We start from the raw sequence: 57,081 nt of genomic DNA, 5'->3' as shown, positions 1-57,081 counted from the left end.
TCGTCCCGCATCATGGAGATAGGATGGGCGTGGGCACATGGTCAAGACTGCGTCGGCAAAGGGATAAGGGGGCTGAAAAAGCCGGCAACGCAGAATATCCGGTCCCACCTTCGCCGCATTGCGGCAAATGCTGCCGAGAGCGGCCATCGCGGAACGTCAAAGCCGTTAAAAACCGGAGGTTTTGCCACTCAAACCCTTGCATCAGGCCCCGTCCCGTGCGAATGGCGACGCCAAAGGAACCAGCGGAGACGAGAGCCATGAGCCAGTCGGGCAAGAACGGTCTTACCTATAGTGACGCAGGGGTGGATATCGACGCCGGCAATCTGATGGTCGAGAAGATCAAACCGGCGGTGCGTTCCACGCGACGTCCCGGCGCGGACGGCGAAATCGGCGGCTTCGGCGGCCTGTTCGATCTGAAAGCCGCTGGCTTCACCGACCCGGTTCTGGTGGCCGCCAATGACGGCGTCGGCACCAAGCTGAAGATCGCCATCGACGCAAACTATCACGACACCGTCGGTATCGATCTCGTCGCCATGTGCGTCAACGATCTCGTGGTTCAGGGTGCAGAACCGCTGTTCTTCCTCGATTATTTTGCCACCGGCAAGCTCGATCCCGACCAGGGCGCTGCGATCGTTTCCGGCATCGCCGCCGGCTGCCGCGAATCCGGTTGCGCGCTGATCGGCGGCGAAACCGCTGAAATGCCGGGAATGTACTCAGATGGTGATTACGACCTCGCGGGCTTTGCCGTGGGCGCGGCCGAACGCGGCCAGCTTCTGCCCGCCGGCGACATTTCCGAGGGCGACGTCATTCTTGGCCTGTCCTCATCCGGCGTCCACTCCAACGGCTTCTCGCTGGTGCGCAAGATCGTATCGATCTCCGGACTCGACTGGGATGCACCCGCTCCCTTCGCCGATGGCAAGAAGCTGGGCGAAGCGCTGCTGACTCCAACCCGCATCTATGTGAAGCCGCTTCTGAAGGCGATCCGCGAGACCGGCGCGCTGAAGGCACTGGCGCATATTACCGGCGGCGGTTTCCCGGAGAATATTCCGCGCGTTCTGCCCAAACATCTCGCCGCCGAGATCGATCTCGAAGCGATAGAGGTTCCCGCCGTCTTCTCCTGGCTTGCGAAAACCGGTGGTGTCGAAGCAAAGGAAATGCTGCGCACCTTCAATTGCGGCGTCGGCATGATCGTCGTGGTTTCGGCTGAAAATGCCGAAAAGGTCACCGAAGTTCTCACGGCCCAAGGCGAGACCGTCTTCCCGCTCGGCCGCATGGTCGCCCGTGAAGAAGGCGCGCATGGCACGATCTACAAGGGCGCCCTCGCCCTATGATGCCCGCCACCCTGTCGTCCGGCCGCAAACGTGTCGTCGTTTTCATCTCCGGCAGCGGCTCCAACATGGTGTCGCTGGTAAAGGCCTGCCAGACGGCGGATTTTCCGGCGGAAATCGCCTGCGTGATCTCGGACAAGGCAACTGCCGGCGGGCTGGAAAAGGCACGGGGTTTCGGCATTCCGACCCTCGTCTTCGAACGCAGGACCTATGCGAGCAAGACGGAACATGAGGGCGCCATTCTGGCCGCTCTTGGGGAGATTGCGCCTGACATCATCTGTCTCGCCGGCTATATGCGGCTGATCTCGGGGGATTTCATTGCCCCCTATGAAGGCCGCATCATCAATATCCACCCTTCCCTGCTGCCGCTTTTCCCCGGTTTGCATACGCATCAGCGTGCCATCGACAGCGGCATGAAGATTTCCGGCTGCACGGTGCATTTCGTCACCGAAGGCATGGACGAGGGCCCGACGATTGCGCAGGGGGCTGTGCCGGTTCTTTCCGACGACACGGCCGATACCCTGGCTGCGCGCATTCTCACCGTCGAGCACCAGCTCTATCCACTGGCGCTGAAATTACTCGCCGAAGGCAGGGTACGGATGGAAGGCGGAAAAGCCGTTTTCGACAAGAACGAAAGTAAAACCGAGTATTCCATCCTTGTTTCTGCCTCGTGATGTAGCTATTTCTAAAGTACATAGATAAATCAGAATTGGTATCTTCGGTGAAATAAACCGATCATTTACCATAATCGTCTTTAATGACCGCAACGGCCTCTACTTCAGGCCCTCCGGACGTTCAGGAGCGATTATGCGATTTTCGAGATTTCCCCTGCCGCTTTCTGCGGCTTTACTGATGGGTACCTGCCTGCCACTCGCCGCCGAACAAAACGGCATTACGGCTTCACTGGATGCCGGCGTTCTCAACATTAAGGCAACGGAAAAATTCTATAGCGGCAGTCATAAAAACAGTCAGCTCGACTGGAAAACGACAAACGCAATGGCTCTGCGCGGATCGCTTGGATTTGAGCTTTCACCCGATTGGCGCATCAAAACGGAAGGTCGTATCGGCTTTGCAGGTGATGGCTTCATGACCGACTACGATTGGCTCAGCCCGTTTTACAGAGATACATCGAAGAATGGGTGGAGCCACCGTTCAGAGCACGGCGACACGCGGCTGGACCACTACCTGACCGGAAGTATAGAATTAAACCGCACCCTGCTGGAGGACCCGCTGCAACACCTCAGCGCCGGCATCGGCTTTCGTTACACCGACGTGCAATGGTCCTCATATGGCGGAAACTACATCTACAGCTCCCGAGGTTTCCGCGATAATGTCGGTGCGTTCGGAAACAGCGAAAAAGCGATTACTTACAGACAGCAAATTCCGGTGTTTTACGGCAACCTGAGCGGTGGACGTAAATTCGGCAACTGGTCGCTGAATGCGGGTCTAGAAGGCGGCGCAATGGTCTATGCAAAAGCCACGGACGATCATTGGATGCGTTCGCTACGTTTTGCCGATAAATTCGACATAGGCGGGATGTTCGGAGCGAAAGCGGGCATAGCCTATGACCTGACTGACAATGCCTCCCTCTATCTCGACGGCGCTTACGAATATACCAGTTTTTCTCGCGGCGATAAAACCGCTACGCCATCCGGAAGCTCAACCGGCCTCGTCTACAACAACGCGGGGGGCGGCGATATGCAGTCTCTTTTCGTAGGCGCTGGTGTCAAAGGCCGGTTTTAATCACCAAGGTTGAAGGCGGGGACGAGTTGGTGGTTAAGCTCGAAGATGAGGTCGTAGAGTGTCTGGTCAAAGTCAACACCCCTCAGACCTGTCCCAAGCTCATTGCCGCTATACGGGCCGAGGGCTCAGGGCGCTCAAACGTAACCGCGGATAAAATTACGCTCTGGAAAGAAGACGGTCGCGATTCAACATCGCCCATTGCAGCAGAATGATCGTCTTCGAATCCGTAATTTCACCCGAGGCGATCATTCCGAAGGCTTCGTCGAGACCATAGGTCAGAACCTCGATATCCTCGCCTTCATCCTCCAGCCCGCCGCCGCTGCCCGCTTGCACGTCGAGATCGATGCAGGCGACGAAGAGACTGACCTTTTCCGTCAGCGTGCCAGGGCTGGCATACATGTCGAAGAGGTATTCAACCTTTTCGACGGCGTAACCGGATTCCTCCATCGCCTCACGGCGGATTGCATCAGCGGCATCGTCGCCATCGAGAAGCCCTGCCGGAACTTCGATCATGAAGTGCGGGTCGCCGTTGACGAAGGCGGCGGGGCGAAACTGGCGTACCATTACCACGCTGTCGCGTTTCGGGTCATAAAGGAGAATGGCGGCGGCGAGGCCGTGATCATGGACCTCCCTCACAATACGGATCGTCTTGCCGTCAGGCATGCGCTGGTCAAAAACGAGCTTCTGCAAATGCACGAAGCCCTTCCAGACGGTTTCCTTTTCCACCAGCCGGATCCGGTCAGTCCCGGCAGCGGGCGACTTTAAGAGCGACACGTTCATAAGAGTCTCCGAAAGATGATGAAATCTCAGGCTGTCAGGGAGGCGCGGTTCAAGGCCGCCCATTGCAGCAGCATGATCGTCTTGCCATCGCATATCTCGCCCGTCTCGATCATCTTCATGGCGTCGTCCAGCGGGATTTCCACGACCTCGATATCCTCGTCCTCATGGGCCGCACCGCCGCCTTCTTCGACACGATCCGAAGATTCGACAATCGCGGCGAAGAAATGAATGATCTCGGTGACAGAACCGGGCGACATGAACGATTTGAACAGGAACCGCACGTCCCTCACGACGTAGCCCGTTTCTTCCGTCACCTCGCGGCGAATGGCTTCAGCCGGATTATCGCCGTCCAGCAGGCCGGCCGGGGCTTCAAGGAGCCAGCCGGGATGACCGTTCACATGGGCCGGCATGCGAAACTGCCGTACCAGAACAACCGTCTGGCGTCGTGGATCAAACAGCAGGATCGTCGCGCCGTTGCCACGGTCATAGGCTTCGCGCCTGATGACTTTCGTTTCGCCACGGGAATTGGTGTAATTATAGGTTATGTTGCGGAGGTGATACCAGTTCTTTGAAAGCGTTTCGTCTTTCAGAATTTCAATTTTCACGTTGTCGAACTTCGTCATTCAAAATCTTCCGTCAGCTCTTGCGCAGCCAAACCTTGTTGTCGTGAAATGCCGCGCCGCCATAGGGAGCGACGGCGTCGGCACCGGTCAGCACGTTGATGCCCTCGCCGTCCAGATGCGCCTTGTTCGGCCAAAGTCCCTCGGCAATCAAAACGCCCGGCCTAGCACCTTCCACGATTTTCGCGTGGAGCCGGACCTCGCCTCGCCCGTTGCCGATGCGGACGATGTCGCCATCAGAAATGCCGTTGATGGCGGCATCCTCAGGACAGATCATCAGTTCCGGGCGACCTTCCTTCTGCACGGAGGTTTTGGTTTCCGCGAAAGTGGAATTCAGGAAGTTGCGCGCGGGCGATGTCGCCAGTCGGAAGGGATGGTCAGCATCCGCAACCTCGATGACATCGACCTGATCCGGGAATTTCGGAAATTCCGACACCGGCCCCATCACGCCGATGTTCTTCGGCGGTTTGTTGGGAGACGGCCCTGTTGCCCAATCGGGGCTGAAACGGAACTTCCCGTCACCGTAACCGAAGCCTTCAAGATAATGCGCGACCTCGAACGGTGGCTGCGCATCGATCCATTTCTCTTCGGCGAGCGTATCGAAGTCGCCCCAGCCACTGACTTTCAGCATATGATCGACATGATCGCGCGCTGAAAGGCCAAAGCCCGGCATGTGGTCGATCCCGAGACGCTTTGCCAGCTCCTCGATGACGAAGAGGTTGGTACGCACCGTTTCGGGCGGCTCCACCAGTTTAGGACCAAGCAAGATGTGATTCTGGCCGCCGGCGCGGTAAATGTCGTCATGTTCGAGGAACATGGTGGCGGGCAGCACGATATCGGCAAGCTCGGCCGTTTCCGTCATGAATTGCTCATGCACGGCGACGAAGAGATCATCGCGCAGGAAGCCCTGCTTCACCAGCCTCTGTTCGGGAGCGACATTGACCGGATTGGTGTTCTGGATGAGCAGCGCCGTCACCGGACCGCCATGGCGCAGCGCTTCGGCGTCCCCCGTCAGCACGCGGCCGATCTGCGACTGGTCGAGCTGGCGCACGTCGGGGTCGGCATAGGCCGTGCCCATGAGCTCCGCCTTGTTGAGCCGGAAGATGTCGCCATTATTGTGGAACGCGCCGCCGCCCTCATATTGCCAGGAACCGAGCACCGTGGCGATCGAAAGCGCTGCATGCATGGCGACCGCGCCGTTGCGCTGTCGGGCAAACCCATATCCGAGCCGGAAGAAGGTCTTTTTCGTGACGCCAACCAGCCTCGCGAAATCCTCGATCTCGTCGACCGAAAGGCCCGTGATCTCTGATGCCCACTGCGGCGTCTTCGTCTTCAAATGCGCCTCCAGCCCGGCCGGGTCGTCGGCGAAGCGCGCCATGTAACCACGGTCGGCGTAACCGTCGCGGAAGGCGATGTGCATCACGGCGCATGCCAGCGCCGCATCCGTGCCCGGCCGGACGACGAGGCGCATATCCGCCTGTTTCATGGTCGGATTGTCATAGATATCGACCACGACGATCTTCGCGCCGCGTTCCTTGCGGGCCTTGACCGCATGGGTCATGACATTGACCTGCGTGGCGACCGCATTGGTGCCCCAGATGACAACGACATCGGCCTTGCCGATCTCGCGCGGATCGGGGCCGCGCAAGGCGCCCGTGCCCATCACATAGCCGGTCCAGGCCATGTTGGTGCAAATCGAGCCGAAGAAGCCCGAATATTTCTTGGCGTGGCGCAGCCGCTCGATGGAGTCGCGCTGCACCTGCCCCATGGTGCCCGCATAGAAATAGGGCCAGATGGCCTCCGCGCCGTGCCGGGCTTCTGCCTTCACAAAAGCGTCGGCGATCTCGTCCAGCGCCGCTTCCCAGGAAATTTCCTGCCAGTCACCCGCCCCTTTTGCGCCCTTGCGGCGCTTCGGGGTCAGCAGACGACCGGGATGATAGATGCGCTCGGAATACCGCGCCACCTTGGCGCAGATCACGCCGGCGGTATAGGTGTTGGCATTGGCGCCGCGCACACGACCGATGCGGCCATCGGCATTGATATCGACCTCCAGCGCGCACGCGCTCGGACAGTCATGCGGGCAGACCGTGTGTCCGATACGGACTTCGGCCTTCAGGGCGGCTTTTTCAGCGGAAATCGGGGTCGCAACGTTCATGTCTTTTGTATATTGCATCAACGATGCGGCAAAAAGGCCGAAGTGACGTCCATCAAGAATATTCATCCTGACCATTCATCCGGATAAACGGCAAGCGAGACACATCCATGAACTACCGCCACATTTATCACGCCGGCAATTTCGCGGATGTCCTCAAACATGCCGTTCTCGCCCGCCTCGTGCGTTACCTGCAGAACAAGGACAAGGCCTTTCGGGTACTGGACACCCATGCCGGCATCGGTCTTTACGACCTGACGTCTGAAGAGGCGCAGAAAACCGGCGAATGGCAGACCGGCATCGGAAAGCTGATGGAGGGTGATCTGCCCGCCCCTATCGCCGAGCTGCTGGAGCCCTATCTTGCCGCCGTGAAGGAACTCAATCCTGAAGGCGGTGTCAAATTCTACCCCGGCTCACCGAAACTCGCGCGTATGCTGTTTCGCCCGCAGGACCGGCTTTCGGCCATGGAACTGCACCCGGATGACAGCCGCGCGCTCGCGCGGCTATTCGAAGGTGACTATCAGGTGCGGGTGACCGAGCTCGATGGCTGGCTGTCGCTTGGCGCGCATCTGCCGCCGAAAGAAAAACGCGGGCTCATCCTCGTTGATCCGCCATTTGAGCTGGAGAATGAATATCAGCGCCTGGCCGATGGTTTGAACAAGGCCTACCGACGTTTTTCCACTGGCACATATTGCCTGTGGTATCCGCTCAAGAAAGGCGCGCCGATCAAGGATTTCCACGAGCGGCTGCAATCCTTCGAGATTCCGAAGATGCTATGCGCGGAACTTTCCGTCAGGAGCGACCGGCTGGATGGGCTGAGCGGCTCCGGCCTCATCATCGTCAATCCGCCCTACACGCTGAAAGAAGAGTTGCACACGCTGCTGCCTTACCTCAAGACAAGGCTGGCGCAGGACAGGTTCGCCTCGCAGCGCGCCTTCTGGCTGCGCGGCGAGGAAAAGCCGGAAGACGGCTGAGTTACCTCAACCCTTCCCTTTTCTGCGCCGCGGCAAGCTGTGATCGTTCGAAGAACAGGATCACGAACAGCGCCATGATGAAGGGGATGATGAGGTAAAACAGGCGGAAGACCAGGAGCGCTGCGATGACGTCGGCCGGGTTCATGTCCGGCAGGCCGGTGACGAAGACGAGTTCCAGCACGCCCAATCCGCCCGGCGCATGCGAAATGAGCGCTGCGGAAAACGACACCAGAAATATGCCGAGAATGACCATATAGCCGGGATTGCCGGCTTCCGGCAGCGCGAAATAGATGATGCCCGCCGCGCCGATCAGCTCGATGGGGCCAATGACCAGTTGCTGCGCCACAAGCTTCGGCGCCGGGTATGGCAACACGAAGGAGCCGATCTTCAGAGGCTTCAGCCTGAGCAGGCTGCCGAGAACATAAAGGCTGACGAAAAAGAGCAGCACGACGCCTGTCGTGGTTGAGGCTTCGACCGGCAGTATGCCCGTGAACCGTTCAGTGATGTCAGGCTCGTAAAGCAGCACCAGTCCGATCAGCATGATCGTGCCGATGAGAAAGGTGAAAGAGCAGAGGCCGACGAGAACGCCCACTTCCGCCACACTTAGTCCCTTCGACGTATACGCCCGATATCGCACCACGGCGCCCGAAAACACCGACGCGCCGACATTGTGGGACAGCGCATAGGTGGTGAAGGAGGTGAGCGTGATGAAGAGCCAGTTCACCTTGCGGCCAAGATGCTGCAACGCGATGCGGTCATAACCGGCAAGCGCGGCATAGGCCAGCAGGGTGGAGAGACCCGAACACAACCAGTCCCGCACCCGAATGGCCTTCAGGCTGTCCCAGAGATCATCGAGCGACAGGCCGCGCAATTCGTGAAAGAGCAACCAGGCGGAAAAACCGATCGTCGCAAAGCCAACGACGGGCCAGATATATTTCTTGAATTTCATGCGGTCATGCCCGCCTATTTCCTCCAGCTTCACCCCAGCCTGTTCCATCTTTTGCGGAGATTCGTTCGACTCTATTCGTTATGCGGCGAAGCTTTCAACCTTTTCATCAAAGATTGGCGGTTTGCCCCGTTCACAAGTTGATGTAAGACCGGATCGTCGCCTGCCGGCGATATGAGGTCGTCCATTTTCCGGGGAACGTACACGGAATGAAGCGTTATGCCGGTTTCATCGCTCTGGGCCTTCTGTCGCTCGGCGCCTTATGGTTCGCGCAGCAAAATCCGGCCCCAACCACACCGGCCGACCGGCAGACACAACCCCAATCGCAGACCGCCGGCAATTCCGGGCCGGACGCTCCAGGGCGCTCGGTTTCTCAAGCGAAGCCGGATAAGAGGCCTCCGCCGCGCGGAAGCGGCTTCGATTTTTATGTGCTCTCGCTTTCATGGTCACCGGCATTCTGCGCCAGCTCCGAAGGCTCTGGCAACCGACAGCAGTGCGGCAGCGACAGGCGTTACGGATTCGTGGTGCACGGGCTATGGCCGCAGAACGAAAACGGCTATCCCGAATTCTGCCGAAGCGACGAGCCTGAGCGTGTTCCGGACGCGATTGGCCGCACCATGTTCGACATCATGCCCTCCATGGGCCTGATCGGCCATCAGTGGCGCAAACACGGCTCCTGTTCCGGCCTGTCGCAGCGAGACTATTTCTCGGCGACGCGGGCCGCCTTCGAGGCCATCCGGCTGCCGGAGAGAATCGCCTCCGGCGCCGAAACAGCCACGCTTTCAGCCGATGCGATAGAAACCGCCTTTACCGATGCCAATCCCGGCCTGTCGAAACGCGGCATTTCCATCAGCTGCGACGGCAAGCGCCTTGAAGAAGTGCGCATCTGCCTTAACCGGGACATGACATTCCGCGATTGCCCGGAGCTTGACCGCAAGGGCTGCCGCGCGAGTTCAACCGAAATCATCCCCATTCGCTGATCAACCCACAGGGACCCAACCATGGAACTGCTCTATTCGCCCGCCTCCCCCTACTCCGCCAAGGTGCGCATGGCGGCCCGTCATCTCGACATCGACATAACTTCCGTTCGCGTTGACACCAACGCCGAGCCGGCAACGCTGATGGACAATAATCCGCTGGGAAAGATTCCGGTGCTGCTGCTTGATGATGGCGGATCGGTCTACGACAGCGTGGCCATCATGCATTATCTCGACCGTCTTTCAGGCGGTAAACTCTACCCCAAAAAGAACGGCAAGCGCACGGATGTGGAAATTCTGGAGGCGCTGTGCGACGGCATCATGGATTGCCTGCTGGCCATCGTCTACGAGCGCCGTTTCCGACCGGAAGAGAAAATTCACCAGCCCTGGATCGACAAGCAGTGGAGCAAGGTGGTGCGCGGGCTCGACCATCTCAACGCCAACCTGCCGAAGACCGGCAAGAAGCTGCACGGCGGCCATTTCGCGCTGGCTGCGATGATCGGTTATCTAGACCTGCGTTTTGCGGGCGAGTGGGCCGAAGGGCGCGATGCGCTGGCGGCGTGGCCGGAAACCTTCGGCAAGCGTTTCGACGCCTATACGGAAATGAAGGCCGCCGCCTGACGTGACCGCGCAGAACACCCGGCTTTTTGCCGGGCGTTCAACGGCAAATTACAGACACAAAAAAGCCGGGGCATGACCCCGGCTTTTCTTTGACCGATCCGGAAAGGATCAGAACTTGACGCCGATACCGGCCTTGACCGAGTGGTCGTCATAACCGCGCGAGAAGGCGTCGTTGCCGAGCGTGTAGTCCTTCTTCTGGTAATCGCTGTAGCGATATTCCAGACGGGCGGTGATGTTGTCGGTCACCATGGCTTCTACACCGGCACCAACCGTGTAACCGAGAGCCGTGGCGCTGTCCTTGTTGACGCCGTCACGAACCTTGTTGTCGGAGACAGCAAGACCGGCCGTACCATAGAGCAGGAACGGGTTCATGTCGTAACCAACGCGGCCACGCAGCGAGCCGTTGACGCCCTGCTTGCCTTCGACCGAGCGACCTGCGACCGTACCGGCGGAACCGCGCTCGTCACCCATGTTAACGTCAGCTTCGGCACCGTAAACGATCTGGCCATTCTGCCAGTTGTAACCGCCGTACAGACCGCCGCCAGCGCCCTTGGCGTCACGGCCGTCGTTGCTGGAGCTGAAACGGCCCCAATCGTAGTTGACGGTACCACCGAGGTAAGCGCCGGACCAGTCCTTGACCGGTGCTGGCTGGTCGTAGGAAACCGGTGCCTGCGGCACTTCGTTTACGGCGTCAGCGGCGTGAGCAGCCGAAAAGCCAGCGGCGGCCATGGTCGAAGCCATAAGGGTTGCTACGAAAATACGCATGTTATTCTCCTTTCAGGACCGCTCTGTACTCAAAACATTGTTTTCAGACGCGGCATAATTCGTCGGGTTGATCGCCCCTCTGGAAACCGAATTTGATGGGAGAATGCGGAGATCAAAGAGCCAAAATGTGAATTGTTTGGGGCAGACGCGTGACTAGAATTAGACGTTGCCTAATTGCCACAAGGGTTTTATTAACCCTAACAGAAGGCTAAACAAAAATAGATCGCCTTTAAACTTCGTTATATTAAAATTAAACCGAAATTGCATTGTGAATAAAAAATCGCCCAATTCTTTTCGGGCCGAGTGACAGCTTGCGATTTGCATTTATATCCAGCAAATAGGGCGTGTAAGAGCAAATGCAGGTCCGCTGTGAAAGAAGATATACCGAAGACAGTCTTGATTACCGGGGCCGCGCGGCGGCTTGGGCGCGCTATCGCCACCGATCTGGCCAGCCACGGCTTTGCGATCGTGGTCCATGCCAATGAATCGATCGCGCAGGCGGAGGAATTCGCTAACGAAATAAGGCAGAAAGGTGGCAGGGCTGCAGCCGTTCAGGCGGACCTGACACAATCAGCCCCGACAGCGGCGCTCATCGAAAAGGCGTCTTCCGCCCTCGGCCCCATCGGCGTCGTCGTCAACAATGCGTCTGTTTTTCTCGGCGACACGGCGGAAGCGCCTGACCCTGATATCTTCGATGCGCATTTTGCCGTGCATGTGCGGGCGCCTTCCCTCATCGCCGCCGCCTTTGTCGAACAGTTGCCCGCCGATAAATCCGGGCTGATCGTCAACATCATCGACCAGCGTGTGCTTGCGCTCACGCCACGCTTTTATTCCTACACCCTTTCGAAATCAGCGCTTTGGACCGCCACGCGGACGATGGCGCAGAGCTTCGCGCCGCGCGTCAGGGTGAATGCCATCGGGCCTGGGCCCACCTTCAAAAGCGAAAGACAGGCGCCCGAGGACTTTCAGGCGCAGATCGACGGCCTTATATTAAAGCGTGGTCCTGCGCCGGACGAGTTCGGGCGGACGATTCGCTTTCTTTACGACACGCCGTCGGTCACCGGACAAATGATCGCGCTCGACGGCGGCCAGCACCTTGGCTGGGAAACCCCTGACGTGGCGGAGATACCTGAATGAACGGAAAGAAGCTGCCTGATGGCGGTATTCTCTTCGATGACACCGACGACGAAGATGACGATGCAAGCCTCGCCGCAACGGAAACGGCCGAGGCTCCGCGCGACGTCGCCGGCATGGACTGGAATGCGGGATGGAAGAACGAATCCGGCCTGAAGGGCATGGACCTCATTGGCGAATTCGTCAAACACCTGCCAAATGCGCCGGGTGTCTATCGCATGTTCAACGAGGCGGGCGACGTGCTTTACGTCGGCAAGGCACGCTCGTTGAAAAAGCGCGTCGGCAATTATGCGCAGGGCCGCGTGCATTCCAACCGCATCGCCCAGATGGTGCGTCACACCACGCACATGGAATTCGTCACCACCCGCACGGAGACCGAGGCGCTTCTTCTGGAAGCGAATCTAATCAAGCGCTTGCGGCCGCGATTTAACGTACTTCTGCGCGACGACAAGTCCTTCCCCTATATTCTCATCACCGCCGACAACCGTGCCCCAGCGATCTTCAAGCACCGGGGAGCAAGGGCGCGCAAGGGCGACTATTTCGGACCCTTCGCGTCCGCCGGCGCGGTTGGCCGCACGATCAATTCGCTGCAGCGCGCCTTCTTGATACGCACCTGCACAGACAGTGTGTTCGAAACCCGCACCCGTCCCTGTCTTCTGTACCAGATCAAGCGCTGTTCCGGGCCCTGTACGCATGAGATCAGCGACGAGGGCTACGCGGAGCTGGTCAAGGAAGCCAAGGATTTCCTGTCCGGCAAGAGCCAGAGCGTCAAGACCGCAATTGCGCGACAAATGAACGAGGCTTCCGAAGACCTCGATTTCGAGCGCGCCGCCATCTATCGCGACCGGCTGGCGGCACTTTCGCACGTCCAGAGCCACCAGGGCATCAACCCCGCCGGCATTGAAGAGGCGGATGTCTTCGCCATCCACCACGAAGGCGGCATTTCCTGTATTCAGGTGTTCTTTTTCCGCACCGGCCAGAACTGGGGCAACCGCGCCTATTTCCCCAAGGCCGATCCTTCCCTGCCCGGCTCGGAAATTCTCAACGCGTTTCTGGCGCAGTTCTACGACGACAAGCCGGTGCCGAAACAGATCCTGCTTTCCGAAACGGTGGAGGAACAGGAACTGCTGGCGGCCGCCCTCGGTGAAAAAGCCGGGCACAAGGTCACGATCAGCGTGCCGCAGCGTGGCGAGAAGAAGGACATTACCGATCACGTGCTTGCCAATGCCCGCGAGGCGCACGGCCGCAAGCTCGCGGAGACCTCGTCTCAGGCGCGGCTGCTGAAGGGCTTTGCCGAGACTTTCGGCCTTGCCTACGTGCCTCGGCGGATCGAAATCTACGATAACTCGCACATCATGGGCACCAATGCGGTCGGCGGCATGGTGGTGGCGGGGCCGGAAGGTTTCGTGAAGAACCAGTATCGCAAGTTCAATATCAAATCGACCGACATCACGCCGGGCGACGATTTCGGCATGATGCGGGAGGTGATGACCCGCCGCTTCTCACGCCTCCTGAAAGAAGAAGGAAAGCCGGATCGCGAGCGCATACCGACAGCAGAAGAAGCTGCCGACATGCCCTTCCCCGCCTGGCCGGACGTGATCCTGATCGATGGTGGTCAGGGGCAGATGACGGCGGTGCGGGCCATCCTCGACGAACTCGGCATTCGCGACTGCGTGACCGCCATCGGCGTCGCCAAAGGCGTGGACCGCGAGGCGGGCCGTGAACGTTTCTTCGCGGACGGGCGCAGCGATTTTTCCCTGCCGCCACGTGATCCCGTGCTCTACTTCATTCAGCGCATGCGTGACGAGGCGCACCGTTTCGCGATCGGATCGCACCGGGCCCGGCGCAAGAAGGAAATGGTGCGCAATCCGCTGGACGAAATCTCGGGAATCGGACCGGGGCGCAAACGTTCGTTGCTGCAGCATTTTGGAACCGCCAAGGCGGTTTCCCGCGCGGGCCTCAATGACCTGATGGCCGTCACCGGCATTTCCGAGACGGTGGCGCGGCAAATTTACAATCACTTCCACGAGAGCGGCAGCGATTGACGCAGAACGGCGGGGCTGACCTGCTAAAAAAACATAATCACGTGTTGACGCTATGCCCTAGCGGCGGCATCAAGGCAGCTGATCTCAGACTGACAGGTTTCCCCATGGCTTCGCGCGCATACAGCATTCCCAACCTCCTCACTTATGGCCGGATTCTCGCTGTTCCGGTCATTGTCCTTTGCTTTTACGTTGAAGGAAAACTGGAGAGTTCGGATTTTGCGCGCTGGACGGCACTGTGGCTGTTCATCATCGCCTCGCTGACCGATTTCCTCGACGGTTATCTGGCACGCATCTGGAACCAGACGTCGAATATCGGCCGCATGCTGGACCCGATCGCTGACAAGCTGCTGGTCGCATCCGTCCTGCTTCTGATGGCGGCCGACGGCACCATTGCCGGCTGGTCGCTCTGGGCGGCCATCACCATTCTCTGCCGTGAAATTCTTGTTTCCGGCCTGCGCGAATATCTGGCGGCGCTGAAGGTCAGCGTTCCCGTCACCCGCATCGCCAAATGGAAGACCACCATCCAGATGGTCGCCATCGCTTTCCTGCTCGCGGGTCCTGCCGGCGACAAGGTTCTGCCCTACACGACCGAGATGGGCATCACGCTTCTCTGGCTGGCCGCAGCGCTCACCATGTATACCGGTTATGATTACTTCAAGGCTGGCCTCAAGCACATCGTGGACGAAGAATGATGACACGGATCGTTTATTTCGCCTGGGTTCGCGAGAAGATCGGCACGGATGAAGAGGAGCTGGACCTCCCTTCCTCCATCGCTACGGCCGGCGAGCTGATTGCCTGGCTTGCGACACGCGGTGAAAATTACGAGGCTGCCTTCGAATTTCCCAATGTCATCCGCGTTGCGGTCAATCAGGAACACGTCGAGCATGATGAAAGCATCGTCGGCGCGCGCGAGATCGGCATTTTTCCGCCGATGACGGGGGGATGAGCGAATGCAGCCGACCGTCCGTGTCCAGGCAGATGATTTCGACGCAGCGGAAGAAACCCGCCGGCTAACGGAAGGTGACAGGAGCATCGGCGCGGTTGTCGCCTTCACCGGGCTCTGCCGGGATGATGGCGGCACGCTCGCGGCGCTGGAACTGGAACATTATCCCGGCATGGCGGAAGCGGAAATGACGCGCATCGCCAAGCTCGCGATGGAACGCTTCGGCCTGCTTGGCCTCACCGCCATCCATCGCCATGGCAAGATCGCCACGGGCGAAAATATCGTCCTCGTTATCGCCGCTTCATCGCATCGACAGGCAGCCTTCGATGGCGCGAATTTCGTGATGGACTACTTGAAGACATCCGCGCCGTTCTGGAAAAAGGAACATGGCAAGGATGGAACGGCGGGCGAGTGGGTTGCGGCAAAGACAACCGACGATACGGCCAGGGAAAAGTGGCGATAACGCCGTATTCTGCCCGCATGGTCCGGTGGAAGCGGGCACCGCTTTCGTCAATGCCCTAAGGCGCTTCAACCCTGCTGCGCATGATAACCAGCCAGCCAACCAGCATCGCGAGAACCATCGCATCCCGCCAGGCGGCCGGTCCGTAACCGACCCAGAAAGTTTCCGCAAAACCGACGGCGGCGGCCCCCAGCCCACAGATGAGCGGACTGGCATAACCGCCCGCCGCAGAAATCAGCACCACCTTCAGGCCAAAGACCAGACCGGCCCCGAAATCCATGGTGCCGTAATAAAATGTGGCCAGCACGCCCGCGATGGCGGCGACGAGACCCGCCGCGCAATAGGACATGAGAAATATCCGGCCTGCATTTACCCCGCACAAGGCTGCAGCAAAAGCATCGTCCGACACTGCCTTCCAGCGCCTGCCGAAAGCGGAGCGGCCAAGATAAAACGATCCGGCGAAAATGAGCAGGCTGAAGGCCGTCGTATTCAGCATTTGCATCGGCGTCAGCGTCACGGCGAAACCGCCATCGGCCCAGAAACGTATCGGCTCCGACAAAAGCGGCGGGAGCCATAATTGCCGTGTATCGGCGGCCAGCCTTGCACTTTCCGTCAGCGCTATCAACACCCCGATGGAAGCGACCGTCACCGCGTTGGGAGAGGCTTTCGCTAACGGCCGCATCACCACCCTGCCGATGAAACCCGCCGCCCACAGCCCGCCGAACAGGCCCGCCCCTGCCCCCAGCGCCAATGTCGCCGGGAGAACAAGCCACAGGCGGTTCCAGCCGAAATCGGCAAAAAGCAGGCAGGTCTGGCCAGCAAAGGCGAATATGGCACCATAGGTGACATCGGCGCGTCTGGTGACTGAAAAGGCGATGGCATAACCAAAGGCCAGAACCGCATAAAGCGCGGCGACCGGCACTGCATTCAGCAATTGTTGCAGGAAATAGGCCAAGCGCGTCCTCCTGCTGTGATTATAACTATTAAAACCTGTTTTGATAGTTATAGTGTGCGGCATGACCTTTCGCTGGACAGAACATCGTTTCGCGGGCGGCGCATTGGCGTTGGATGTTGCCAATAGCGTGATCCTGCGTTCAGACGCCGCTAGATCGGTAGACCGCTTCGCCGTGGCCGGGCAGATCGCCACCTTTGCCGAAGCGGCGACACGGCTTGGTGCGGAGCGAGAAAGATTTCCCGCCCTCGTCGCGCCCGACGAAGAGAGACGGCCGGTTCTTTTCGATTTGCGCGAGGCAATCGACGATTATTTTCGCTCGTCCATCGCCGATGGCGGCGAGGACGACGGGAAACTGGCGCAGTTTCTCTTCGCTTGCGGCGCCGCCCTGCGCATGTTCCCGAAGGCAGAACATCTCGCCAATGCCACCGCCCACTCCGCACTGTCGCTGCTTACGGACGAACCACGGCAGCGGTTGAGGATCTGCGGCAATTGCGGCTGGCTGTTCATCGACCGCAGCAGAAACAGAAGCCGGATCTGGTGCGATATGGCGGTGTGCGGCAACCGGCAGAAAGCCAGCCGGCACTATCACCGCAGGAAGGAGACGCGGTCATGAAGAGAACCGGCCTGCCATTGCTGGCAATGGTGGCGATACTCACCCTTTCCGGCTGTCAGCGCGAAGAACCGCGCGAGGTGGCGAAGGTTTCCGGTCGCATGTTCGTCTTCAACTATCGCGTGGCCATTGCCACCTATCTGGTGACGCTGCAGCGTATTGCCCCCATTCGCGACGGCAGCAGCGTTGAAGCAACATTCGAAAACCCTCGCGGAGGGCCCGACCTCACCACCCGCGAGAAGATTTTTCCGAAGGACGAAAGGATCACCGTTCAGAGCCCGCCGGTCGAATGTGTGAAGCAGGATCGGCCCTACAGGGTCACCGTCCGCATCAAAGGGCCGGATGGCGATATTCTGCAGACGATCGAGACCACCATCCGCTCCGATACCGACCAGTCAGCTCTCCCCGCCAAGCCGCTGGTCGTCGGCCCGCTCTATACGCCCAATCCGGAGGTGTTTAAACCTGACGGAACGATTGATATGCGGCCGGCTCAGGGGTGCCCGGCGTCGTAGGGACTGACGGAGCGAGTGCAACCTCTCCTCGTGCCTGTGCTTGTCACAGGAATGATGATGGAGGCGGGTGCGGCATCCCCTTATCGCATCCAGAAACAAAAAAACGGAGCCTTTCGGCTCCGCTTCTTCGAGTCTTTTCAGCAGCTTCGAGCAATCGCCTGATAGAGCGATTCAAGCCGTTGAGACTTTGAATCAGCCGACGATTTCGGTTTCGGCGAACCAATAGGCGATTTCCTGAGCGGCGGTTTCCGGAGCGTCGGAACCGTGAACGGAGTTTTCGCCGATGGAAAGCGCGAAGGTCTTGCGGATGGTGCCTTCAGCGGCCTGGGCCGGGTTGGTGGCGCCCATGATTTCGCGGTTCTTGAGGATGGCGTTTTCGCCTTCCAGAACCTGAACGATGGTCGGGCCGGAAGTCATGCCTTCAACGAGTTCGCCGAAGAAGGGGCGCTCCTTGTGGACGGCGTAGAAGCCTTCGGCTTCGCGCTTGCTCATCCAGACGCGCTTGGAGGCGACGACGCGCAGGCCGTTGTCTTCAAATACCTTGGTGATCGCGCCCGTGAGGTTACGCTTGGTTGCGTCCGGCTTGATCATCGAAAATGTGCGTTCAATCGCCATGTGTCCGTTTCCTTTTCCTTCAGAGAAAGTGGGCGGTCTTTACCCGCCCAAAGGCCCGAAAACAAGGGGGATCAACGAGATTGCGGCACTGACGGCAGACATTTCACGCCGCTGTCACACTGCGGCCCCTTGCATCGTAAAGATCGAGGCACCCTTCGAACCAGTCGCGCACAGGGTCATTATCTGAAAAGAGATCCGCACCGGTGGTGATCCTCGCCCATTGCAGCGCGCCGAAAACGATGTAATCCGAAAAAAGCGGCGACGTGCCGCCGATGAAGGGCTGAAAACTCAGCATCCGGCGGATGGGAGCGAGCAAGGCAGGAAAGGCCGCGATCTCGTCTTCGCGGTTGGCGACGACATCCTCGAGCGGGCGGCCAAGCGCCCTTGTCCGGCTTTCGCGGAAATAACGACGATCCGGCTCATCCAGCATATTGTGGATATCCAGCACGGCGATACGGACGATGGCCGGATGCAGCTGGGTTTGGGACCAGCTTTCGACAAAGCGCGCCATGGCCTTGCCGCCCTCCCCATCGAACAACGATGGCCGCTCCGGGTAGGCCTCGTCCAGATAAAGGGCAATCTCGAAACTGTCGCTCACCAGGCGGTCGCCGTCCCGCAGGATCGGCACCGTCTTCGAAAAACCATCCTCCACGGTCGGGATGACGGTGAAGGGCAACGGACGCTCTTCGAAATCCAGTCCCTTATGCGCCAACGAAAACACGGTTTTCCAGCAATGGGGGGAAAATGGCCTGGAGACATCGCTTCCGCAGAGCGAATAGAGGGTTCGGGAATTCGTCATGGGCTGCACCTTCTCTGCAATAACGACCAAGCGATATAAAATCGGCGGGAGCCGGAAATCAAATCAGCATTTGTCATGTTATCAATCAAAGGACGTTTGAAAGGTTCCGTTCGCCAAGGGGCGAAATAAAACCTGGAGGTGATGAATTTCGCTCGCAGGTTTAGCCAATTTTAAGCCGTCTCGCCTATGATTTGGCCATTCAGAAAACGGTTATTTCGTTCGATTGATAAGACCATCGATACTGGAGCTGACAGCGATGACATCTGCTGGCGATAAAAAACGCGAACAGGCGAGAAGTAGTCTTGTCCTTACCAAGGTCGCGCAGTTCATCGCCAGGATGAATATTGCACCATTGCCGCGCAATTATGAATTGATCTACGAAATATTGTCGGGCCATAACCCGGCCATGGGGCGAGACATCCTGGCTCTCGGCAACGCGCCGCAACAGCACGAGATCGATCTGGTTGGCCAGAGGCACAATTTGCCCGGCTTCTCCCGCATCGAAGCGGAACAGATGGCCAGCGAGGCCTTTGAAACGCTGAAACAGATTTCCGCACGGCTGGAAGCTGGCCAGAGGCGCACGGAAGCCTTCATCGGACGCCTTGGCGAAGACGAAACTGTTGGGTCCCCGGCCACCGACCGCGTCGCCCGATTGCTGGACGACATCCACGAGGAACAGACCAGCCTAAGGCATTTCATCTCCATGGGGCTGATGAAAATACATGACGTCGAGAGGCGGCGCGCCGAACTGCAGGCCGGTTCCCTGCGCGACGTGCTGACGGCGCTGCCCAACCGGGCGGCTTTCCTCGAAAAACTCGGAGAGCTTTTTGCCGGAGACAGGGCCGCCTCCGCGACATCGCTGATGCTCCTCAATATCGACCATTTCCGCGAGATCAACGCCAAATACGGCCCCGCCGCCGGAGACAAGGCCCTGCGGCGGCTTGCTGGGCTCTTTCGCAAGACGATCAAGAAGGATGATTTTGTCGCCCGCATCGGCGGCAACGAATTTGCTTTCCTGTTTGCAGGCGTTGCGCAAAACACGGCTGAGGCGATCGCTGAACGTCTGCGGCAAAGCGTCGAAGCCTTGCGCTTCGTGACGAGTGAGGGCGGCGGCGAGCATCTGACGGTTTCAATCGGCGTCGCCTCAGTGGACGGCACGGCAACGCCCGCGGAATTCTTCAGCCAGGCTGAATTGGCCCTGCTTTGCGCCCGGTGCGGCACCCGCAACTGCGTCGTCGGTTATTGCAGGGACCTCGCGCAGCACAATCGCGACAGCTATCTCGCGCAGTTGGGTTGCTAGGACATTTCGGCAAGCCTTCAGGATGGGCTTATATCCGGAAAACGAGCTGCCATCCCGCGCCTTGTCCCCGTTTGCCGCCTCTTCATTTCCGACCTCATAACTGCCGCGGTGTGGCGTGCCTGCTCTTGCCTTGGTCACACAGTTCGGCCAAAACGACGCCATGATTACGATTACCGATCTTTCGGCCCGCATCGCCGGGCGTCTGCTCCTTGACCACGCCAGCGTAACACTTCCCGCCGGTGTGAAGGCGGGCCTCGTTGGCCGCAACGGTGCCGGCAAATCCACCCTTTTCCGCATCATCACCGGCGATCTCGCGGCAGAAGGCGGTTCGGTGACCATTCCGAAACAGGCCCGCATCGGCCAGGTGGCACAGGAAGCGCCGGGCACGGAGGAATCTCTCATCTCCATCGTGCTTTCCGCTGACAAGGAGCGCAGCGCGCTTTTGGCGGAGGCGGAGACCGCAACCGATCCGCATCGTATCGCAGAGATCCAGATGCGGCTTGTCGATATCGATGCCCATTCGGCGGAAGCGCGTGCATCGAGCATTCTTGCCGGTCTCGGTTTCGATCATGAAGCGCAGCTCCGCCCCGCCTCCTCCTTTTCAGGCGGCTGGCGCATGCGTGTGGCGCTCGCCTCGGTGCTGTTTGCCGAGCCCGATCTGCTGCTGCTCGATGAGCCGACCAACTATCTCGACCTTGAGGGCACGCTGTGGCTGGAAGAATATATCCGCCGCTATCCGCACACTGTCATTATCATCAGCCATGATCGCGATCTGCTGAACAACGCCGTCAATTCCATCGTGCATCTCGACCAGAAGAAGCTGGCCTTTTATCGCGGCGGCTACGATCAGTTCGAGCGGCAGAAGACCGAGGCCGACGAATTGCAGATGAAAGCCAAGGCGAAAAACGACGCCGCGCGCAAACACCTGCAGAGCTTCATCGACCGTTTCCGCGCCAAGGCCACCAAGGCCCGTCAGGCGCAGAGCCGCATCAAGGCCCTGGAGCGCATGGGCACCGTCGCCGCCGTGATCGAAGATCATGTGCAGCCGATCACGTTTCCTGAGCCGGAAAAACAGCCGGCCTCGCCGATCGTTGCCATCAATGGCGGCGCGGTCGGCTATGAACCGGGCAAGTCCATTCTGAAACACCTCAACCTGCGCATCGACAATGACGACCGCATTGCGCTGCTCGGCTCCAACGGCAACGGCAAATCCACTTTTGCGAAGTTCATTTCCGGCCGTCTCGCCCCGCAGGCGGGTGATCTTCGCGTCGCGCCCGGCCTTAAGATCGGCTTCTTCGCGCAGCATCAGCTCGACGATCTGGTGCCGGATGAAACTCCGGTCGAACATGTGCGCAAGCTGATGCCGCTGGCACCGGAGGCGCAGGTGCGGTCACGCGTGGCGCAGATGGGGCTTGCGACGGAAAAGATGGCGACGGCTGCCAAAGACCTTTCCGGTGGCGAAAAGGCTCGCCTGCTGATGGGCCTTGCTGCCTTCCACGCACCCAACCTCTTGATCCTCGACGAACCGACCAACCATCTCGATATCGACAGCCGCCGGGCGCTGATCGAGGCGCTGAATGATTATAATGGCGCGGTGATCCTCATTTCCCACGACCGCCATCTTATTGAGGCGACCGTTGACCGGCTGTGGTTGGTGGCCGACGGGACGGTCAAGACGTTCGAAGGCGACATGGAGGAATATCGCGATCTCGTCGTTTCCTCCGGTAAAAAGAAGGACGACAAGAGCGACACCGTTGCCGATCAGGCTTCCAAGGCCGATCAGCGCAAGGCAAGCGCGGAAAAGCGTGCCCAACTCGCGCCGTTGAAGAAAAAGATCAACGAAATCGAATCCCTGACGGCAAAACTTGAGAAACTGATTCAGACGCTCGACACCGAACTGGCCGACCCGGCGCTATATGAAAAAGCCCCTGCCAAAGCCGCTCAGAAAGTCAAGGAGCGTGGCGAAGCCGCTGCCAGGCTATCGGATGCAGAAGAGCAATGGCTGATGCTTTCCAGTGAATACGAGGAAGCAATGGCCGGCTGATGCGCAACGGCACAGGAGCGGCGGCCTCTTGCGAAGCCGCCATATCGCATTGACGAAACTTACTTCGCGCCGATCGTGTTCAGACCTTCACGCGCACATTCGGCATCGATTGCACCCGACGGCGCGCCTCCAACGCCAATACCGCCGACGAGCGCGTCGCCGATCTTGATCGGCAGCCCGCCTGCCTGAATGACCATGCGCTCATCCATGTTGCGGAGGCCATCATTGGCGGGCTTGGAGGCGATGAATTCGGCGATCTCGCCGATATCACGGCCGAGCGATGCGGCAGCGAATGCCTTGCCGGTGGCGCTGGAGACCGTGTGCGGACCCGAACCATCTGCTTTCAGGACCGTCTTTACGGCGCCGTCGCGGGCGACGATGGCAACGGTGACAGCGTTGCCCTTGGCCGAGCAGGCCTGAAGTGCCGCACTGGCAGCCTTTTCCGCCAATTCGAGTGGCAGGTAAGGTGCGGTCGGCAGCGTCTGCGCCAGGGCGACCGAAGGAGCGAGCAGAGTGGAAACAACGAGAAGGTTGCGGATCATGAAAAGGTCCTCTTGCTTGATGAGGACTGCAGTTTAAGCGGATGGCGTTGAGCCGCGAATCCGTAAGACTTTCCGGCTGCTCGGTAGTTCTACCGATCCGCACCCGCTTCCAGCCAAAGTCTTGTCATTTCCGCCTGCGAGGTTGTGCCGAGCTTCAGGCCAATGGCGGCGCGATGGCTGTCCACCGTGCGTGGCGACAGACCAAGTCCGTCTGCGATCTGGCGCGAGGTAAAACCGAGCGCGATGCGTTCGAGTATCTCCCGCTCCCGCGCGGTCAGCAGCGACAGGAGTGCCAAATTCTCCGCCTGCAGCGCTTTTGCGTCAAGCGTGCGGGCCAATATCCGGTGCGCTTTCTGGATCGCGTCGATGAGATCCTGTTCGTCGACCGGCTTGGAGAGAAAATCCACCGCCCCATTGTGGAAGGCCCGGCGGCAGGCTTCGATGTTGCCGTGACCGGAAATGATGATGACCGGCCAGTCTATCCCCTCTTCCGTCAGTTTCTCCTGCAATTTCAATCCGGTTATGGCGGGCATGCGAATATCGAGGATCAGGCAGCCCGGCTCGAGGGCGGCAAGCTGGCTGAGAAACGCCACGGGATCAGCAAAGCCCTTCGCCTTTATGCCGACGGTGGAGAGAAGCAGGATGAGCGCCTTGCGCACGGCGTCATCGTCATCAACCAGATAGACGGGCAGCGTCATGGGTCCCGTGCCTCCGGTGCAAGCGGTAGGACAACCCGGAAATGGGCACCATTCTCACTCGCGACGTATCGGATTTCACCGCTGGCGCGTTCCACCAGCCTCTGGCTGAGGGCAAGCCCCAGCCCCATTCCGTTGTTTTTCGTGGTGGTGAAAGGTGTGAACAACCGGTCGAGCAGCTCGGGCGCTACGCCGGGGCCGTTATCGGCAACATCGAGAACGGCGAAATCACCGTTCCGGCTCAATCCTGCCGTGATCGCACGTCTGCCTTCAATGGCAGTGAGTGCGTCAAGCGCGTTGCGCAGCAAATTGAACATGACCTGTTCTATTTCGACGGGATCGACCCGCACCGGAAGCGGCACTTCCGGCATCGCGATATCAATGCTGGCGTCATGCCGGGCGGCTTCGCCGGCAAGCAGCGCATCGACATTGCGCAGGGCGGCGCGCAGGTCATGCGCCGCGACCGGCTGGCGGTGCGGCAGCGACCAGTTGCGGAACCGGTCGAGCATATTCGCGGCGCACCGCGCCTGATCGATCATATCGTCGAGAGCACCGGAAAGAGCCGTGACATCCTGACGGGCAAGCAGCCGTCTCCCCGCCTGCGCCTGCGCCAATATCGCCGTCAGGGGCTGGGTAAGCTCGTGGGCAAGGCCGCTCGCCATTTCTCCGAGAGCGTTAACCCGCGAGGCGTGGGTCAGTCTCGCTTCCATGCCGCTCAGTTCGGCGCGTCTCTCGGCGGCGCGCATGCGCGTCCTCTGTCTTGTCATGACAATACAGAGCACGAAAACGACGCTTGCGCCAGCCACGCCCGCCAGCAGGGCGCGGCCGGGCAAAAGGTCCCGCCAGGTGATTGCGAGCGCGACTTCCAGCGTCAGAGGCTGGCTGGCGCTGCTGAGCTGCCGGACATATTGCGGCGCTTCCGGCATCGTGGGTGGGCCGAGAAGGACTGTCCCGCCAGGCATTTTAAGACGGATCACCGCCTGTTTTTCCGACCAGAACGCAGCGTCGGACGCGAGAAGCCGCCCGGCATCGACGGCAAGCACCAGCACCTTCGAGGCCGACCCGCTATTGGGGCTGCGCTTGACGATCATGTAATGGCCGGGTCTGAGATCGCTCGCCACCAGAGCCGGCCGGCCGGTAAAGACCGATGCCGCCTCGCGGATCGTCGCTGCCAGCTCGCTCTCCAGCGGCCGTGTGCCGACAACAGGCCCCGCCTCGTTGAGGGAAACCAGCTGGACCTCGTCAATACGCGGGTAAAATTGCAGAATGGGTGCCGCGACATCGAGCAAGAGGCGATAATCCGCCCCCTGCTGCGCCTGCGCCACCGCCGAAAGCGCCGTCACATGGGCATCATGCTGATCGGCCCGGCGGGATGCCTCAGCCTGCAATGCATCGCTCTGCCGTGCCAATTCGCCGAGCAGGCTGACATATTGATAAGCCGCCAGTGCGGACACGACGGCTGCCATAAGCAGTGCCCAGACCAGAAACAACTTGAGAAACGGCCGCCCCGTCAGCGGCCATGGCGCGTGCGCCATGCGCCGGCTGCCGGAAAGGGAATGGGCGGTGGCATCAAGTGAGCGGCCGGCCGCAGCAGCGCCCCTGGCCGCTTCGTTCAGTCGGCGCTCGACCGGCGTTCCGGGCATGTCGTTCCATGCATCGTTTTTTTCAAGCATCGGCTCGCCCGCATGACCGACAGAGCGGATCATGACATTCGTTCAACAGGTGACTTTTCTCAGCACAGACAGTGAGAACATTCAATCCGGCCCCAGCCGAATTTACTGCTGATCCATCATTGGCGCGGGAAGACGTGAGCGGCGCCCTTGGCGCTAGGCACACGCCCTGCGGGACTGCAGCCGTGCGAGCGGCACGGCAGGGGAATAAAGATAACCCTGCCCGAAGCGAATACCCATCTGCATGAGAAGCCTGCTCTGCTCCTCGGTTTCTATACCTTCCGTCACCAGCTTAGCGCCATAACGCTCCGCGCTCTCGAAGGCGAGCGCAATGGCCTCCCGGAACCGCGATTGATCCAGCCTCGACGTCATCCAGTGATCGATCTTGACCTCTTCAAACGGGAACCGCGCCAGCAAAGTGAGCGCGGCATAACCGGTCCCGAAATCATCGAGCGCCAGTCGCACGCCGGCGGCGAACAGCGCATCGAAATTCTGCTGCACGACGTCGTTGGTCGGAATCCTGCTCATCTCCGTCACTTCGATCGCCAGGCGATGCGCCGGCACCGCCATTTCCTGCAGCAGCGCCACGACCCGGTCAGCAAAGTGCACGGTTGCAAAGGACGAAGCGGAAATATTCACCGCGAGATGAAAATCCGCATCGAAATCATGCAGATCGCGAAGGTCGTTCACCACGGCTTCGATCGTCGACCATTCGAATTCCGCCAGCAACCGATGACGTTCGGCGATCTCCAGCACATAATAGGGCGAAAGCGCCTGCCCCCGCGCATCGACCGCGCGCAGCAGCGCCTCAGCACCGATCATGCGGCGATTGCGCATTTCGAATTTCGGCTGATAGCAAATGGGCGGCCTGCCGGATTTGATCCAGTTGACGAGCATCTGCCGCACCGTCTCGTCCCGTGTCGCCTTCTCGGCAAAGGAAAAGGGGAAAATCTGCACGGGATGATCGCTTCCCTTGAGCGCCAGACTGAGATGTCTGAAGAACGAGGCCACGTTCTGCCGGGAAAGCCTGTCCAGACTTGCCGCGCCGATTTTGAGATGCGGCACCGGCCCCGCTTCCGCCGAGCGGCAAAAGGTGCTCAACCCCTCATGCAGATGCATCATGAGTTTCGTACCTTCGGACTTCTCCAGCGAAATCTCCCGCATGACAACTGCAAGTGTCGTATCACCGAACATGAAGCTGCAAGGTGCATGGGCGCTGCACAGCAGGCCGTATTCCCCATCGCAGATTTCCCGCGCCAGCCTGGGCCAGAAAATATCGCTCCAGTCCTCCCCCTCGCAGGCGGCGACATCGGCAATATTGACGATCTCGATCAGAACGAGGGCGTGCGAAACGGCCGGCTCCTGCCGCATGACCGTTTCCATATGGTCCTTGAGGGCGCGCCTGTTGGGCAGTCCGGTCAATGAATCCGTCCGCGCCGCCACCTCGCGTTTCTTTGCCTCGTCGCGCGCGCGCGCCTCGCTGCGCAGCAGGATGAACAGGCAGACGATCATCGGCAGGCCAACGGCGACGGCTCCCAGCGTTCGGCGGCCTATTGCGCTCAAGAACAGCGTCTGGTCGATCAGACCAAACACGAAGGAGATTGTGATGGCAAGCAGCGCGGCCATGAAACTGACGGCGAAGACGGTGAGAATATCCCGAGTTCCCAGATCGGCAAGGCGTCGGTCGCGCATCCAGCCATACATGATGATGCCGCAGGCCGAAATGACGACCATGTCCTGCAGAGCCGCAAAAAACAGCACGGGGCCGCCGAACACGAAACGCCCGGCTGCGACGAGGGACAGGCTGATAAGCCCGCCCTGCCATGAGCCCAGCACCCCCGCGAGGAACAGCAGATCGGAGCGGATGTAAGGCTTGGAGGGCAGCTTGATGAATTCGGAAACAAGCAGCGTCAGCAGAAAACCTGTCATTCCGAAGACGAGGCCATAGTAGATTTTATAGCGGGGATCCTCGAGGGCGATGTTCCGCCGCAGAAGGATCAGCACGGATACCATGCCAACCACCGCGGCCGCCTGAAGCAGCAGGAATGGAAGTTCGGCAGCGGACGCTGCCGCTTGTGCGGCGATCAATTCCATCATCTGCATTCCCCGATTATTATGTGTTCTTGCCCCGGAATTCCGGTGGCCGGCCTTCAACAATCCCGCTTGCGCGAGGCAAAATTTATGGCGCCGCCAAGCCATCAGCCCTATCCGGACATCATGGCCTCGACCCCGTACAGCTCCGCCGGCATTCCCATATGCCCGGAGGCCAGCACCAGCCGGTCGCGGCCCTGGCGTTTTGCCTCGTAAAGCGCCATATCGGCCCGGTTCACCATCTCGTATATGATTTCCCTGCCGTCGCCGGAAACGGCAATGCCGAGGCTGACCGTGACGATTTTCTGTCTGTCTGGACGGTTGAGATGGGGGATGGCCTCGTCGATTACGGCAAGTCTCAGTCTTTCGCCAATGGCAAGCGCAGCGGAAGCGGTACAATCGGCAAGCAGAACGACAAATTCTTCCCCACCGTAACGGGCTATAAAACTTCTGTCGCCATCGTCCCTGCGCAGGGCGCCACGCAGCCTGCCGGCAATCCTGCGCAGGCAGTCATCGCCGGCGACGTGGCCTTCTGCGTCATTGTAGTTCTTGAAATAATCGACATCGAGAAGGATGAGCGCCCGCGGCCGGCCGCTACTGACCGATGCCTCGTTCGCCGCCTCCTCGAAGCTGCGGCGATTGCGAATTCCGGTGAGCTGGTCGGTATTGGAAAGCTGCTGAAGCTCGTGATTTGCACTTTGAATCCGCTGCAGCAGGGTCTTCTCCCGCAGAGAGGCCAGATAGTCCTTTCTTTCCACCTGCTCGATGCGGTAGGCCGCAAACAGCGAGACGGCGCTGATGCCAGCGGAACACATGATGGCCGGTAGCTTGGCCACCTCGCTCGTGACCGTGACATATTCCATGCCGACGATGAAAACCGCCATGCAGCCAACCGTGCCCATGACCGCAAGCGAAAACGGTTTGCGATGTATCGTGTTCATATAAAGGACGACGGTGACGATACCCACGTAATATTCGCTCGCCGACGAGGTTTGCGCATTGGCATAGATGAACATGATCGAGGCGACGACCAACATGCAACCCAGCCCGTGCAGGACCTCATGCGCCACGCCGTCCGGCCGCATCCTGATCGCATAATATCGCGCGGGGAAATAAAGAAAGAGAAGCGGTGTGATGATCATCAGGCGGACTGTCAGATCCAGCCAGATGATTTCCGGCACCAGACTGATGTCCACGAATACGTAGAGATTGTAGAGGATGATGCCGAAGATCAATCCGTATGTATTGAATTGCCGGCTGCTTTCGTTGACTTTCTGAACGAAGCCAGACAGACGGTCAGCCTTGAATAAAACCACCACGACCCGCTCTTTAAAATATACTCAAGTTAAAAATACATAAAACTCTAACAAAATGAGAATATACCTAAAAAATTGGATTAAGACAGCCCGGCCATCGAAAACATCACTGAAAATTACAAAGAAATATTTTCATGATCAACCATTACACGATCGATAATGTGTATCGAAAGTTTCCGTGAAGTCATCGGCTGGAAAAGACGCGTCGCGCCGAAACGATCACCTTGCTCCTGCGGGCGTTTCTGCTAAAAACCTGTAAAAATCACACTTTATCTTAGGCAGCACTCACACACGGGTTCCACTTCATGTCAGCCACCAAGCTTGCCATCGTCGGCGTCGGCAAAATCGTTCGCGACCAGCATCTTCCCGCCATTGCAGGCAATCCGGATTTTGAATTGATCTGCACCGCAAGCCGCCATGGCACGGTGGATGGCGTCGCATCCTACGGCACCATCGAGGCGATGCTCGAGGCCGTACCCGATATCAACGCCGTCTCTCTGTGCATGCCGCCGCAATATCGTTATGAGGCGGCCTATGCGGCACTGAATGCCGGCAAGCACGTCTTCCTCGAAAAGCCGCCGGGCGCGACGCTTTCGGAGGTACAGGATCTCGTCCGCCTCGCGGATTCTAAAGGCCTGTCACTGTTTGCAAGCTGGCATTCGCGTTATGCACCTGGCGTCGAGGCTGCCAAGGCGTTTCTAGCCTCCACGACGATCAACAGCGTTCATGTGATCTGGAAAGAAGATGTGCGCCACTGGCATCCGAACCAGGAATGGATCTGGCAGGCGGGTGGTCTCGGCGTGTTCGATCCCGGCATCAATGCGCTTTCCATCATCACCCATATCCTGCCGCGCGCGCTGTTCCTGACCAGGGCGACGCTTGAATTCCCGGAAAACCGCGACGCGCCGATCGCGGCCGACCTGCATTTCTCGGACGTGACAAAAATGCCCGTCCATGCCGAGTTCGACTGGCGTCAGACCGGCAAGCAGAGCTGGGACATCGTGGCCGAGACCGCCGCGGGGCGGATGGTGCTTTCGGAAGGCGGGGCGAAGCTTTCGATCAATGGCGAGGAAAAACTATCCCAGCCGGAACGGGAATATCCGGCCCTTTACGAGCGCTTCGCCGAGATCATCAAGTCAGGCCGCTCGGACGTCGATCTTGCGCCGCTGACTCATGTGGCCGATGCTTTCCTGCTCGGCCGCCACAAATTCGTGGATTCTTTCTACGACTGAGCAGCGAAACGCTTCTCAAGGCAATCTTTCAGAGGGCGCGGCTGACAAACCGGTCGCGCCCCGATTTTTTGGCCTGATACAGGGCTTCATCGACGCTCCGCAGCAGCGTCGCGCGATCCGCGCCCGCCTGCGGCGCGATGGCGCCGCCGATGCTGAGGCGCGCAAGCACGCTCTCACCCTCCACATGAAACGGTTGCCGAAACGCGTGGAGCAGTTTTTCCGCAAGGCCACTGATGAGCATGGATGAATCCGGACGCGGCACGAATATTGCGAATTCGTCGCCCCCCATGCGCACCACCACATCATCTTCTCTTACAGCATCGCGGATTCGGGTGGATGCCTCGACCAGCACCCTGTCTCCTGCCGCATGGCCAAGCGTGTCATTGATGGTCTTGAAGCCGTCGAGATCGAGATAGAGAACACCGAAAGTGTCTTTCTCGCAAAGCGCGGCGCCAAGTTCCAGATCAACGATCGCGTCCAGAGCCTTGCGATTATAAAAGCCCGTGAGCGGATCGGTCATGGCCGCATCGCGCAGTTCCCGGGCAGCAAGGCTCATGGTGAAGTTCGCCTTCTGCAATCTCAAAAGCGCGCCCGCGAGTGTCGCAAAATACTGGAGATTATCGACCTCCGCAGCGGTGTACTCCCGAACGTGCGGGTCGAGCAGACAAAAAGTCCCGACCACCAGACCCGGTTCGAGTTCGATCGGGGCGCCAGCGTAGGACCGCAGGTCGGGCGCGCCCTTTACATAAGGCAAAGAGCCGAATTCAGGATGAGCGCTCAGATCCGTAACAGTCAGAATATTCTGCGTGACGACCACACGGTCGCAGATCGCAATGTCACGGGGGCATTCCTGGAATTGCAGCCCTGCCTGCTCGGCAATGTGGAGCCAGTCCTCATCCAGAATATGCACGGCCGCGCGTGCCACCCCGAATACGCCCTGCGCCAGTTGCGAGATCGCCTTCAATTCAGCGGTTTCCGCATTCTTGAAAGCCACAACGGACCGCACTGCTACCAGTCGTTCCAGCTCCAGATCCGGTCGTGGCATCATCTGTCCCATCGCATATCCCCTCTGTCTGCTGATAACGCGTCTAAAAGCGTACATGTTGCATGCGTTCATAAAACAACCGTCACGGGCGACACCACATGCGATTTCTTACCGGCCATTTTCCCGTTGCAAAGGTAGTCAGACGGGGGACGGGTCATGCCTTTTTCTGCCAGCGCCCTTCCGGCGATTGCTGCCAGTAGGTCAGCGAATGCCCCTCCGTTTTCAGCCTTTTCCAGTGGTTTCGCGCCATTTCGGTTTGGTAGGCATCGTATCCGTCGAACATGAAGACGATGCGTTCATAAGCCTCCACTGCCGGGGGCTCGGCGCCATCGACGAGAAAACGAACACTCGCGGCGTTGGCGTTCCCGTCCGATGCCGTCAGGAGAATCGGCTGGTTTTGCGGTACTGGCGAAGTGTCGGTGGCGTGCGGAAGGAAGCTGTCGTCGCGGAACGTCCAGAGATGCGTGTCGAGGAAGTCCCGGCGCTCCTCGCCCACTGTCTGGACCGCGACCTTCCAGCCGCGTTCCAGCGATTTCTCGAGCAAGGGCGGCAGCGCGTCCTCCAGCTTCGATTCCGTCAGGTGATAGAACAGAATTTCAGTCATGCGCTGGCGTGCCGCTCCGCTCGTCTCAATCTTCGTAATGGGCGCGAACGAGTTCGTTCAGAAGACGCACGCCGTAACCCGATCCCCAGGACTGGTTGATCTCGGTCAGCGGCGAGCCCATGGCTGTCCCGGCGATATCGAGATGCGCCCACGGTGTTTCACCCACGAAGCGCTTGAGGAACTGCGCAGCGGTGACGGAGCCCGCCAGGCGGCCCGAGCTGTTCTTCATGTCGGCAAATTTGGAATCGATGATCTTGTCGTAATCCTTGTGGAGCGGCATGCGCCACAGTTTTTCAGCCGTCACCTCGCCGGCCTGCGAAAGCCGCGTTGCCAGTTCATCGTCGTTGGAGAACAATCCGGCCTGCAGATTGCCGAGCGCCACGGTGATCGCGCCCGTCAGTGTTGCGAGATTGATCATGAATTTCGGATTGAAACGCTCCTTGGTGTACCAGAGCGCATCGGCCAGAACCAGCCGTCCTTCGGCGTCGGTATTGATGATCTCGATGGTCTGGCCGGACATGGAAGTCACGATGTCGCCGGGGCGCTGGGCGTTGCCATCAGGCATGTTCTCGACAAGGCCGATGACACCGATAACGTTTGCCTTGGCCTTGCGGGCCGCAAGCGCATGCATCAAGCCGGTTACGGCTGCAGCACCACCCATGTCACCCTTCATGTCTTCCATGTTGAGGCCGGGCTTCAGCGAAATGCCGCCGGTATCGAAAACGACCCCCTTGCCGACAAAGGCAACGGGTTCATCCTTTTTGGAGCCGCCGTTCCATTGCATGACCGCAAGCCGCGGCGGACGGGCCGAACCCTGCGCCACGCCGAGAAGGGCATTCATGCCAAGCTTCTTCAGTTCCTTTTCGCCAAGGACCTCCACCTCGACGCCGAGCTTGCGCAACTCTTCCGCCTTTTCGGCGAATTCGACCGGGCCGAGAACGTTCGGAGGGAGGTTGACGAGATCGCGCGCCAGTATAACGCCGCCCGCAACCGCCTCGGAGACGGCAAAAGCCTTTTCCGCATCCTGATGGGCGGCCGTGACGATGATGATCTCCACCTTCTTCGGCGTCTTTTCGTCCTCGGACTTTTTCTTGGTCTTGTATGCATCGAAGCTGTAGGCGCGCAGCAGAAGACCAAGCGCGAAATCCGCCGCCGCCTGAGCGCCAACCTCTACGCCCGGCGCATCGAGATAGACAACGACCTTGTCCGCCCTCTTGAAATGGGCAGCCGCCGTACCGCCGGCACGCAGCCAGTCATGGGCGACCAGCTTCGACGGCTTTCCGATTCCGATGACCAGCAGCCGGTCGGCAGCGGAACCCTGCGGCGCGATAACATCGAGCGTCGTCATGGATTTTGCGGAAAAGCCCGCGATCTTCGCCGCCCTTTCGATCACACCACCCGGATCGGCTTCGGAAGCACCGGCGACGGCCTTCGCATCACCCGAGGCCTGCAGCATCACGGCCAGGGCATTTTCCAGCGAGGCGGAATTGGCGAAAGATATATCGAATTTGGCGGACATGTTTTCCTGCTCTTCTTCTACGACTTGCACGATGCGCATGATCATGGCCTTTTCGGCCCCGGGCGCAACCCCGCATTCTTTAAAGCCCCACAGCCGTTAAAGGAAATGCATTTTTAGTGAATGCGAACTCCCGTCATGAAACCGACAGCTTGTTCCACAAAAAGACACAGGCGGCGGAAAAATTGTCGCGCAAAACATATTTGTGAGCCTGCCGGAATAGCCAATTGCAAACGATGCGATTAGATAGGCGGAAACTCGGCGAGCGATCGCAGGGAAAAACAATGTCGAACAGGGCCGTATGAAGCTTCTCGAGAACTATATCCTGCGGCGGACAACGCAGATGTTTCTGGTCGCGCTGTTGCCGGTGCTGGCCATCATCTGGACCATCCAGGTTCTCCAGAGAATCAATCTCGTGACCGATACGGGCCAGTCGATGGGTTCCTTCATGGCGCTCGCGACGATGATCCTGCCGACGCTCATTCCCGTCGTGCTGCCTTTCGCGCTCGTCATCGGCATCACCCAGATTTTCACGACGATGAACAATGATTCCGAGCTCGCGATCATCGATGCGGCCGGATCTCCGCGTTCGATCATGTATCGCCCGGTTCTCATTCTGGCCGCCGTCCTGAGCGCGCTTTCCTTCACCATCACCAATTTCGTCGAGCCGCCTGCCCGCAGTTCGGCCCGGCAGATGGTGGCTGCGGCCTATGCCGACCTTCTCTCCTCCGTGATCGAGGAGAAGACGTTCCGTACCATCCAGGACGGCCTTTACGTGCAGATTGCCCAACGGCAGGGTCGTATTCTCAAGGGACTGTTCGTTGCCGACCGCCGCGATCCGAATTTCGATCTCATTTATTATGCCAAGGAAGGCATGATCGACGAAAGCGGTACGTCGCTCACCATGCGCGACGGCGAGGTGCAGCAGAAGACGCCTGACGGCAAGGTCTCGATCGTCAAGTTCCTGTCCTATGCCTTCGACCTTTCGACCATGTCGGAAAAGCAGGATTCGGAGCCTTCGCTCTCTCCGGGCGACGCCAGCCTCGGTTTCCTTCTCTCGCCCGATGAAAACAATGCGAGCTACAAGCGCTCGCCGGAGACGTTCCGCAGCGAATTGCACAAGCGACTGTCGGACTGGATGTTCGCCTTTTCTTTTGCGCTGATATCGCTGGTCATCGCCGCCGACGCCCGTTCGCACCGCGAGGCGCGCATGCATCCGATGGTCGCGGCGCTGGTGACGGCTTTCGTGCTTCGCTGGCTCGGTTTTTACGTCACGAACCAGGTGAAGCAGAGCGCAGCCTTCATTCCTCTGGTCTATGCCGTTCCGGGCCTCAGCGGTGCTGCGGCCGCCTTCGTGCTGATCACCGGCCGTAAACCGAAAATGCCGAGGATGGTAACCGATGCGGCGGGCCGGTTGCGCCGTCTCTTCTCCAGCCGGCTGGCGCGCAATTCGGGGAGCGGCAACGCATGATCTTCAACACGCTCGCCCGGTACTTCCTGAAACGATATCTCATCACGGCCATCTGGTTCGTGATCGGCGTATCCTCGATCATTTACCTTGCCGACTTCAGCGAAACGGCGCGGCGCATGTCCGGCCTGCCCGGCTATTCCGTTCCGGCCGCGCTTGGCCTGACCGCGCTTCGCCTGCCGTTGATCCTGCAGCAGACCATACCATTCATTGCGCTGTTCGTCGGCATGACGACGCTGATCTCGCTCAACCGGCGCTACGAACTGGTCGTGACGCGCGCCGCCGGCATTTCCGCCTGGCAGTTCATTCTCCCCTTCGTGCTCGGCGCGGTCCTCATCGGCATCCTGTCGGTCACTGTCCTGAACCCCATCGCAGCGTGGGGCCAGAACAAGTCGCTCGCCATGGAAGCCGGCCTGCGAAACGAAGCGGGCGGCGGACGCCAGCAGCAGATCATTCCGTGGATGCGCCAGTCGAGCGGCGGCCAGGATACGATCATCGGCGCCAAGAGCTTCGAAGACAACGGAACGATGCTTCTCGACGTGGTTCTCATCGACCTCGACAAGGACGGAAACATCGTCTCGCGGAAGGATGCGAAGTCGGCTAAATTGGAAGATGGTTACTGGCTTCTTAACGGCGTTTCTGAAACGCGGGCCGGACATGTGCCAGTTCGGCAAGAGAGCATGCAGATCAGTACCAATCTGAGACGGGAATTCGTCCAAGAGCGCATGACGCAGACGGAAACCGTTGCTTTCTTTGACCTTTCTCACAAGATCGAAGTTGCAAAGTCCTTTGGACTATCTTCAAAGGCGCTTGAGACGCAGTATCATTTCCTGCTATCGACGCCCCTGCTTCTGGTTGCGATGACCTTGATCGCCGCGACCGTTTCATTAAAGTTCAGCCGCTTCGCCCAGTCGCGCTCCGTGATTCTGGGTGGAATCGTTTCCGGCTTCGTGCTTTATGTAGTAACCGTGCTCGTAAGGGCATTCGGGAGTGGTGGTGTTGTCCCTCCCACCGTCGCGGTCTGGGTTCCAGTCATCGTGGCGTTGGCTTTGGGGGCAACCATTCTGCTTCATCAGGAGGACGGCTAAGTGGCGGTAATTGACCGCGGGAATATCAGGCGGCTTTGGACGGCCCTTCTGACAGGTGCCGCTGTGTGCGCGTATTTGGCATCCAGCCCGGTCGCTTTCGGCCAGGATGGTTTGCTTGCGTCGGCAAGCCAAGACGATTCGAAACTCCTGCTTACAGCAAATGAACTGACCTATAACCGCGATTCCCAGCGCGTCATCGCGAAGGGCGTGGTTCGCATGAAATATTCGGGCTACCGTATGGTGGCCCAGCAAGTGGAATATAACCAGCAGACCGGTCGCGTGGTCGCCCATGGCAACATCGAGCTGATCGAGCCGGGTGGCAACAAGATCTATGCCGACGAGATGGACGTGACCGACGACTTCGGTCAGGGCTTCGTCAACGCATTGCGCGTCGAGACCACGGACAATACCCGCATTGCCGGGGAAAGCGCCGAGCGCCTTGAAGGCGACCTGATGGTCCTCAACAACGGTGTCTACACCGCGTGTCTGCCCTGCGCCGAGCGCCCGGAAAAGGCGCCGCTGTGGCAGGTCAAGGCCGAGCGCGTCATTCAGGACGGCAAGACCCATACGGTGCGGCTTGAAAAAGCACGTCTGCAGCTTTTCGGCCATTCGATCGCCTATATCCCGTTCCTGACGGTGCCGGACAATACGGTGAAGCGGAAGTCGGGCTTCCTGTTCCCGCAGATGAGCATGACCAACAAGCTCGGCTTCGGTATCGGTGTCCCCTATTTCCAGGTTCTTTCCGATACGTCCGACCTCACGGTCACACCGACCTACTACACAAAACAGGGCCTGCTTCTTCAGGCTGAGTTGCGCCAGCGTTTCGAAACCGGCATGCACACGCTGACGATCGCCGGCATCAGCCAGCAGTCCTCGGATACGTTCATTGCCGGAACGAGTGACGCGCTGAACGATCAGCGCGGCATGGTTGCCAGCAAGGGCGATTTCAGCATCAACCCGCGCTGGGCCTTCGGCTGGGACGCCATGGTGCAGTCGGATAACAATTTTTCGCGTACCTACAGCCTGAAAGGCTACAAGAACGACGTCCAGACCAATCAGATTTATCTGACAGGCACTGGCGAACGTAACAGCTTCGACGCCCGCGGTTATTACTTCAACGTTCAGGACACGGATAATTCCGAGCTCAAGGAACGTAAGCAGGCGATCGTTCATCCGGTCGTTGACTATCGTTACTTCCTGCCGGATCCGATCTATGGCGGCGAGCTCTCGCTGACTACGAACTTCACGAGCATCAGCCGTTCGACGCAGGATTCCTACGCGATGGGCGGCTTCCCGCGCTTCAACGGTCTGGAAGGCTCTTACACGCGCTGGACCACGGAAGCGGAATGGAAGCGCACCATCACGATGGATAGCGGTCTTCAGATCACGCCGATCCTTGCGGCGCGCGGCGACGCGTTGTGGACCGACATGACTGCGGCAAGCTTCACCTCCGGCGGCACATCCTATGCCTATGAAGGCATGATCCATGACGATGCTGCCTTGCGCGGCATGGTCACCGGTGGCCTTGAGGTGCGTTATCCCTGGCTGTTCACGGCTCTCAACAGCAGCCACGTGATCGAGCCCATCGCGCAGATTTTCGTGCGGCCGAACGAGCAATATTCCGGTCGTTTCCCGAACGAGGACTCACAAGCCTTTGTGTTCGACGCCACAAACCTGTTTGAGCGCGACAAATTTTCGGGCTTCGACCGGATCGAAGGCGGCACACGAGCCAATATCGGCTTCCGTTACAACGGTACTTTCGACAATGGTTACGGTGTTCGCGCCATTGCCGGCCAGTCCTTCCATCTCGCTGGCGATAATTCCTTCGCCTCCTATGATCTTCTGAATGTCGGCGCCGATTCCGGCCTCGAATCCGATCGTTCGGATTATGTCGCCATGGCTGCATTCGATGCACCTATCGGTCTTTCGCTGTCCTCGAGCCTGCGTCTCGACAAGGACAATTTCGAAATCAACCGGTCTGAAACGGGCATCAGCTATTCGGATCGCCGCATCAACGGCAGGCTCAGCTATACGCAGGTCAAGGCGCAGCCGAAATACGGCTATAACGAAGACCGCGATATCATCCAGGCATCCGGTTCACTGCGCATGGACGATAACTGGTCGCTGTTCGGCTCGATCAACTACGATCTGAACGGCAAGTTTGCCGCCGAACGCCGGATTGGTATCGCCTATCAGGATGAATGCACGATCTTGACGGTCAGCTATTCCGACGAAGGCAACATCAACTCCAGCCGCCAGGCCGCCAATGACTGGTCGATCAATGCCCGTCTTGCCTTCCGTACCCTTGGCGATATCAGCGTCGGCTCCGCGAACGAAGACTGGAACGACATGGATATTGGCTGGAAGCCGAACAATTACTGAGTTTAAAGGCGGGCCGCACAGCATTGTGGCCTGCCTTTTTGCTATCAGACCAGTAGTAGTCACGGTTTTGCCGCAACAACGCGCCAGTGTCGACCCGGCATGACAGTATCGGGTTTCTTTCAACAAACCGACACATTGCCGTTTTGCGGATCACGATGATATATACGTGGCAAATTCGCGGTGCGGATGCACATGTGCAGGTCTGAAAGGCGGGGGAAGGCAAAATCCCTGTTACCAGACGAACAGATTGGCGGGACAGGGCAACAGGACCCTGCCTGACGAAAGGGAGAAGGATATGATGAATTTCGGAAAGTCGGCTTTGCGTGGCGCTGCTTTTGCCTTTGCGATATTCGCCGTTCCCATGGCCATCGTGCCCTATGCCGGTCAGGCCTTTGCCGATAACACCGTGAAGATCGTCGTCAACAAGACCCCGATCACCAATGACGACATTTCCAAGCGCGTCGCCTTCCTGAAGCTGCAGCGCCAGTCCGGCAACCTCAATGAAAAGGCGCGTGAGCAGCTTGTCGATGAAGCGCTGAAGCGCGAAGAAATCGCCCGCGTCAAAATGTCGGTCAGTACGGAGGATGTCGATGCTGCCTTCGCGCGATTTGCCGGCAACAACAAGATGAAGCCGGAGCAGTTGACGAAGGTGCTGGCGCAGGCGGGTGTTGGCGCGGACCACTTCAAGGCCTTCATCGCCGTTCAGATGAGCTGGCCGCGCCTTGTGAACGCCCGTTATGGCGCGCGCGGCAAGATGTCAACGCAGGATCTTGTCACCCGCCTGAAGGAGCGAGGCGACAAACCGGTCACCACGGAATATTTCCTGCAGCAGGTCATCTTCGTTATCCCGGAAGCAAAGCGCAACGCCATCACTGGCAAGCGCAAGGCGGAGGCTGAAGCCTCGCGCAAACGTTATCCCGGCTGCGATCAGGCGATGAGCTTTGCCGCGACCATGCGTGATGTGGCAATCAAGGACCTCGGCCGCATTCTGGCGCCTGAGTTGCCGGAAGACTGGAAGGCTCTGGTAGAAAAGACCAAGGAAGGCGGCACCACCGGCACGCGCGTGACCGAAAAGGGCGTCGAATATCTGGCCATCTGCAAGCAGCGCCAGGTTTCCGACGACTATGCGGCGGAAATGGTGTTCAAGTCCGAAGACCTGATGAAGGCCAAGGAAGGCGAAAACCCGAACGAAAAGAAATACATGGATGAGCTGCGCAAGAAGGCGCAGATCGTCAACACCTGATATTGATACAAGAGCCGGGTCTTTCCGTGACATATGCATCCCTGCCGCTTGCCCTGACACAGGGAGATCCAGCCGGTATCGGCCCTGATATCGCCATTACCGCCTGGGCGAAGCGCCGGGAAAACGGTGTGCCCCCCTTCATCTTCATCGGCGACCCCGATGTGGTGGCAAGCCGCGCGTCGCTGATCGGCGTGCCGCTCAATATCGAGACCTGCGATGCGGACAGTGCCGTTGGCCTTTTCGAAAACGCGTTTCCGATCCTACCTCTTTCCGTTGGCTTCGACGTGCAGGCGGGGCAACCGCATGTCGGCGCCGCCCATGCCACAATCAAGGCCATCGAAACCGCCGTTTCGCTGACGGTTGAGGGCAAGGCTGCGGCCGTTGTCACCAATCCCATCGCAAAATCGGTGCTTTACGAGGCTGGCTTCGGTTTCCCCGGTCACACGGAGTTTCTGGCTGATCTCGCCTTGCGCCAGACCGGTGAACAAGTCACGCCTGTCATGATGATCGCCGGCCCCAAGGTCCGTGTCGTGCCGGTGACGATCCATATTCCCGTGAAAGACGTGCCGGCCGCGCTGACGGAAGAATTGATCGTCACGACCTGCCGGATCATCGATGCGGATCTGCGACGGAAATTCGGCATCGAAGCTCCGCGTCTGGCGGTTGCCGGGCTGAACCCGCACGCGGGTGAAGACGGCGCACTCGGCACGGAGGATCGCGATATCGTTCACCCCGCGACCATGCGGCTGCGCAAGGACGGAATCGATGCGTTCGGTCCCCTGCCCGCTGACACCATGTTCCACGATGCCGCCCGCAAGCGTTATGACGTGGCAGTGTGCATGTATCACGATCAGGCGCTCATTCCCGCCAAGGCGCTGGGCTTCGACGATTCGGTCAACGTCACACTCGGGCTGCCCTTCATTCGCACCTCGCCAGACCATGGCACTGCCTTTGGTATTGCCGGCCAGGGCATCGCCAATGAGGCGAGCCTCGTGGCGGCACTCAAGATGGCGGCGGACATTTCCCTCCGCAGCCGGGCCGGCGCATAATGGCGGCCATCGACGGACTACCACCGCTACGGGACGTCATCCAGCGTCATGGGCTCGATGCGAAGAAATCGCTCGGACAGAACTTCCTGTTCGACCTCAATCTTACCCAGAAGATCGCCAGAACGGCGGGACCGCTCGAAGGCATGACTGTCATTGAGGTCGGGCCCGGTCCCGGCGGCCTCACCCGCGCTATTCTTTCGCTCGGGGCGAAAAAGGTCATCGCTGTCGAACGGGACAGTCGCTGCCTGCCGGCACTGGCGGAAATCGAGGCGCATTACCCCGGACGGCTTGAGGTCATAGAGGGAGACGCCCTGCAGACCGATTTCGAGGCTCTGGTCCCCGTCGGCGAGCCGGTGCGCATCATCGCCAACCTGCCTTACAATGTCGGCACGCAATTGCTGGTCAATTGGCTTCTGCCGAAGCAATGGCCGCCCTTCTGGCTCTCCATGACGCTGATGTTCCAGAAGGAAGTCGGGCAGCGCATCGTGGCGGAAGAAGGCGACAACCATTATGGCCGCCTTGGCGTTCTCGCCGGCTGGCGTACGGTTGCCGAAATGGCCTTCGATGTCCCGCCACAGGCCTTCAGCCCGCCACCGAAGGTAACCTCCACCGTCGTGCATCTGCTGCCGAAGGACAAGCCGCTGCCCTGCGACGTCGCCAAGCTCGAAAAAGTGACCGAAGCCGCCTTCGGTCAGCGCCGCAAGATGTTGCGCCAGAGCGTGAAAAGCCTCGGCGGCGAGGCGCTGCTTGAAAAGGCTGGTATCGATCCCACGCGGCGGGCGGAGACGCTCTCAGTGGAGGAATTCGTGACACTGGCGAATTGCCTGTAACATCTGGCAGATGTTCGCCGTTCCGAACGGAAGCAACGGTTCCTGGACACCTGCGAATGGAGGAGCAAGTGCGTGGAGAATGCCGGTTTTCACTATAAGCTTGATATTCCCGCTGAAACGCCGGATTGCGCTGTCATCTTGCTGCATGGATCGGGACGAACGGAAGACGACCTCATTTCTTTTGGCCGCGCCGTCTTTCCTAAGGGTGCGTTATATGCGCCGAGGGGCGCGGTTCCCTGGGAGAATGGTTTCGCATTTTTTCGCAGAAAACCCGACAGAGAACTCGATATCGACGATCTGAAACATCAGGCAACCAGACTGTGCGGCTTCGTTGCCTTTGTATGTCAGCAGACGGCGCAAGAGCCCCTTCTCGTCGGATACTCGAACGGCGCGATCGTCGCGGCTGAAACCATGTGCCAAGCGCATCATCTGTCGAAAGGCGCCATCCTGCTTCGTCCGTTGTCTCCGAGAAAAGACCAGCCTCTTCCGAACCTCGCGGGGTACCCCGTACTTCTGCTTGCAGGCGTCAACGACGACCGGCGTCACCCCTCCGACGCTCCGCATTTGGCCGAGCAACTGGTCTCAGCCGGGGCTGATGCCGTGCTCGAAACGATCAATACAGGTCATGGCTGGGCGGAAGACGCGGCGGACGAGCGATTGTCACGGCAATGGCTGGCGCGCGGACTCATCGCATAAATCAGAGCTTCGGCTCTTCCTCCAGCAAAGCCCGCACGAAATCGAACATGCCATGGCGGCGGTCTCGGCGGACGCGTTCGGCTTTGACGATTGCTTCGACGGCCTCGAAAGCGGCCTGCAGGTCGTCATTGAGAATGACGTAGTCATAGTCGCGCCAGTGCTCGATTTCGGCGCGGGAATTGAGAAGCCGGGTCTTGATCACCTCTTCGGTGTCTTCGGCGCGGCGGTGCAGGCGCGATTGCAGTTCGGTCATGGTCGGCGGCAGGATGAAGATCGAGACCACGTCTGCCTTCATCTTGTCCTGCAACTGCTCGGCACCCTGCCAGTCGATGTCGAACAGCATGTCGCGGCCGGCGGCCATGGCATCTTCCACCGGCTCGCGCGGCGTGCCGTAGAAATTGCCGTGAACCTCGGCCCATTCCAGCAATTCCTCATTATCACGCATGCGCTCGAAATCGCGCTTGGAGATGAAGTGGTAGTGAATGCCCTCGATCTCGCTCTGCCGTCGAGCGCGTGTGGTGACGCTGACGGAAAGGCTGATATTCTTGTCTTTCTCAAGCAGGTTGCGCGCGATCGTGGATTTGCCCGCGCCGGAAGGCGAAGAAATCACCAGCATCAGCCCCCTGCGGGCGATCGTGACGGGAGAAATATTCACCGGGGCCATGGGTCTACTCCAGATTTTGGACCTGCTCGCGGAATTGGTCGATAACCACTTTCAGCTCTATACCTGCTGCGGTTACCGCACTGGCGTTCGATTTGGAACAGATTGTATTCGACTCACGGTTAAATTCCTGTGCAAGAAAATCGAGCTTGCGGCCAGCCGGACCGCCATTGGCCAAAAGCTCCCGAGAGGCCTGCACATGGGCATGCAGCCGATCGATCTCTTCGCGCAGATCCGCCTTGGTGGCGATCAGCGCCGCCTCGGCATGAAGGCGGTCACGATCAAGCCCGTGCATGCCATCGCCAATCAGCGCAATCTGCTGAGCAAGCCTCGCCGCGATCTGCTCCGGGTGACGGGAGGGATCGCTTTCAATGATGTTCACAAGCTGCTCGATCCGGTCGATATGACCGGAAAGGATGGCGAACAGAGATGCCCCTTCCCGCTCGCGCATGTCCTTCAGCTTTTCGACTGCAACAGCGAAGCCAGCCAGCACATCGCCGTTGCGCGCAGCCAGCGCCTCCACATCGTCTTCCGCCTCGCGAATATCGACCAGACCGCGCAACGTAAGCAGCGTATCGAAGCTCAATGGCTTGTCGTCGACGACATCGCCCAGTTCCTTCTTGAGCGCCAGAACCGCGGCGAGAGCATCGCGATTGATGACCGCCTCGAGCCGGTTCTCGGCAACTGAGAGCGCCAGTCCCGCCTGGATATTGCCGCGGGAAAGATGCGCGCCCGCGATTTCCCTCAGCCCGGTTTCCAAGGCTTCCAGACCGGCAGGCAGACGCAGGCGCAGATCCAGCCCCTTGCCGTTTACCGAGCGTAATTCCCACGCCCAGCGGTAGCGGCCGGAGGTGCCTTCGCTGCGCGCGAAGCCGGTCATCGATTGCAACGTCATATATGGAATCCCCCCGTCAAGCCGCACGAAACCGGGCCTTGTGGTCACAAGGCCCGGCCGTGATTTATCAGTTAGTTATTGGCCGGTTTTTCCGCCTCTGCACCACCGGGCTGACCATCCACGACAACTTCGGGATTCGCTCCGGCAGCCGCCTTTTCGGCCTCGATTTTGCGCCACCGGCGCACATTGGCATTGTGCTCGTCCAGCGTCTTTGCGAACACATGACCGCCCGTACCATCGGCCACGAAATAAAGATCATCCGTGCGCCATGGGTTGGCAACCGCCTCCAGTGCGGCCCGGCCGGGATTGGCGATGGGCGATGGCGGCAGGCCCTTGATCACGTAAGTGTTGAACGGCGTCTGTTTCTGGAGATCCGATTGATAAATCGGCCTATCCGAAGGTTTACCGTCACCGCCGAACAGACCATAGATGATCGTCGGGTCGGATTGCAGACGCATGCCCTTTTTCAGGCGGTTGTAGAAGACCGAGGCAACATGGGCGCGCTCGTCATCCTTGCCTGTTTCCTTTTCGACGATCGAGGCCAGCGTCACGAACTCCTCGACGGTCTTGATCGGCAGGTCGGGATCACGCCGTTCCCAGATCATGTCGATCAGCTTGTCCTGCGCCGCGCTCATCTGATTGATGATTTCTTCGCGCTTGGTGCCGCGGGTGAAGCGGTAAGTATCCGGACGCAGACTACCCTCCGGTGGCAAGGTGGCGGGAAGTTCACCATCCAGAACCTCGTCGGCAGCAAGGCGGGCGAACATCTGCTTGACCGTCAACCCTTCAGGCAGCGACACGGAATAAAGGATCGACTTGCCCGATTCCAGCAGCATCAGGATGTCCTTCATCGATGCGCCGGCCTTGATCTCATATTCGCCGGTCTTCAACGTCTGGTCCTTTTGCAGATAGCTGCCGGCCATCAGACGGAAAACGCGTGCGTTGGAAATGATGTCGTTGCGCTCGAGATTATTGGCGATCTCAATGAGACCGGCACCATTACGCACGGTGAAATGTGTATTCGTTTCAAGCGGCCCCGGCTCCTGAAACGCATTGATCATGTAATAAAAGGCGGCGATCGCCAGGACGCAAACGGCAACGGCAAGCGTCATCAGGAAGTTCAGGAAGATGACAAGCTGGCCATGGGCCTTGCGGGAGCGCTTCGGCGGCGCCGGCACCTTTTCCGGCCGCAAGGCTTCCGTCGGGGATTTCGGAATGATCGGACCGCGATTGCCTTCGCCCGCGCCGTTTTGTCCGTATGGTCCCTGGCTGTTCTGGTTCGTGTCGCTCACCGTCGGTCCTTTTCAGTTCGGCGTTGTCAGCGCTTTTTGCGCAGGTAATGCGGCAAAAACAGGTTCGGAATGGCTTCCTGCACCACATAAAGACACCGTGAAGCCTTCTTGTTCTGCCTCACGAATATCACCTCGGACAAAGCCGATGGGGGAAAGATACCTGTGGTCCGAAATCGAGCAGACCGGCAAACTCTCCCAATCAATGACTACAATATCGGCGCGAAAACCGGAATGGCTTTCGCAAGCCGAACCACGTTCTTCTAAGGAAAGAACATTCTTTTAAAGCGTCCGGCAGGAGAGCGCCGCACCGCCGGGGACGGTATGCGGCGCGGACGCCATCGCGACGGCCACAGCCGCCGCGACTTACGCTTCGTAACGGCGCAGCACGAGGGAGGCGTTTGTGCCACCGAAGCCGAAGGAATTCGAAAGCGCCACATTGACCTGCCGCTTGCGCGCCTTGTGCGGCACAAGATCGATCTTGGTCTCGACATCGGGATTGTCGAGATTCAGCGTCGGCGGAACGATGTTGTCGCGGATTGCAAGCGTAGCGAAGATCGCCTCTATGGCGCCCGCCGCACCGAGCAGATGGCCGGTGGCCGACTTGGTGGAAGACATGGAAATCTTCGAGGCCGATTCGCCGACAAGACGCTCGACAGCTCCAAGCTCAATGGTATCGGCCATGGTGGATGTGCCGTGGGCATTGATATAGTCGATATCGTCAGGCGTCAGGCCCGCCCGCTTCAGCGCCATCGACATGCAGCGGTAGGCGCCTTCGCCATCTTCGGACGGTGCCGTGATGTGATAGGCATCACCAGAAAGGCCGTAACCGACCACTTCCGCATAGATCTTCGCGCCGCGCGCCTTGGCGTGCTCCAGCTCTTCCAGAACGACGATGCCAGCACCCTCGCCCATGACGAAACCATCGCGGTCGCGATCATAAGGGCGCGAGGCTTTTTCCGGATTGTCATTGTGCTGGGTGGAAAGGGCCTTGCAGGCCGCAAAACCGGCAAGCGCGATGCGGCAGACCGGCGATTCGGCACCACCGGCGACCATGACATCGGCATCGCCGAGCGCGATCAACCGGGCGGCGTCGCCGATAGCGTGCGCGCCGGTCGAGCAGGCCGTCACCACGGCATGGTTCGGTCCGCGCAGCTTGTGGCGGATGGAAACCTGGCCGGATACGAGATTGATCAGGCGGCCGGGAATGAAAAACGGGGAAATGCGACGCGGGCCCTTGTCACGCAGCGTATAACCGGCCTCGACGATGCCTTCCAGACCACCGATGCCGGAGCCGATCAGAACGCCGGTTGCGATCTGGTCTTCGTCGGTTTCAGGATGCCAGTCTGCATCAGCAAGCGCCATGTCGGCGGCAGCCATGCCATACAGGATGAAGGGATCGATCTTGCGCTGTTCCTTGGGTTCCATCCAGTCATCGGCATTGAAGGTGCCGTTGGAACCATCGCCCACGGGAATGCGGCAGGCGATCTTTGCAGGAAGGTCTTCGACTTCGAATTCAGTCACGAGACGGGCGCCGTTCTGGCCGGCCAACAGCCGTTCCCAGGTCACTTCCGTTCCACATCCAAGAGGAGATACCATGCCGGTACCGGTGATAACGACACGCCTCATCGCCAATGCTCCGCCCTTATCCAAATCATCGGTCTTCTGCGACATCGGGCACCACGGGGTGTTCACGCAATGGCGCAGCATTTCAAAATCACGGCATGAGAATCGCGGCTACCGTTCCGGGCCGTAACCTCATGCATCGCCGGAAACGAGCACCTGTCGGAGCACGTGCCACCGGCCGATAAAACATTGGCCCGGACAAGCCGGGCCAAGACGGGAGGATATTGCACCTCCCCATGCGGGTCGATCAGGCCTGGGCCTTCTCGATGAACTTGACAGCGTCGCCGACGGTCAGGATCGAATCCGCAGCGTCGTCGGGAATTTCAACGCCAAATTCTTCTTCGAAAGCCATGACCAGTTCAACGGTATCGAGCGAATCAGCGCCCAGATCGTCAATGAAGCTGGCGCCTTCAACAACCTTGTCGGCGTCAACGCCAAGATGATCAATTACAATTTTCTTTACGCGTTCTGCGATATCGCTCATGTCGGTTTCCTCGACCTTTATTTTGAAGGGAATGCCTCGCGGCACCCTGCCCTGTTAGAAGCCCTCATGCGCCGTTCAAATCCGGCACTGCGGGCAAACCCGTTCAACCCGGTCCAAGCTAGACATCGTCACGCAAAATCGCAACGGCTTCCTGTCTCTCCGGGACGACTGTTCACAGTCTTGGCCCGCTTAACATGGTTTCAATCGGTCGAAAAGCCTGAAAACGCGCTAAGCACAGCGTATGACAGGCAATTTCGCCGAAAACCGGTCAGCGGGGCCTTGCGGCGCCAGCTACCCAAGAAGGTGCTTAAACAGCGCCGCAATCCTTTTCATGACGGACTTACGTGCCGTCAGATCATCGCCATGCCGCCGTTGACGTGCAGGGTCTGGCCGGTCATGTAGGCCGCTTCGTTGGAAGCGAGATAAAGCACGGCAGAGGCGACTTCGGCACCCGTGCCCATGCGCTTCATGGGAATGGCGCCCATGATGGCGTCTTTCTGCTTGTCGTTGAGCTTGCCGGTCATCGCGCTTTCGATGAAGCCCGGGGCTACGCAGTTGACGGTAACGTTGCGGGTGGCGATTTCCTGCGCCAGCGACTTGGAAAAGCCGATCATGCCGGCCTTGGAGGCGCAATAGTTCGCCTGGCCGGGATTGCCGGTAACGCCGACGATGGAGGTGATGTTGATGATGCGGCCAAAACGGCGGCGCATCATCGGATGCGTCAGCTCGCGCGTCAGGCGGAACATCGCCGTCAGGTTCACTTCGATGACGTTATCCCAGTCTTCGTCGCTCATGCGAACGAACAGGCCATCCTTGGTGATGCCGGCGTTGTTGACGAGGATATCGACGCCTTCCAGCTCGGCTTCAGCCTTTTCACCGAGTGCCTTGACCTCGGCGCGGTCGGCGAGGTTGGCCGGGAAAATCTTGACGCGGTCGCCAAGTTCCGTCGCCAGCGCCTCAAGCTTTTCAACGCGGGTGCCGTGCAGGCCGACAGTTGCGCCCTTTTTGTGCAGAAGGCGGGCGATTTCTTCGCCAATGCCGCCGGTCGCGCCGGTTACGAGGGCCTTGCGGCCTGTCAGATCAAACATGTCCTATTCCTTCTTTAGAGCTTCGGACTGAAAATGGTGAGCGTTGTTGCGCCCTGAGGAATGCGGCTGCGGGAGAAATCCCGCCTCAGCCGATAAGCGTGGCGAGAAGCTGATCGATATCGGCAGCACCGTTGACGGCAACGCCATTCACCGTCTTGTCGATACGGCGGGCAAGGCCCGTCAGCACCTTGCCGGAACCGATTTCGTAAAGCTGGGTCACGTTGTTGGTGGCAAACCATTCCACCGTCTCACGCCAGCGCACCTGGCCCGTCACCTGCTCGACCAGGAGGCCGGCGATCTCATTGGCGTCGGAAACGGGGGCGGCACGCACATTGGCGATGACAGGAACGACCGGATTGTGCTTTTCGACTTTGGCCAGCGCCTCGCGCATGGCTTCCGCCGCCGGCGCCATCAGCGCGGAGTGGAAGGGAGCGGAGACCGGCAGCATGATGGCGCGCTTGGCGCCCTTTTCGGAAGCGATTGCCGCTGCCTTTTCGACAGCCGCCTTGCTGCCTGATATAACCAGCTGGCCACCGCCATTGTCGTTGGCGATCTGGCACACGCCGAGAATGCCAGCCTCGTCGCAAATGGCGGAAACGGCATCGTGCTCAAGCCCGATGATTGCGGCCATCGCGCCCTCACCCACCGGCACGGCGGCCTGCATGGCATTGCCGCGGATGCGCAGAAGACGGGCGGTATCGGCAACCGAGAAAGTACCGGCGGCACAGAGCGCCGAATATTCGCCGAGGGAGTGGCCCGCGACATAAGAAACGGTATCGGACAGTTTTAATCCGCGCGCCTCAAGAACGCGCATGACCGCCATCGAGACGGCCATGAGGGCCGGCTGGGCATTGGCCGTCAGCGTCAGCGTCTCTTCAGGGCCGTTCCACATGATGTCGGAAAGCTTCTGGTCGAGCGCTTCGTCGACTTCCTGAAACACGGCGCGTGCTTCCGGATAGGTATCCGCCAGCTCCTTGCCCATGCCAACAGCCTGGCTTCCCTGACCGGGAAATGTGAATGCAATACCCATGGGATGTCGTCCTTCTTGTCTGGCCTTGCCTTTATTCTTGTCGACTTCCATTCACATTCCCACCAGCGAAGTCAAGGCTTGAGGCCGCCTGCCGGCCCGGTGTGAGGGGTTTTGTCGTGCTGTTTTCCCCTTTCTTTTCATCATATTTTTTCTTGCACTGCGGCAATTCCCCATTACTTTCACACCACCTTCCAAACTATCTGGCCAAGCACCGGGACATTTCCATGAAACAGAGACTATTGGGCCGCACGGATATTTCCGTGTCTGAAATCTGCCTCGGCACCATGACATGGGGCACACAGAATACCGAAGCCGAAGCGCATGCGCAGATGGATTACGCCGTCGAAAACGGTGTGAATTTCTTCGATACGGCAGAGCTTTACCCCACCACGCCCGTTTCCGCGGAGACCCAGGGCCGGACGGAAGATTATATCGGCTCGTGGTTTGAAAAGACCGGAAAGCGCGATCAGGTCGTGCTCGCGACCAAGGTTGCCGGCTCAGGACGCGATTACATTCGTGGCGGTCGCGATATCGACGCAGCCGCGATCCGTGAGGCTGTCGATACCAGCCTCCAGCGCCTGAAGACCGACTATATAGACCTCTACCAAATCCACTGGCCGAATCGCGGCACCTATCATTTCCGTGGAGCATGGAGCTTTGACGCTTCCGGTCAGGACACGGCGCGCACGCTTGCCGAAATTACCGAAAAGCTGGAAACGCTCGGCGAACTGGTAAAGGCCGGAAAAATCCGCGCCATTGGCCTTTCCAACGAAAGCGCCTGGGGCACGCAGAAATATATCGACATCGCCGAAGCCAAGGGCCTGCCGCGCGTCGCCACGATCCAGAACGAATATAACCTGCTCTATCGCAGCTTCGATCTGGACATGGCGGAAGTCGCCCACCATGAAGATGTCGGCCTGCTCGCCTATTCACCGCTGGCAGCAGGGCTGCTGACCGGCAAATACCAGAACGGCGCCCGTCCCGCCGGTTCACGCGGAACCATCAACAAGGATCTCGGTGGCCGTCTGCAGCCGCTTCAGGAAGCTCCGGTAAAGGCCTATCTGGAGCTTGCCGCCGCGCATGGTATCGACCCCGCAAAGCTCGCCATTGCGTTCTGCCTGACGCGCCCCTTCATGGCCTCCGTCATCATCGGCGCCACCACGATAGAGCAGCTGAAGGTTGATATTGCGGCAGCGGATGTCACTCTTTCCGAGGACGTGCTGACGGGCATCGCAGCCATTCACCGGCAATATCCAATGCCGATCTGATGATCGAGCGGCGCGCTTTTTCGCCTCTGCCCTTGCATTCCGGGCAAAAATCCGTATAAGCGCGCTGTTCACAACACCCGGTCCAATTGGCTGGTGGCTGAACGGAGGGCTGGTTCCGGTCACGGAACAGCAGGAACCATAAGGTTTTTCCGGCCTCCCGTGTCTCCGCTCTCGACCGTCTCGAACAACGCTTTTCTTGCTTTAAGGCTCACGCCTTTTCAGGAGCAGTCGTTGAGGCTTAGCGCCGTTGCCGGGTGAAGGACGAAACGCAAGAAAGGCAAAGCTTAAATGGCTCTTTACGAACACATCTTCCTTGCCCGGCAGGATATTTCTGCCCAGCAGGTCGACGCACTTGTCGAGCAGTACAAGGGCGTTATCGAATCGTTCGGCGGCAAAGTCGGACGCATCGAGAACTGGGGTCTGAAGTCCCTCACCTACCGCATCAAGAAGAACCGCAAGGCTCACTACGCTCTCATGGACATCGACGCTCCGGCGGCCGCCATCCATGAAGTCGAGCGCCAGATGCGCATCAACGAAGACGTTCTTCGCTACATGACCATCGCCGTCGAAGCCCACGAAGAAGGCCCGTCCGCGATGATGCAGAAGCGCGACCGTGACGACCGTCCGCGCCGCGATGGCGACCGTCCGGACCGTGGCCCGCGTGAAGATCGTGGTCCTCGCGAAGACCGTCCGCGCCGTCCGCGCGAAGACCGTGCATAAGGAGAATTGACCAATGGCTGACGCATCCTCTTCCCAGGCACGCCGCCCGTTCCACCGCCGTCGCAAGACGTGCCCCTTCTCCGGCGCCAACGCTCCGAAGATCGACTACAAAGACGTACGTCTCCTGCAGCGCTACATTTCCGAGCGCGGCAAGATCGTTCCTTCCCGCATCACGGCCGTTTCCCAGAAGAAGCAGCGCGAACTCGCCCAGGCGATCAAGCGCGCCCGTTTCCTCGGCCTGCTGCCCTACGTTGTAGCGTAATGAATTGAAGCGAGGCTGCGTTTAACGCGGCCTCGCTTTTCCAGATCCTTCCGCGTTGGGCGCGGATCGATACTCTAAATCCCATGTTGGGGATGAGGCTCTCACGAGCGATCCTCTAACTGCTTAGTTTCAGCAGGACAGCGAAGTGCAAAAGTTGAACCAGACAGTGCTGATCTCCGGCGTTCTCGCCGGCATATGCGCCGCGTTTTTAACGCTTGGCGCAACGGCACAGTCGTCCTTTTCTTTCCTGCTCTATGCCGGTTCCGCCATGCCGATCCTGATCGCAGGCATGGGCTGGGGTAATCGCGCCGCCATCGTCGCCATCATCACCACCGCCATCATCGGTGCGCTGGTCATGTCGCCGCTGTTTGCGCTGACCATCGCGATCTTCACGCTGATCCCGGCGGGCTGGCTTTCGCATCTCGCCAATCTGGCGCGCCCGGCTTCCGAAATCGGCGGCCCGGATGATCTGCTTGCCTGGTATCCGCTCTCCGGCATCGTGCTGCACCTGTGCATTCTGGTTTCGGTCGCCGTCGTCATTCTTGGCTGGATGATCGGTTACGGCCCTGATCTGGTCGCGCGCATGGTCGATATCATGATGACCTCGGTGCAGAACCGCGAACCGCTGTTCGAACCCAATGCAGAGGCGCTGGCGCAAACGAAATCGCTGCTGGTGCTGATGCTGCCGATCGTTCAGGGCGGCCTCTGGGTCATCCTTCTGTTTGCGGCCTATTATTTCGCGACCCGGCTGGTCGGCTCTTTCGGCAAGGGCCTGCGCCCGCGTGAGGACATTCCCTCGGCACTGCGCATGCATCGCAACGCGATCTTCATTTTCCTGGCCGGCATTCTCGCCATGTTCCTTGGCGGCGTGGCGGCCATGATCGGCGCGGTCATCTGCGGCACCTTTGGCGCGGGCTTCCTGATGGCGGGTTATGCCTCGCTGCACAAGCGCGCCCGCGGCAAGGACTGGCGCCTGCCGGTCCTCATTCTCGCATATCTCTCGGCGGTCTTTGTCTTTCCGCTGTTCATCATTCTCGTGTTCGGCCTCAGCGACGTGCGCAGCACGATCTCCCTGACGCCGGCGCGGAAAACCGACACTACGAACGAAACCAAACCATAGAAAGGATCAAGAAGATGGACGTTATTCTTCTCGAACGCATCAACAAGCTCGGCCAGATGGGCGAAACCGTCAAGGTTCGCGACGGCTATGCCCGTAACTTCCTGCTGCCGCAGGGCAAAGCGCTGCGCGCCAACGCCGCCAACAAGACCCGTTTCGAAACCGAGCGCGCAACGCTCGAAGCTCGTAACCTCGAGCGCAAGTCGGAAGCCCAGAAGGTTGCCGAAGCACTCGAAGGCAAGTCCTTCATCGTTGTCCGTTCGGCTGGCGAAACCGGTCAGCTGTACGGTTCTGTTGCTGCTCGCGACGTCGTTGAAATCCTGGCTGCCGAAGGCTTCAACATCGGCCGCAACCAGGTTGAGCTGAACACGCCGATCAAGACCATCGGCCTGCACAACGTTACCCTGCACCTGCACGCCGAAGTCGAGCTGCAGGTCGAGCTGAACGTTGCCCGTTCGGCTGAAGAAGCAGAGCGTCAGGCCAAGGGCGAAAGCCTCACCTCCGCTGACGCCATCTACGGCGTTGACGAAGACGCGCTGCGTCCGGAAGACTTCTTCGATCCGGAAGCTGACCGCGACGGCGACGACGAGTAAGATCTGGCCTAACGGTCAAAGGAAAACCCCGGATGGCGACATCCGGGGTTTTTTGTTTGCGTGGTCTGAGTTTGCAGAGGGGTTATCCCTCCGCAAACTCAACGCCAGACTACCTCGCCGCCGTCTCCGCCCCATCGGGCGCCTTGCTCTTGTCCACATGCACCACCACAGACATGCCCGGCGAAAGTTCTGCCGCCAGCGGCTGATCCGCGTCGATGGTGATGCGCACACCGAGACGCTGGGCGATTTTCACGAAATTGCCGGTCGCATTGTCGGGCTTGATAACGGCGAATTCCGAACCCGTGGCGGGCGAAAAACGCTCCACATGGCCGGTCAGCTTCCGGCGATGCAGCGCATCGACGGAAATCGTCACAGGTTGGCCGACCTGCATGCCCGCAAGCTGGGTCTCCTTGAAATTGGCGATAACCCAGACATCATGCGGCACAACGGCCATCAGCTGCGTGCCGGCGGTGACATATTGGCCAGTGCGCACGCCGATTTCGCCGAGCCTGCCATCCACGGGCGCACGGATTTCGGTGTTGGCGAGGTCGATCCGGGCAAGCTCGACGGCCGCTTCGGCATTTGCGACCGCAGCCTGCAGCGAACTGCGGTTAACGATGATGGTCTGCAGATCCTGCCGTGAAACCTCAAGGGCGGCTTTCGCCTGCGAGAGCGATGCCCGCGCCTTTTCCAGTGCGGCATGGGCTTCTTCCTGAAGGCTGGAAGTTCCCACGCCGCTTTTTATGAGATTATCCTGCCGGTCGGATGCCAGTTGGGCCTGTTTCAGCGAGGCTTCGGCGCTGTCGACCGCGGCCTGGCTGGAAAGAATATGGGCATTGGCTGCATTTTCCTGCTGGCGGGAATTATCGAGAGCCGCCTTTTGCGTATCGAGCGTTGCTTCCGCCTGCGCCTGTTTCTGGCGATAGATACGGTCATCAATCTTCGCCAGCAAAGCACCCTGCTTCACCTCCTGATAATCCTTCACCGGCACATCCACGACATATCCGCTGACCTGCGGGCTCATGGTCGTGACGTAACCGCGCACGAATGCGTTGTCGGTCATTTCCACGGTCGAGAGAAAGGGCGGCAGCCGCCAGGCGTAAAGCACGAGCGCAACACCGGCGAAACCGCCGAGCAGCACGAGAATGGAAACGGGAGTAAAAAACTTCTTCAACATTTTGGCACTCTTGGAAGGTTCAAGACTGGGGGGCCGGTGCGGCATCGATGTCCTCCGGGAAAAGGAAGGGGCGGATGCGCAACCATGCGAGGTGGATCAAAAGCGCGGCCAGCGCCAGCGCGGAAACGACGGAGATGAGCAGGAACGTGTCATTATAGGCAAGCACATAGGCTTCCCGGCTGACTTGCTGGCCAAGCAGCGACAATCCCTCCGCCTTCAGCAATGCCGGATCGGTGATGACATGGCTGTAAGCACCGGAAAGCTGGGAGACACGCTGGGCAACGAGAGGGTTGGTGAGCAGGATGTTCTCCACCAGCACATTGGAGTGGAATTTCTCCCGCAGCGTTACGAAACTGCCGAGCAGGCCCGTCATCAGCATGGAACCGGTGATCTGCGTAAACAGGAAGATGGTGATGAAGTTCACCAGATAAGGCGCACCCCGTGCCAGTGCTGCGCCGAAACCCTTCGCCATGACAGGCGGCAGGAACATGGCCGCACCGAAGGCGATCATCATCTGGCTGAGATACATCTGTTCGGGGCGGGTGAGGTTCGTCGACTGGCTGTCCATAAAGGAACCAGTCGCGATCAGTGTCAGCGCAATGACATGGGCGGTTTCGACATATTTCGTCAACATCAGCCATGCGCAGGCCGCCCCGCCAAGAATGGTGGCAAGCAGCACGAGGGCATAAAGCATGGTGGTCTGGTCGTTGAGCAAGCCAAGCTGCTGATAGAAGCTGACCGCGGTGGAGGATTGTTCCGACGAGACCGCCCGGTAGACAAGCAGGACGGCAATGGCGTGCAGGTTGGTTTTGGAGAAAATCCAGCGCAGGTCGAGCAACGGGTTCTTACGCGGCAATTCGATGAAAGCCATCAGTGTCAGAAGCGCGATGGATGTCGCCAGCAGCGCGCCAAGCCACCAGGTTTCGAACCACCAGTAGAACCGGCCGAGCGTCAGCATGACTGCAAGGCAACCGAGACCGCCCGCAAACAGGAGATAGCTGAGGATATCCATACGCTCGATCACCTTCGCACGCGGCGGCGGTGTGACCTTGAGGACGTAAATCATGGCGAAGGAAATCAGCGCAAAACCGACCTCCATTGAATAAAGGGCGTTCCAGCCATCGATCGCCAGCAGCGAGGGTGACACCATGCGCGCAAGCGGCGCCGACAACAGCGTACCTGTCAGTGCAATGCTGAATCCCAGCGAGAATTTTCGCGCGGGCGGAAAGGCCTCAAGAATATAGAGAAAGCCGAGCGAGGAAATCGGCGCGGCGGCCATGCCGCTGACGAAGCGGATGACGATGGCCGAATGCAGGTCCGTCACGAAGAGGTTGAGGCAGGAAGCAACCACGAAGGCGATGATCGAAAGTTCGGCGAAGGGCCGCAGGCCATATTGCGCGCGCACCTTGAACAAGGCGATGGAAAAGGTGGCATAGGGTGCCATATAGGCAGCGGATAACCAGGCGACCTCGGCCACCGTCGCCGAAAACTCGCCCTGCAGCTGGTAGATATTGGCCATGACGAGGTTCATGCCGAGGCCCTGCGTAATGAAAAACGACAGGCCTGCAAAAATGAAACACAGCCGCAGCCACAATGGCCGCTCCACCGGCTGAGGTGCAGCTGCGGCAGACGGAGCCTGCGTGCCGCTCCCGGCGCCGGCGTCCGGTGATTGAGCCGGGCCCGTCGTCTCTGTGGGGCCATTGGCGGGCCTGTCCTTTTCGGCGGCGTCCGACGCTGCCGTTAGCGGTAAAGAGGTGCTCACGATTGCGCCCTCCCCGCTGCAAGATTTTGCAGATTGGCCGAAAGCCGCCGCATGACATCCAGCGCCATTGCCAGCTCCTGCGAGGAGATATCGGCGGCGATTTCCGAACGCAGCGACTTTGCCATTTCCTGCACCGTCTGCGAGGTTTCTTCGCCCTCCGCCGTCATGTGAATACGTTTGGCACGCCGGTCGTTCTCATCGGATCGGCGTTCGATGAGGTTCTGCTTCTCCATGCCATCAAGCACTCGCACCAGTGTCGGCGTCTCGATTTCCATTTCCTCCGCGAGCTCCGTCTGCGTCAACGGTCCGCGCCGCGAGAGCGCGAAAAGCGCACGCGCACGCGCCAGCGTCAGCCCGCTTTCCCCTACCCGCGCATCGAAAAACGCGCGCAGTTTGCGGGTGAAAGCGGAAACTTCATCGAGAAGCTGTTCCTTGTCGGTCTCGCGGGACATGTCAGCAAGCCTTATAATTAGTACACTACTTATTTTCTGCCTATTTATTCGTAAGGCTGACGATTTTCAAGTTTCTTTCGTGCCGGGTCTGCCATGCGGTAAACTCATGGCGGCGAATCACGTTGCCGGGAAATTTCCCGCTTTGTCCCCATCCCGCCTGTGGATTGCTGGGGACAACTGAAGATGTGATCCGACTTCGCTCAGCGGACGTCGGCCTGCCATGGAGTGTTGCAACAATATCATTGACTGCAATGGCACAGAAAGCCAAACCCGAGGTGTAAGAACAGGCAAAGGGAGATCGCGCAAACCATGAACGACGCTGTGAGAAAGATCACCCCCGCGCAACCGGCGGAACCGCATTACCGCGAAGCGCCGAACAATATCGAGGCCGAACAGGCGCTGCTCGGCGCCATCCTCGTCAATAACGACGCCTATTACCGCGTATCGGACTTCTTGAAGCCCGTGCACCTCTACGAACCGCTGCACCGCAAGATTTTCGAGGTGGCAGGCGATATCATCCGCATGGGCAAGACCGCCAATCCGGTGACGATCAAGACCTTCCTGCCGGCCGACGACAAGATCGGCGACCTGACGGTGGCGCAGTATCTCGCGCGTCTGGCGGCAGAAGCCGTGTCGATCATCAACGCGGAAGATTACGGCCGGGCGATCTATGATCTGGCGCTGCGCCGCGCGCTGATCCAGATCGGCGAGGATGTCGTCAACATCGCCTATGACGCGCCGCTCGACATGCCGCCGCAGGCACAGATCGAAGACACCGAACGGCGCCTGTTCGAACTGGCGGAAACCGGCCGTTACGACGGCGGCTTCCAGTCGTTCAACGACGCGGTGGCGCTGGCGATCGACATG

General features: G+C 59.3%; 55 protein-coding genes (1 of these 55 cut by a window edge). 29 read left to right on the top strand and 26 right to left on the bottom strand.

Annotation, left to right across the window (positions count from 1 at the left end; all coding sequences use genetic code 11):
* Window positions 1–257: 257 nt before the first annotated feature.
* From purM to EYD00_RS04005, 3 genes are all read left to right on the top strand, one after another.
* Window positions 258–1,331, top strand: a complete 1,074-nt coding sequence (purM, locus tag EYD00_RS04015; protein WP_004441129.1) for a phosphoribosylformylglycinamidine cyclo-ligase — start codon at window positions 258–260, stop codon at window positions 1,329–1,331.
* Window positions 1,328–2,002, top strand: a complete 675-nt coding sequence (gene purN, locus EYD00_RS04010; RefSeq protein WP_004441128.1) for a phosphoribosylglycinamide formyltransferase — start codon at window positions 1,328–1,330, stop codon at window positions 2,000–2,002. The genes purM and purN overlap by 4 nt, the downstream gene beginning before the upstream one ends.
* 133 nt (window positions 2,003–2,135) lie before the next feature.
* Complete coding sequence (locus EYD00_RS04005) at window positions 2,136–3,071, top strand: omptin family outer membrane protease (protein ID WP_004441126.1); 936 nt, start codon at window positions 2,136–2,138, stop codon at window positions 3,069–3,071.
* Window positions 3,072–3,227: 156 nt separating this feature from the next.
* Here the strand turns inward: EYD00_RS04005 and EYD00_RS03995 are convergent, their stop codons facing one another.
* Genes EYD00_RS03995 through EYD00_RS03985 form a run of 3 tightly spaced genes read right to left on the bottom strand, consistent with a single transcriptional unit; the run spans window position 3,228 to window position 6,692 of the window.
* Window positions 3,228–3,851 carry an NUDIX domain-containing protein gene (locus EYD00_RS03995; protein ID WP_004441125.1) on the bottom strand — a complete coding sequence of 208 codons (624 nt, stop codon included), beginning with the start codon at window positions 3,849–3,851 and terminating at the stop codon, window positions 3,228–3,230.
* A 26-nt stretch (window positions 3,852–3,877) separates the two neighbouring features.
* Complete coding sequence (locus tag EYD00_RS03990) at window positions 3,878–4,474, bottom strand: NUDIX domain-containing protein (RefSeq protein ID WP_004441124.1); 597 nt, start codon at window positions 4,472–4,474, stop codon at window positions 3,878–3,880.
* 13 nt (window positions 4,475–4,487) lie between these two features.
* Window positions 4,488–6,692, bottom strand: a complete 2,205-nt coding sequence (locus EYD00_RS03985) for a molybdopterin-containing oxidoreductase family protein (protein ID WP_004441123.1) — start codon at window positions 6,690–6,692, stop codon at window positions 4,488–4,490.
* Window positions 6,693–6,733: 41 nt separating this feature from the next.
* On the opposite strand from EYD00_RS03985, the gene EYD00_RS03980 reads away from it, so the two are divergent.
* Entirely contained in the window at window positions 6,734–7,597 is an 864-nt protein-coding gene (locus tag EYD00_RS03980; protein ID WP_004441122.1) for a 23S rRNA (adenine(2030)-N(6))-methyltransferase RlmJ, read from the top strand.
* A gap of 1 nt (window position 7,598) precedes the next feature.
* Here EYD00_RS03980 and EYD00_RS03975 read toward each other — a convergent pair whose 3' ends face one another.
* Window positions 7,599–8,546, bottom strand: coding sequence for a lysylphosphatidylglycerol synthase domain-containing protein (locus tag EYD00_RS03975; protein WP_004441121.1), 948 nt, complete (start codon window positions 8,544–8,546; stop codon window positions 7,599–7,601).
* 206 nt (window positions 8,547–8,752) lie between these two features.
* On the opposite strand from EYD00_RS03975, the gene EYD00_RS03970 reads away from it, so the two are divergent.
* Window positions 8,753–9,523, top strand: a complete 771-nt coding sequence (locus EYD00_RS03970; RefSeq protein WP_004441120.1) for a ribonuclease T2 family protein — start codon at window positions 8,753–8,755, stop codon at window positions 9,521–9,523.
* A 21-nt stretch (window positions 9,524–9,544) separates the two neighbouring features.
* A complete protein-coding gene (locus tag EYD00_RS03965) occupies window positions 9,545–10,141 on the top strand; it encodes a glutathione S-transferase (RefSeq protein WP_004441119.1) in 597 nt (198 codons plus the stop codon).
* A gap of 108 nt (window positions 10,142–10,249) precedes the next feature.
* Here the strand turns inward: EYD00_RS03965 and EYD00_RS03960 are convergent, their stop codons facing one another.
* Window positions 10,250–10,906, bottom strand: a complete 657-nt coding sequence (locus EYD00_RS03960; protein WP_004441118.1) for an outer membrane protein — start codon at window positions 10,904–10,906, stop codon at window positions 10,250–10,252.
* A gap of 369 nt (window positions 10,907–11,275) precedes the next feature.
* Between EYD00_RS03960 and EYD00_RS03955 the strand changes: the two genes are divergently transcribed.
* From EYD00_RS03955 to EYD00_RS03935, 5 genes are all read left to right on the top strand, one after another.
* Window positions 11,276–12,043, top strand: a complete 768-nt coding sequence (locus EYD00_RS03955) for an SDR family oxidoreductase (RefSeq protein WP_004441117.1) — start codon at window positions 11,276–11,278, stop codon at window positions 12,041–12,043.
* Window positions 12,040–14,085, top strand: a complete 2,046-nt coding sequence (uvrC, locus tag EYD00_RS03950; RefSeq protein WP_004441115.1) for an excinuclease ABC subunit UvrC — start codon at window positions 12,040–12,042, stop codon at window positions 14,083–14,085. Before EYD00_RS03955 ends, uvrC begins: the two co-directional genes overlap by 4 nt.
* A 104-nt stretch (window positions 14,086–14,189) precedes the next feature.
* Window positions 14,190–14,777, top strand: a complete 588-nt coding sequence (gene pgsA, locus EYD00_RS03945) for a CDP-diacylglycerol--glycerol-3-phosphate 3-phosphatidyltransferase (RefSeq protein ID WP_004441114.1) — start codon at window positions 14,190–14,192, stop codon at window positions 14,775–14,777.
* Window positions 14,777–15,031: a molybdopterin converting factor subunit 1 gene (gene moaD / locus EYD00_RS03940; RefSeq protein ID WP_034496240.1), complete on the top strand. Its 255-nt coding sequence runs from the start codon at window positions 14,777–14,779 to the stop codon at window positions 15,029–15,031. Before pgsA ends, moaD begins: the two co-directional genes overlap by 1 nt.
* 4 nt (window positions 15,032–15,035) lie before the next feature.
* Window positions 15,036–15,491, top strand: a complete 456-nt coding sequence (locus EYD00_RS03935; protein ID WP_004441109.1) for a molybdenum cofactor biosynthesis protein MoaE — start codon at window positions 15,036–15,038, stop codon at window positions 15,489–15,491.
* A gap of 55 nt (window positions 15,492–15,546) precedes the next feature.
* Here the strand turns inward: EYD00_RS03935 and EYD00_RS03930 are convergent, their stop codons facing one another.
* Window positions 15,547–16,443, bottom strand: a complete 897-nt coding sequence (locus EYD00_RS03930; protein WP_004441107.1) for a branched-chain amino acid ABC transporter permease — start codon at window positions 16,441–16,443, stop codon at window positions 15,547–15,549.
* Between the two features lie 61 nt (window positions 16,444–16,504).
* Between EYD00_RS03930 and EYD00_RS03925 the strand changes: the two genes are divergently transcribed.
* Both EYD00_RS03925 and EYD00_RS03920 read left to right on the top strand, forming a co-directional pair.
* Entirely contained in the window at window positions 16,505–17,056 is a 552-nt protein-coding gene (locus EYD00_RS03925) for a CGNR zinc finger domain-containing protein (protein ID WP_034495802.1), read from the top strand.
* The gene (locus tag EYD00_RS03920) at window positions 17,053–17,565 is read left to right on the top strand and encodes a hypothetical protein (RefSeq protein WP_004441104.1); all 513 of its coding nucleotides are present in this window, start codon (window positions 17,053–17,055) and stop codon (window positions 17,563–17,565) included. The genes EYD00_RS03925 and EYD00_RS03920 overlap by 4 nt, the downstream gene beginning before the upstream one ends.
* Window positions 17,566–17,757: 192 nt before the next feature.
* Here EYD00_RS03920 and ndk read toward each other — a convergent pair whose 3' ends face one another.
* Both ndk and EYD00_RS03910 read right to left on the bottom strand, forming a co-directional pair.
* Window positions 17,758–18,180 carry a nucleoside-diphosphate kinase gene (gene ndk / locus EYD00_RS03915; RefSeq protein WP_003496769.1) on the bottom strand — a complete coding sequence of 141 codons (423 nt, stop codon included), beginning with the start codon at window positions 18,178–18,180 and terminating at the stop codon, window positions 17,758–17,760.
* A gap of 103 nt (window positions 18,181–18,283) precedes the next feature.
* A complete protein-coding gene (locus EYD00_RS03910) occupies window positions 18,284–18,979 on the bottom strand; it encodes a glutathione S-transferase family protein (RefSeq protein WP_004441100.1) in 696 nt (231 codons plus the stop codon).
* Between the two features lie 256 nt (window positions 18,980–19,235).
* Between EYD00_RS03910 and EYD00_RS03905 the strand changes: the two genes are divergently transcribed.
* Window positions 19,236–20,279 carry a GGDEF domain-containing protein gene (locus tag EYD00_RS03905; protein ID WP_004441098.1) on the top strand — a complete coding sequence of 348 codons (1,044 nt, stop codon included), beginning with the start codon at window positions 19,236–19,238 and terminating at the stop codon, window positions 20,277–20,279.
* Between the two features lie 160 nt (window positions 20,280–20,439).
* Window positions 20,440–22,323 (top strand): ABC-F family ATP-binding cassette domain-containing protein, encoded by a 1,884-nt coding sequence (locus EYD00_RS03900; RefSeq protein WP_034495808.1) that lies wholly within the window; start codon window positions 20,440–20,442, stop codon window positions 22,321–22,323.
* A gap of 59 nt (window positions 22,324–22,382) precedes the next feature.
* Here the strand turns inward: EYD00_RS03900 and EYD00_RS03895 are convergent, their stop codons facing one another.
* The 5 genes from EYD00_RS03895 to EYD00_RS03875 all read right to left on the bottom strand — a co-directional run bounded on the left by EYD00_RS03895 (window position 22,383) and on the right by EYD00_RS03875 (window position 28,640).
* The gene (locus tag EYD00_RS03895) at window positions 22,383–22,865 is read right to left on the bottom strand and encodes a GlcG/HbpS family heme-binding protein (protein ID WP_004441094.1); all 483 of its coding nucleotides are present in this window, start codon (window positions 22,863–22,865) and stop codon (window positions 22,383–22,385) included.
* Window positions 22,866–22,954: 89 nt separating this feature from the next.
* Window positions 22,955–23,563 carry a response regulator transcription factor gene (locus EYD00_RS03890; RefSeq protein ID WP_004441091.1) on the bottom strand — a complete coding sequence of 203 codons (609 nt, stop codon included), beginning with the start codon at window positions 23,561–23,563 and terminating at the stop codon, window positions 22,955–22,957.
* Complete coding sequence (locus EYD00_RS03885; protein WP_034495810.1) at window positions 23,560–25,266, bottom strand: sensor histidine kinase; 1,707 nt, start codon at window positions 25,264–25,266, stop codon at window positions 23,560–23,562. Before EYD00_RS03885 ends, EYD00_RS03890 begins: the two co-directional genes overlap by 4 nt.
* Window positions 25,267–25,386: 120 nt before the next feature.
* Window positions 25,387–27,327, bottom strand: coding sequence for an EAL domain-containing protein (locus tag EYD00_RS03880; RefSeq protein ID WP_034496242.1), 1,941 nt, complete (start codon window positions 27,325–27,327; stop codon window positions 25,387–25,389).
* 107 nt (window positions 27,328–27,434) lie between these two features.
* On the bottom strand, window positions 27,435–28,640 hold the full coding sequence (locus EYD00_RS03875; protein ID WP_004441085.1) for a GGDEF domain-containing protein: 1,206 nt from the start codon (window positions 28,638–28,640) through the stop codon (window positions 27,435–27,437).
* 302 nt (window positions 28,641–28,942) lie between these two features.
* On the opposite strand from EYD00_RS03875, the gene EYD00_RS03870 reads away from it, so the two are divergent.
* Window positions 28,943–29,869: a Gfo/Idh/MocA family protein gene (locus tag EYD00_RS03870; RefSeq protein ID WP_004441083.1), complete on the top strand. Its 927-nt coding sequence runs from the start codon at window positions 28,943–28,945 to the stop codon at window positions 29,867–29,869.
* Between the two features lie 28 nt (window positions 29,870–29,897).
* Here the strand turns inward: EYD00_RS03870 and EYD00_RS03865 are convergent, their stop codons facing one another.
* The 3 genes from EYD00_RS03865 to EYD00_RS03855 form a co-directional block, all read right to left on the bottom strand.
* A complete protein-coding gene (locus EYD00_RS03865; RefSeq protein WP_004441080.1) occupies window positions 29,898–30,926 on the bottom strand; it encodes a GGDEF domain-containing protein in 1,029 nt (342 codons plus the stop codon).
* 142 nt (window positions 30,927–31,068) lie between these two features.
* A complete protein-coding gene (locus tag EYD00_RS03860) occupies window positions 31,069–31,518 on the bottom strand; it encodes a DNA polymerase III subunit chi (protein WP_004441079.1) in 450 nt (149 codons plus the stop codon).
* Window positions 31,519–31,543: 25 nt separating this feature from the next.
* On the bottom strand, window positions 31,544–33,037 hold the full coding sequence (locus EYD00_RS03855; RefSeq protein ID WP_034496248.1) for a leucyl aminopeptidase: 1,494 nt from the start codon (window positions 33,035–33,037) through the stop codon (window positions 31,544–31,546).
* A gap of 298 nt (window positions 33,038–33,335) precedes the next feature.
* Here EYD00_RS03855 and EYD00_RS03850 point away from each other — a divergent pair, with 298 nt between their 5' ends.
* From EYD00_RS03850 to EYD00_RS03820, 7 genes are all read left to right on the top strand, one after another.
* Window positions 33,336–34,505: an LptF/LptG family permease gene (locus tag EYD00_RS03850; RefSeq protein WP_004441075.1), complete on the top strand. Its 1,170-nt coding sequence runs from the start codon at window positions 33,336–33,338 to the stop codon at window positions 34,503–34,505.
* A complete protein-coding gene (gene lptG, locus EYD00_RS03845) occupies window positions 34,502–35,590 on the top strand; it encodes an LPS export ABC transporter permease LptG (RefSeq protein ID WP_004441073.1) in 1,089 nt (362 codons plus the stop codon). The genes EYD00_RS03850 and lptG overlap by 4 nt, the downstream gene beginning before the upstream one ends.
* Window positions 35,591–37,972, top strand: coding sequence for an LPS-assembly protein LptD (locus EYD00_RS03840; RefSeq protein WP_004441072.1), 2,382 nt, complete (start codon window positions 35,591–35,593; stop codon window positions 37,970–37,972).
* A gap of 295 nt (window positions 37,973–38,267) precedes the next feature.
* Entirely contained in the window at window positions 38,268–39,215 is a 948-nt protein-coding gene (locus EYD00_RS03835) for a SurA N-terminal domain-containing protein (RefSeq protein WP_006700162.1), read from the top strand.
* A 26-nt stretch (window positions 39,216–39,241) separates the two neighbouring features.
* Window positions 39,242–40,264: a 4-hydroxythreonine-4-phosphate dehydrogenase PdxA gene (pdxA, locus tag EYD00_RS03830; RefSeq protein ID WP_004441068.1), complete on the top strand. Its 1,023-nt coding sequence runs from the start codon at window positions 39,242–39,244 to the stop codon at window positions 40,262–40,264.
* Window positions 40,264–41,094 carry a 16S rRNA (adenine(1518)-N(6)/adenine(1519)-N(6))-dimethyltransferase RsmA gene (rsmA, locus tag EYD00_RS03825; protein WP_034495814.1) on the top strand — a complete coding sequence of 277 codons (831 nt, stop codon included), beginning with the start codon at window positions 40,264–40,266 and terminating at the stop codon, window positions 41,092–41,094. Before pdxA ends, rsmA begins: the two co-directional genes overlap by 1 nt.
* 72 nt (window positions 41,095–41,166) lie before the next feature.
* The gene (locus tag EYD00_RS03820) at window positions 41,167–41,790 is read left to right on the top strand and encodes an alpha/beta hydrolase (RefSeq protein ID WP_004441065.1); all 624 of its coding nucleotides are present in this window, start codon (window positions 41,167–41,169) and stop codon (window positions 41,788–41,790) included.
* A gap of 1 nt (window position 41,791) precedes the next feature.
* On the opposite strand, the gene gmk is transcribed toward EYD00_RS03820, so the two are convergent.
* From gmk to fabD, 7 genes are all read right to left on the bottom strand, one after another.
* Window positions 41,792–42,454 carry a guanylate kinase gene (gene gmk / locus EYD00_RS03815; RefSeq protein ID WP_004441063.1) on the bottom strand — a complete coding sequence of 221 codons (663 nt, stop codon included), beginning with the start codon at window positions 42,452–42,454 and terminating at the stop codon, window positions 41,792–41,794.
* Window positions 42,455–42,458: 4 nt separating this feature from the next.
* Complete coding sequence (locus EYD00_RS03810) at window positions 42,459–43,346, bottom strand: YicC/YloC family endoribonuclease (protein ID WP_004441061.1); 888 nt, start codon at window positions 43,344–43,346, stop codon at window positions 42,459–42,461.
* Between the two features lie 71 nt (window positions 43,347–43,417).
* Window positions 43,418–44,638, bottom strand: a complete 1,221-nt coding sequence (gene mltG, locus EYD00_RS03805) for an endolytic transglycosylase MltG (RefSeq protein WP_004441060.1) — start codon at window positions 44,636–44,638, stop codon at window positions 43,418–43,420.
* 363 nt (window positions 44,639–45,001) lie between these two features.
* Window positions 45,002–46,264, bottom strand: a complete 1,263-nt coding sequence (gene fabF / locus EYD00_RS03800; RefSeq protein ID WP_004441057.1) for a beta-ketoacyl-ACP synthase II — start codon at window positions 46,262–46,264, stop codon at window positions 45,002–45,004.
* Window positions 46,265–46,508: 244 nt separating this feature from the next.
* A complete protein-coding gene (locus tag EYD00_RS03795) occupies window positions 46,509–46,745 on the bottom strand; it encodes an acyl carrier protein (RefSeq protein ID WP_003502080.1) in 237 nt (78 codons plus the stop codon).
* 350 nt (window positions 46,746–47,095) lie between these two features.
* A complete protein-coding gene (gene fabG, locus EYD00_RS03790; protein WP_004441046.1) occupies window positions 47,096–47,833 on the bottom strand; it encodes a 3-oxoacyl-[acyl-carrier-protein] reductase in 738 nt (245 codons plus the stop codon).
* An 85-nt stretch (window positions 47,834–47,918) separates the two neighbouring features.
* Window positions 47,919–48,863: an ACP S-malonyltransferase gene (gene fabD, locus EYD00_RS03785; protein ID WP_004441044.1), complete on the bottom strand. Its 945-nt coding sequence runs from the start codon at window positions 48,861–48,863 to the stop codon at window positions 47,919–47,921.
* Window positions 48,864–49,087: 224 nt separating this feature from the next.
* Here fabD and EYD00_RS03780 point away from each other — a divergent pair, with 224 nt between their 5' ends.
* The 5 genes from EYD00_RS03780 (at window position 49,088) to rplI (ending at window position 52,823) form a co-directional block, all read left to right on the top strand.
* Complete coding sequence (locus EYD00_RS03780; protein WP_004441042.1) at window positions 49,088–50,131, top strand: aldo/keto reductase; 1,044 nt, start codon at window positions 49,088–49,090, stop codon at window positions 50,129–50,131.
* A gap of 288 nt (window positions 50,132–50,419) precedes the next feature.
* The gene (gene rpsF, locus EYD00_RS03770) at window positions 50,420–50,851 is read left to right on the top strand and encodes a 30S ribosomal protein S6 (RefSeq protein ID WP_004441041.1); all 432 of its coding nucleotides are present in this window, start codon (window positions 50,420–50,422) and stop codon (window positions 50,849–50,851) included.
* A 13-nt stretch (window positions 50,852–50,864) separates the two neighbouring features.
* Entirely contained in the window at window positions 50,865–51,113 is a 249-nt protein-coding gene (rpsR, locus tag EYD00_RS03765) for a 30S ribosomal protein S18 (protein WP_003502063.1), read from the top strand.
* Between the two features lie 145 nt (window positions 51,114–51,258).
* On the top strand, window positions 51,259–52,233 hold the full coding sequence (locus EYD00_RS03760; protein ID WP_004441038.1) for a hypothetical protein: 975 nt from the start codon (window positions 51,259–51,261) through the stop codon (window positions 52,231–52,233).
* Window positions 52,234–52,247: 14 nt separating this feature from the next.
* Complete coding sequence (rplI, locus tag EYD00_RS03755; protein WP_004441037.1) at window positions 52,248–52,823, top strand: 50S ribosomal protein L9; 576 nt, start codon at window positions 52,248–52,250, stop codon at window positions 52,821–52,823.
* Window positions 52,824–52,932: 109 nt separating this feature from the next.
* Here rplI and EYD00_RS03750 read toward each other — a convergent pair whose 3' ends face one another.
* The 3 genes from EYD00_RS03750 to EYD00_RS03740 are packed head-to-tail and all read right to left on the bottom strand — an operon-like array spanning window position 52,933 to window position 56,214.
* Window positions 52,933–54,000: an HlyD family secretion protein gene (locus tag EYD00_RS03750; protein WP_034496251.1), complete on the bottom strand. Its 1,068-nt coding sequence runs from the start codon at window positions 53,998–54,000 to the stop codon at window positions 52,933–52,935.
* 19 nt (window positions 54,001–54,019) lie between these two features.
* On the bottom strand, window positions 54,020–55,762 hold the full coding sequence (locus tag EYD00_RS03745; protein WP_004441033.1) for an MFS transporter: 1,743 nt from the start codon (window positions 55,760–55,762) through the stop codon (window positions 54,020–54,022).
* The gene (locus tag EYD00_RS03740) at window positions 55,759–56,214 is read right to left on the bottom strand and encodes a MarR family winged helix-turn-helix transcriptional regulator (RefSeq protein ID WP_004441032.1); all 456 of its coding nucleotides are present in this window, start codon (window positions 56,212–56,214) and stop codon (window positions 55,759–55,761) included. Before EYD00_RS03740 ends, EYD00_RS03745 begins: the two co-directional genes overlap by 4 nt.
* Window positions 56,215–56,523: 309 nt before the next feature.
* Between EYD00_RS03740 and EYD00_RS03735 the strand changes: the two genes are divergently transcribed.
* Window positions 56,524–57,081 carry the start of a replicative DNA helicase gene (locus tag EYD00_RS03735; RefSeq protein WP_004441029.1) on the top strand. The gene runs 939 nt beyond the window's last position, so the window shows 558 of its 1,497 coding nt (coding positions 1–558); its start codon is at window positions 56,524–56,526; the stop codon falls past the right edge of the window.

The organism is Agrobacterium sp. 33MFTa1.1, assembly GCF_004328495.1.
Classification (GTDB): domain Bacteria; phylum Pseudomonadota; class Alphaproteobacteria; order Rhizobiales; family Rhizobiaceae; genus Agrobacterium; species Agrobacterium pusense.
This window is presented reverse-complemented; position numbering and strand designations above follow the sequence as displayed.

Coding starts and splice junctions, on each gene's coding strand:
- EYD00_RS04005 (WP_004441126.1), top strand. CDS start 2,136: ATGCGATTTTCGAGATTTCCCCTGCCGCTTTCTGCGGCTTTACTGATG.
- pgsA (WP_004441114.1), top strand. CDS start 14,190: ATGGCTTCGCGCGCATACAGCATTCCCAACCTCCTCACTTATGGCCGG.
- EYD00_RS03855 (WP_034496248.1), bottom strand. CDS start 33,037: ATGTCCGCCAAATTCGATATATCTTTCGCCAATTCCGCCTCGCTGGAA.
- EYD00_RS03935 (WP_004441109.1), top strand. CDS start 15,036: ATGCAGCCGACCGTCCGTGTCCAGGCAGATGATTTCGACGCAGCGGAA.
- EYD00_RS03750 (WP_034496251.1), bottom strand. CDS start 54,000: ATGTTGAAGAAGTTTTTTACTCCCGTTTCCATTCTCGTGCTGCTCGGC.
- EYD00_RS03890 (WP_004441091.1), bottom strand. CDS start 23,563: ATGACGCTGCCCGTCTATCTGGTTGATGACGATGACGCCGTGCGCAAG.
- purN (WP_004441128.1), top strand. CDS start 1,328: ATGATGCCCGCCACCCTGTCGTCCGGCCGCAAACGTGTCGTCGTTTTC.
- fabF (WP_004441057.1), bottom strand. CDS start 46,264: ATGAGGCGTGTCGTTATCACCGGTACCGGCATGGTATCTCCTCTTGGA.
- EYD00_RS03850 (WP_004441075.1), top strand. CDS start 33,336: ATGAAGCTTCTCGAGAACTATATCCTGCGGCGGACAACGCAGATGTTT.
- EYD00_RS03985 (WP_004441123.1), bottom strand. CDS start 6,692: ATGAATATTCTTGATGGACGTCACTTCGGCCTTTTTGCCGCATCGTTG.
- EYD00_RS03795 (WP_003502080.1), bottom strand. CDS start 46,745: ATGAGCGATATCGCAGAACGCGTAAAGAAAATTGTAATTGATCATCTT.
- EYD00_RS03740 (WP_004441032.1), bottom strand. CDS start 56,214: ATGTCCCGCGAGACCGACAAGGAACAGCTTCTCGATGAAGTTTCCGCT.
- EYD00_RS03885 (WP_034495810.1), bottom strand. CDS start 25,266: ATGATCCGCTCTGTCGGTCATGCGGGCGAGCCGATGCTTGAAAAAAAC.
- lptG (WP_004441073.1), top strand. CDS start 34,502: ATGATCTTCAACACGCTCGCCCGGTACTTCCTGAAACGATATCTCATC.
- EYD00_RS03965 (WP_004441119.1), top strand. CDS start 9,545: ATGGAACTGCTCTATTCGCCCGCCTCCCCCTACTCCGCCAAGGTGCGC.
- uvrC (WP_004441115.1), top strand. CDS start 12,040: ATGAACGGAAAGAAGCTGCCTGATGGCGGTATTCTCTTCGATGACACC.
- EYD00_RS03900 (WP_034495808.1), top strand. CDS start 20,440: ATGATTACGATTACCGATCTTTCGGCCCGCATCGCCGGGCGTCTGCTC.
- EYD00_RS03980 (WP_004441122.1), top strand. CDS start 6,734: ATGAACTACCGCCACATTTATCACGCCGGCAATTTCGCGGATGTCCTC.
- EYD00_RS03910 (WP_004441100.1), bottom strand. CDS start 18,979: ATGACGAATTCCCGAACCCTCTATTCGCTCTGCGGAAGCGATGTCTCC.
- EYD00_RS03810 (WP_004441061.1), bottom strand. CDS start 43,346: ATGACGTTGCAATCGATGACCGGCTTCGCGCGCAGCGAAGGCACCTCC.
- EYD00_RS03895 (WP_004441094.1), bottom strand. CDS start 22,865: ATGATCCGCAACCTTCTCGTTGTTTCCACTCTGCTCGCTCCTTCGGTC.
- EYD00_RS03860 (WP_004441079.1), bottom strand. CDS start 31,518: ATGACTGAAATTCTGTTCTATCACCTGACGGAATCGAAGCTGGAGGAC.
- purM (WP_004441129.1), top strand. CDS start 258: ATGAGCCAGTCGGGCAAGAACGGTCTTACCTATAGTGACGCAGGGGTG.
- rplI (WP_004441037.1), top strand. CDS start 52,248: ATGGACGTTATTCTTCTCGAACGCATCAACAAGCTCGGCCAGATGGGC.
- EYD00_RS03780 (WP_004441042.1), top strand. CDS start 49,088: ATGAAACAGAGACTATTGGGCCGCACGGATATTTCCGTGTCTGAAATC.
- fabD (WP_004441044.1), bottom strand. CDS start 48,863: ATGGGTATTGCATTCACATTTCCCGGTCAGGGAAGCCAGGCTGTTGGC.
- ndk (WP_003496769.1), bottom strand. CDS start 18,180: ATGGCGATTGAACGCACATTTTCGATGATCAAGCCGGACGCAACCAAG.
- EYD00_RS03880 (WP_034496242.1), bottom strand. CDS start 27,327: ATGATGGAATTGATCGCCGCACAAGCGGCAGCGTCCGCTGCCGAACTT.
- EYD00_RS03870 (WP_004441083.1), top strand. CDS start 28,943: ATGTCAGCCACCAAGCTTGCCATCGTCGGCGTCGGCAAAATCGTTCGC.
- rpsR (WP_003502063.1), top strand. CDS start 50,865: ATGGCTGACGCATCCTCTTCCCAGGCACGCCGCCCGTTCCACCGCCGT.
- EYD00_RS03975 (WP_004441121.1), bottom strand. CDS start 8,546: ATGAAATTCAAGAAATATATCTGGCCCGTCGTTGGCTTTGCGACGATC.
- EYD00_RS03995 (WP_004441125.1), bottom strand. CDS start 3,851: ATGAACGTGTCGCTCTTAAAGTCGCCCGCTGCCGGGACTGACCGGATC.
- EYD00_RS03990 (WP_004441124.1), bottom strand. CDS start 4,474: ATGACGAAGTTCGACAACGTGAAAATTGAAATTCTGAAAGACGAAACG.
- EYD00_RS03960 (WP_004441118.1), bottom strand. CDS start 10,906: ATGCGTATTTTCGTAGCAACCCTTATGGCTTCGACCATGGCCGCCGCT.
- EYD00_RS03920 (WP_004441104.1), top strand. CDS start 17,053: ATGAAGAGAACCGGCCTGCCATTGCTGGCAATGGTGGCGATACTCACC.
- EYD00_RS03865 (WP_004441080.1), bottom strand. CDS start 30,926: ATGGGACAGATGATGCCACGACCGGATCTGGAGCTGGAACGACTGGTA.
- EYD00_RS03925 (WP_034495802.1), top strand. CDS start 16,505: ATGACCTTTCGCTGGACAGAACATCGTTTCGCGGGCGGCGCATTGGCG.
- EYD00_RS03835 (WP_006700162.1), top strand. CDS start 38,268: ATGATGAATTTCGGAAAGTCGGCTTTGCGTGGCGCTGCTTTTGCCTTT.
- fabG (WP_004441046.1), bottom strand. CDS start 47,833: ATGTTTGATCTGACAGGCCGCAAGGCCCTCGTAACCGGCGCGACCGGC.
- rpsF (WP_004441041.1), top strand. CDS start 50,420: ATGGCTCTTTACGAACACATCTTCCTTGCCCGGCAGGATATTTCTGCC.
- rsmA (WP_034495814.1), top strand. CDS start 40,264: ATGGCGGCCATCGACGGACTACCACCGCTACGGGACGTCATCCAGCGT.
- moaD (WP_034496240.1), top strand. CDS start 14,777: ATGACACGGATCGTTTATTTCGCCTGGGTTCGCGAGAAGATCGGCACG.
- EYD00_RS03905 (WP_004441098.1), top strand. CDS start 19,236: ATGACATCTGCTGGCGATAAAAAACGCGAACAGGCGAGAAGTAGTCTT.
- gmk (WP_004441063.1), bottom strand. CDS start 42,454: ATGGCCCCGGTGAATATTTCTCCCGTCACGATCGCCCGCAGGGGGCTG.
- EYD00_RS03970 (WP_004441120.1), top strand. CDS start 8,753: ATGAAGCGTTATGCCGGTTTCATCGCTCTGGGCCTTCTGTCGCTCGGC.